The sequence below is a fragment of the Aeromonas sp. s7(2024) genome (assembly GCF_040907825.1).
GTDB lineage: Bacteria > Pseudomonadota > Gammaproteobacteria > Enterobacterales > Aeromonadaceae > Aeromonas > Aeromonas veronii.
Map to the genome: position 1 here is coordinate 224,068 of NZ_JBFOCM010000037.1, position 47,505 is coordinate 271,572.

A 47,505-nucleotide genomic window follows, 5' to 3' on the forward strand; every position below is an offset into this window, starting at 1 on the left:
CGACCCGCGGGATCATGGCTCCCACAATCCGGGGGCAACCAATGTGCTGCGCCTCGGTGGCCGGATGGCGGCGCTGGTGGTGCTGTTGCTCGATGTGCTCAAGGGCACTGTGCCCGTCTATCTCGCCTGGTATCTGCAGATCAAACCCGTCTACCTCGGCTTTATCGGGGTCGCCGCCTGCCTCGGCCATATGTACCCCATCTTCTTTCATTTTCGTGGTGGCAAAGGAGTCGCCACGGCGCTGGGAACCATGATGCCCATCGGCTTTACCATGGGGGGCGCCGTGATTGGCACCTGGCTGCTGGCGCTGCTGGTGAGCGGCTACTCCTCGCTGGCCTCCATCATTACCGTGCTGCTGACGCCGCTCTTTACCTACCTGCTCAAACCCGAATATACCCTGCCAGTCTCCCTGCTCTCCTGCCTCATCCTGATCCGCCATCACGAGAACATCTCCCGCCTGCTCAAGGGGGAGGAACCCAGAGTCTGGGGGCGAAAAGGCGCGGCCTGTGCCGAAGAAGTGGCAGAAATGGACGATGTTGCGCAAAAAAGAGACGAACGAGACAAAAAGTGAAATTTCCCGTTGACCATCCGCCTTAAAATCCGTTTAATAGCGCCCACGCCCAGATAGCTCAGTCGGTAGAGCAGGGGATTGAAAATCCCCGTGTCGGCGGTTCGATTCCGTCTCTGGGCACCAATTTTGGTGCAATGAAATAAAAAATTTGTTCATGCACAATGGTTTAAAGTGTGCCGGCTTAGCTCAGTAGGTAGAGCAACTGACTTGTAATCAGTAGGTCACCAGTTCGATTCCGGTAGCCGGCACCATTTGCCCAGATAGCTCAGTCGGTAGAGCAGGGGATTGAAAATCCCCGTGTCGGCGGTTCGATTCCGTCTCTGGGCACCAATTACAATTCCTCCTTAGTTCAGTCGGTAGAACGGCGGACTGTTAATCCGTATGTCACTGGTTCAAGTCCAGTAGGAGGAGCCAATTCAAAAAGCCCTTGTCGCAAGACAAGGGCTTTTTTCTATTTGGCGCAGCCATTTTTTAACCATAAAAACAACCACACACGCACAGATGAACCGCAGGATAGATATGGAAAATCATGTAGTTATAGAGTCAAAGGGGCGACTTGCCGCCATTCGAAACTGGATGGAACCCGTGCTGGTGCTGCTTATTCTCGGCAGCCTGTTCGGTTACCTTGGCAGCCAGATGGGCCTCTCTGCCATGGTCAACACCCTGTTCAATACCGCCCACCAGCTGCTGCTCAATACCGTGCTCTTTATCATGGGGATCACGGTACTCTCCGGTGCCCTGAGCCAGCTCTTGAGCGAGTTCGGGGTGATCCGCCTGCTGGAGGTGCTGCTGGCCCCTCTGATGAAGCCGGTGTTTCGCCTGCCCGGTCGCACCGCCCTGGCGGCGCTGATGACCTTCTTCTCCGACAACCCGGCGGTGATCAGCCTCGCCAAGGACAGCCGCTTTCGCAAAGGCTTCACTCCGTGGCAACTGGTGTCGCTCACCAACTTCGGCACCGCCTTCGGCATGGGGCTGATCGTGGTCACCTTTATGGCCACCCTGCAACTGCCGAGCGGTGAATCCACCGCCAGCGCGGCGCTGATCGGGCTGCTCGGTGCTCTGGTGGGCTCGGTGGTCTCTACCCGACTGATGCAGCGGATGATCCGCCCTTTGGTGGGGGAAGTGCTGAACGATGACGCTGTATCGTCCGACGGCCGCAAGGTAGGGGTGACCAAAGAGGTGGCTCCCGGTTGGCTGCGGATCCTCAACTCTCTGCTCGATGGCGGTAAATCTGGCGTGGAGCTGGGGATGGCGGTGATCCCCGGGGTGCTGATAATCAGTACCTTCGTGATGCTGCTCACCTTCGGCCCCGGCGACAAGGGCTATACCGGCGAAGCGTTTCAGGGGGTTGCCCTGCTGCCGGTGCTGGCCGCCAAGGTGAGCTGGCTGTTTGACCTGCTGTTCGGTTTCCAGCAGCCGGAGCTGGTCGCTTTCCCGGCCACCTCGCTCGGTGCTGTCGGTGCCGCCATGTCGCTGGTGCCCCCTTTTATCGCCAAGGGGTGGATCACTGGTAACGAGGTCGCGGTGTTTACCGCCATGGGGATGTGCTGGAGCGGTTTCCTGAGCACCCACACCGCCATGCTCGATGCCCTCGGCTATCGCCACCTCACCTCCCGCGCCATCGTCGCCCACACCATCGGCGGCCTGTGCGCCGGTGTGGCGGCGCATCAGCTCTATCTACTGCTGGGCTGAGTCGGGTTCAGACACGGAAACAAAAAGAGGCTCTTCGGAGCCTCTTTGCGTTTCCCCCTGCCGCGCCCTGCTCACGGGCGCACCAATCACCTTTGCGGCGTGATGCCCTGCACCTTCAACCAGAATCGCTCCTGGCAGTGGTTGTGAAACAGCTTGCTGGCTGGAGTGATGGGGATGGGGCTGGCGATGAATCGATAGCTGATCCAGCACTCGGCACAAAGCTGCTGCGATGGCGCTTCGTCCTGTTCGGTTTGCTGGCGGATGACGACCCTATTGGCAAACCAGCTGGTGGTTATCTGGTGCTGGATCACAGTGCCGCTCTCATCATGCTCGCTATAGTGTTCACTCTCTTGGCGGGTGAGAGTGACGGGGCTCTCCTGTCGATGAATGGCCCTGATATAGCTGATTAGTTGATTCATTGCCGATCTTGCCGTGATGGTTGGCCTGCACTGGATGAGCTGCACAGGATGGAAGAGGGCTAGCGTAACGTGCTGCCGGGGTTGCGGCAATCGTCTCGGCTGCACCGCAAGTAAACCTGAAAAGGGGAGAGCAATGGGGATCCCGCAAAACAAGGCCGAGCTGCTACTCGCGCTCGATACCAATTTCAGCAAGTTGTTCAAGGCGTTGCAGGCCGTCCCCGAGAGCCGGGTGCGGGAGCCGACCCTGGCAGGGCACAGCAAGGGAACCACGATGAGCGTTGTCAATCTGCTGGCCTACCTTATCGGCTGGAACGAACTGCTGATCAAGTGGATCGAGCGGGGTGCGGCAGGTCTGCCAGTGGATTTTCCCGAAACCGGTTTTAAGTGGAACGAGCTGGGCAGGCTGGCCCAAAAGTTCTATCGGGATTACGAGGGGCTCAGCTATCCGGCGTTGTTACAGCGGTTGGCTGCCGCCAGAGGGCACATCATCGAACTGGTGGAGGCGCGCAGCGACCAGCAGCTGTATGGCTGCCTCTGGTATGAGAAGTGGACGCTCGGGCGGATGATCCAGTTCAATAGCGCCTCCCCCTATCTCAACGCTAACGGGCGGCTGCGCAAGTGGCTTAAAGAGTTGGCGAGCAGGGTGTGAAAGGAAGGGGGCGCGGCTCGGGTGGGCGGCAAAACGCTTTGCCACCATATTGCCACTACCGCCCGTGGCGGCAGCTACTGGCCGCCTGACCCCCCTTTGCGCTCGGCCATCTCCTGCGTGCTGGTTGAATAAATAGATCAGCCATTCAAGGGATTAGCCGGTGCGGTGCGTTTTATCATCGTGCTGGCCCCGCTTATGCAGACCTCTTGGCAACACCATCAAGGGTCGTTGTCGCGGAGAGTTATCATGATCAGCAGCCTGCTTCCCCTTGCCTCGATCGCCCTCAAGCTGGGCAGTCAGCTGCTCGGCAGCAGTGCCAAACCTGAGCCTGTGCTGCAAACCGTGCAGGAAGATCGCCTTGCCCCGACCGTCCAGAGCCTGTTCCAGCGGCTGGGGGTCAAGGATGCCGACAGCGAGCAGAACCGCGCTGCCATCAACCACTTTATGAGTGAGCTGATGCAGACTCTGGGGCAGGAGAATGGCGGCCAATCCCTCCCTGCCGCCATCGATAGCGCCCGCAACCAGCTGGCGAGCGGCACCCAGAGTACCCGCCTCGATGCGCTGCAAAGTGAACTCGATACCCTCAAGGGCACCCTTGGTGCCAGCAATCTCAACCTCGACCAGCTGCTCGCTGCCTTTAAACAGACCCTGCCCAATGGCAAGGGCGATGGGGTTGGCAAACTGCTTAATGCCAGCGAGTGAACGGTGGCAGGCAATAAAAAACGGCAACCTAGCTTGCCGTTTTGCTTTCTAGTTCGAATGACAAGCAGGTTGGTTTAACCCGTCCTTTTTGCCAGCCAGGTTTCGGCTGCGGTCAGGGCTGCCTCAACCTGCTCTCGGGCGACGCCGCCTTTGGCGACCCGCTTGGCGAGGGTCGCTTCCAGTTCCAGATTGGGGTAGACGTCGAACTCGATCACCGGGCTGAAGCGCTGGAACTCGCCGATGGAGAGCTCCTCCAGCGGGCGGCCCACGCTGATGGCGAAGACCACGGTTTCGCCGACGATATGGTGCGCTTCACGGAACGGAATGCCCTTGGCTACCAGATAGTCCGCCAGCTCGGTGGCGTTGGCGTAGCCGCCTTGGGCCGCCGCCATGGTGCGCTCGCCATTCACTTTCAGGTCGTTCAGCACCAGCGCCGCCATATCGAGGCAGTCGTGCCAGGTGTCGAGGGCATCGAACAGTCCCTCTTTGTCTTCCTGCATGTCCTTGTTGTAGGCCAGCGGCAGCGCCTTGAGGCTCATCAGCATGCCCATCTGGGCGCCGACCACCCTGCCGGTCTTGCCGCGAATAAGCTCCAGCGCATCGGGGTTTTTCTTCTGCGGCATCAGTGAGGAGCCTGAGGTCACCGCATCGGAGAGCTCGACAAAGCCCGCCTCGCCAGTGTTGTAGAAGATGAGATCTTCGGCAAAGCGCGACAGGTGAGTCATGGAGAGGGACGCCACGTGCATCAGCTCCACCACGTGATCCCTGTCCGACACTGAATCCAGGCTGTTGCGGGTGGCGCCACTAAAGCCCATGTCGAGTGCCAAGGCTTCGCGGTCGATGGCATAGGCAGTGCCCGCCAGCGCGCCGCAGCCAAGCGGGCTGGTGTCGAGCCGTTTGAGGGCATCTTGCAGACGGGAGTAGTCCCGCTCCAGCATCTCCACATAAGCCAGCGCCCAATGGGCGTAGGTGACCGGCTGGGCCCGCTGCAGGTGGGTGTAACCCGGCAGCACAGCGGCCTGATTGGCACGGGCGGAGGCGACCAGCCCCTGCTGCAGGGCGGTGATGGAGCCGAGCAGCAGCTCGCCCTGCGCCTTGCACCAGAGTTTCAAGTCGGTGGCGACCTGATCGTTGCGCGAGCGGCCGGTGTGCAGCTTCTTGCCAAGATCGCCGACAGCGGCGATGAGCTGGCTCTCGACCCAGGAGTGGATATCTTCGGCATCCGAGCTCAGGATCTGCTGGGGATCCTGCTGCACCGAGGCGAGCAGCACCTCCATCGCCTGTTGTAACTTGCCCTGCTCATCGGCGGTCAAGACGCCCACCTTGACCAGCGCTTTGGCCCAGGCCATGGAGCCCTGAATATCCTGCTCCGCCAGCCGGTAATCGAACCGCAGCGAATCGTTGAACTGCTTGAACCGGCTATCGGCTCCCTGACTGAAGCGTCCACCCCAAAGTGCCATACTGCTCTCCTTGAATGCGTTGTCGGCGGCGCCCTGGCCACCGAGCTTGAAATCGTGCCCTGTTTTTCTGCGAGTCTGTTATCTCACAGAAGCGGCCGGGGCGCTGCCGCTCTTGTCACACCTGCCGATGATGGCTCAGGGGCCATGCCCTCGGCCTATAGAAGAGGGGGCCATGCCCCCTCAACGGAATCAACGGGTTATCTCGCTTGCTTAGCCGTGGGTATGGTCGCCACCGATGGCCTGATGCTGCTCCTTCATGGCGCGGATCCGGCTGGCCAGGGTGTAGAGACGGATAAAGCCTTCGGCATGGCTCTGGTCATACACTTCGTCGGCGCCGAAGGTGGCGAAGTCTTCGGAGTAGAGGCTGTTCGGCGACTTCTTCTGCACCGCAGTGACCTGACCCTTGTACATCTTCAGCACCACTTCACCGTCGAGATCTTCGGCGATGGCGTTGGCAGAGGCGAGGATCGCCTTGCACAGCGGGGTGAACCAGCGACCGTCATAGACCAGATGGGAGAACTCGGCACCCAGCTTCTCCCGCCAGGCGCGGGTCGGGCGATCCAGTACCAGCTCTTCCACCGCGCGCAGCGCGGCGACCATCACGGTACCGCCCGGGGTCTCGTAGCAGCCGCGGGATTTCATCCCCACCATCCGGTTTTCGGTGATGTCGATGCGGCCCACGCCGTGCTTGCCGGCACGCTCGTTCAGGGTCATCAGGATCTGGTGCGGGCTGAGCGGCTGGTCGTCAACGGCCACCACTTCACCCTGCGCCACGGTCAGCTTGACGTACTCCGGCTGATCCGGTGCCTGCTCGGCCGGTACGGTCCACTGCCAGACCGCTTCGGACGGCTCGTTCCAGGTGCTCTCCAGCTCGCCACCCTCGGTGGAGATGTGCCAGGCGTTGGCGTCGCGGCTGTAGATCTTCTTCAGAGTCGCCTTGCAGGGGATGTTGCGGGTCTCCAGATAGGAGAGCAGATCTTCCCGGGAGCGCATGTCCCAGATCCGCCACGGGGCGATCACTTTCAGCTGGGGCGCCAGCGCGGCGACCGCACCTTCGAAACGCACCTGATCGTTGCCCTTGCCGGTGCAACCGTGGGAGATGGCATCGGCCCCTTCCGCCAGTGCGGCCTCGACCATCGCTTTGGCGATCACCGGACGGGCCATGGAGGTGCCCAGCAGATAGGTGCCCTCATAGACGGCGCCAGTCTTCAGGGTCGGGTAGACGTACTCTTTGACGAACTCTTCGCGCAGATCCTTGATGATGCACTTGGTGGCGCCGGAGGCGATGGCTTTTTGCTCGATCCCTTCCAGATCGTCGCGCTCCTGACCGACGTCGGCCACGAAGGCGATGATTTCGGCGTCATAGTGCTCTTTCAGCCAGGGGATGATGGCCGAGGTATCCAGTCCACCCGAGTAAGCCAGTACGATCTTGTTGATTCCGCTCATTTTACTTCTCTCCATGATGATTCGATAAAGGGTCGTGATTCAGGTTGAGTGCCGCGTTACTTGCCGCCGAGAAGGGTCAGCAACACGGCGTTCTGGATATGCATCCGGTTTTCTGCCTCGTCCATGATGAGGGAGGCAGGGCCATCCATCACCTGCGAGGTGATCTCCAGCTCGCGGTGGGCCGGCTGGCAGTGCAGCACATGTGCAATGCCGGTGCGGTCGAGCAGGGCCTGGTTGATCTGGTAAGGCATAAAGAGGTCTTTGACCTGCTCCATCGGAGTGTTGTCGCCCATGGAGACCCAGGTATCTGTGTAGGCCACGTCGAACCCTTCGATATCTGCCACGTCATCGCTGATGTGGATGGTCGCCCCCGACTTGGCCGCCAGTGCCTGCGCCTGCAGGAAGATCTGGGTATCCGGGCCGTGGCCTTTCGGGCAGATCAGGGTCACGTCGGTGCCGAGGGTCGCCCCCAGCAGCAGCAGAGAGTGGCTGACGTTGTTGCCATCACCGAGGTAGGCAAGCTTCACCTTCGACAGGTCGTCGTAGTGCTCGGCAATGGTCATAAAGTCGGCCAGCCCCTGACAGGGGTGGTAGAGGTTGCACAGGCTGTTCACCACCGGCACTGTGCCGTGCTCCGCCAGCTCGACCAGGGTCTGGTGATCGAACACCCGGGCGACGATGGCATCACACCAGCGCGACAGGTTGGCGGCGAAATCCTTCACCGACTCCCGCTTGCCCAGCGCGCCGTTCTGCTGATCCAGATAGACGCTGTGGCCGCCCAGTTTAGCGATGCCGATGTCGAAGGTGACCCGGGTGCGCAGGGAGGGCTTCTCGAACAGGGTGACCACGCTCTTGCCGGCCAGCGCCTGGCTGTACTTCTTCGGGTCGGCCTTCACTGCCTTGCCCAGCGCAATCAGCGCTTCGATCTGGGCTTTGTTCAGATCACTGTCTTTCAGAAGATGTTGCATCGGATGTTCCTTGTTCCGGTGAGGATTAGAGGGCTACCTGATTGCCATCGGCAATCTTGACCAGAGTGCCGACGGCACCGCCCGCCAGCAGCTTGAGCAGCTGATCCGGGTAGCGCCAGCTGGCGACACAGACCGGCTTGCCGAGGGTCTCGGCGGCGTGCAGGGCTGCTTCTACCTTGACCGCCATGCCATCCGTGATCACCCCTTTCTCCATCAGATCCAGCGCGGTCAGCTTGTCGAGCTGGGGCACCAGCTTGCCCTTACCATCGAGGATGCCGCTCACGTCGGAGAGCATCACCAGATCGGCACCGAGCGCCTCGGCAATGGCGGTGGCCGCCTGATCCGCGTTGACGTTCATCAGTTGCCCGTCGGCTGTGATGCCGATGGAGCTCACCACCGGCAGGAAGCCCTGACCGAGGATGCCTGCCACCAGTGCCGGATTGCCCGGCTTGCACTCGCCGACCGCGCCGAGATCCGGGTCGAGCTGGGTCACCTGACACAGGCCACCATCTGCCAGACAGAGCCCCACAGCCGGAATGCCGGTGGCGATCGCCTTGGCCATCATCTGCTTGTTGGCTGTGCCCGCCAGCGCCCCGGCAATAAAGGGGATCTGCTCGAACGGGGTCACCCGCAGGCCATTCTTCTTGGTGGAGGTGAGACCCAGCCCCTTGAGCAGGTCATCCACCAGACAGCCACCGCCGTGCACCAGCACCAGCGGACGGTGCTGATCGTCGAGAAAGGTTTTGAGGGTGGCGAACAGGGCGGTCAGCGCCTCGTCGTTCTCGATAAGGGCGCCGCCCAGCTTGATAACCAACGTCTGTTTGTCCATGTTCGAGATCCTTCCTAAGTCCTTAAATCAGGCCGGTGGCCGGTTCAAATCCAAATTTGATATTTATGCACTGCATGGCTTGCGAGGCAGCGCCCTTGAGCAGGTTGTCGATGGCAGAGACCACCACCAGCATGTTGCCCTGCTGTTGCCATGCAATGTCGCAGTAAGGGGTGTTTGCCACACCGCGAATAGAGGGCATCTGGCCGGTGAGGCGCACCAGCGGCTTGCCTTCATAAGCCTTGAGGAAGGCCTGATCCACCTGGGTGGGGGTGACGCCATCCGCCAGCTGCACATAGATGGTGGCCAGAATGCCGCGCACATAGTTGCCAAGGTGGGGCTGGAACAGCACCTCTTTGCCGAGGTGATGGCTGATCTCCGGCTGGTGTCTGTGATTGAAGGTGCCGTAAGGGTTGAAGCTCACTTCGCAGAAGCTGGTGTTGATGGCCGCCTTGCGACCGGCGCCGGAAACCCCGGAGACGGCGTTGATGATGGGCTGCCACCCCTTGGCAATCAGACCATCCTGCTGCAGCGGCTTGAGAGCGCACAGCGATGCGGTCGGGTAGCAACCCGGCACCGCAATCAGCTGGGCGGTAGCGATGGCATCGGCATTCCACTCCGCCAGGCCATAGACGGCCTGAACCAGCCACTGCTCGCTGTCGTGGGTGAAGCCGTAGAAGCTGTCGTAGAAGCCCTGATCCTTGACCCGGAAGGCGCCGGAGAGATCGAATACCGGCAGCCCCTTGGCAAGAAACTTGGGCGCCAGCTCGGCGCTCACCTCGTGGGCGGTGGCCAGCAGCACCAGATCGGCCTGGGTCAGGATCCGGGTCATGCCGTCGTCGTCCAGCGGTAGCAGCGGTTGATCGAGGGCTCCGACCCACTGGGGATGCAGGGAAGAGAAGCGCTTGTGGGCATCCTGACTGCCGGCGGAGACATAGAGGCCGAACAGTTTGAGTTGTGGATGGTTCTGTACCAGTGCGGCCAGTTCGGCTCCCGCGTAGCCACTGGCACCGACGATAACGGTGTTAAGCATGTTGAATATTCCAAGTCAGAGTTCGAGATTCACAGCATGACGCTGCAGTGCACAAGGGGGTTCGATCGCCCCTTTGCACAAGTGCGGAGGGGCAATTCAGGCGGGTGTGTGTCGTCGGTTATAGATCAGGTGACAGAACATTAACTTTCCCTTACAACTAGAAGCCTTTGTTGATGAGCCAGATATTCAGGTAAAATTACAGAATATTCATGCACTCACTTTGCATTTGTATTTTCTAACAGAAACATTCCGGGGACGCAAGGAGGAGCTGATGGCCAATCTGGATTTTTTTTCACTTTATAAAAATATTATTGCGATTCCCTCTATCAGCAGCACGGATCCCAAATGGGATCAGAGCAACGAGGCGGTGATCCGGCTGCTGGCCGACTGGTTCGGTCAGCTCGGTTTTCAGTGCGAGGTGACGGCGCTTCCTGATCTGCCGGGCAAATTCAATCTGGTGGCGACGATCGGTCAGGGAGAGGGCGGTCTGCTGCTGGCAGGTCACACAGATACTGTGCCGTTCGATGAGGGGGGTTGGAGCAAGGATCCCTTCAAAGTGACCGAAGAGGGCAATCGCCTCTATGGCCTCGGCACCATCGATATGAAGGGCTTCTTCGCCTTCATAGTGGAAGCGCTCAAAGAGATCGATCTCACCAAGCTGACCAAGCCGCTGCGCATTCTCGCCACTGCCGACGAAGAGACCACCATGGCGGGGGCCCGCGCCATCGCCGCGGCGGCCGAATTGAAACCCGACTACGCCGTGATTGGCGAGCCGACCGGGCTGGTGCCTGTGGTGGCCCACAAGGGGCATATGTCGGAGGCGATCCGTATTACTGGCAAGAGCGGTCACAGCTCGGATCCCGCCAACGGCGTCAACGCCATGGAGATCATGCACAAGGCGATGGGGCAGGTGCTGCGCTTGCAGCAGGATCTGAAAGATCGCTACGCCGACCACCGCTTTGCCGTGCCGCAGCCGACTCTGAACCTGGGTTACATTCAGGGCGGCGACAGCCCGAACCGCATCTGCGGCTGCTGCGAGCTACATATCGACCTGCGACCCACTCCGCAGGTGGGGCCGGACGAGTTGATGGGGATGCTCAAAGAGGCGCTGTCACCCATCGAGATCCACCAGCCGGGCTGCCTGCATCTGCAACATCTGCACGAGCCTATTCCCGCCTACGCCTGCGCCGACGACTCTGTGCTGGTGCGCGAAGCGGAGAAGGCGAGCGGTCGCGCCGCCGAGTCGGTCAATTACTGCACCGAGGCGCCGTTTATCCAGCAGCTTGGCTGCGAGACCATAGTGATGGGCCCCGGCCATATCACCCAGGCGCACCAGCCGGATGAGTATCTCGACCTCTCCTTCGTCAAGCCGACCACCTCGGTGTTGCAGCACCTGATCAGACGTTTTTGCCTGTAGCGGCGGCGGTGAAAGGGGCGTAAAAACTGTAAGTAAGTTACATAACAAGCCGGTTGTGGAGTGGTGATGGAAATACATGTTCTGAATCGGCCTGTTATTTGACCTTGCGCAGACAATCTGGGTAGATTGTCACCCTAAGATGACGGAGCATATGTTGTAATCGCACAACAATAAGTGAGGTCGTCTAGCACCCCGGATGGGTGTCAGGCACCAACAAGATAAGGATGTGGAATGAACGAAAAGTACGCCGCACTACGCGCCAACGTAGGTATGCTGGGTCAGCTGCTGGGTAAATCCATCAAGGATCATCAGGGTCAGGCCTTTCTCGACAAGATCGAAACCATTCGCCAATTGGCCAAGTCCTCCCGCAAGGGCAATGAATCAGACCGGGAACGTCTGCTCGATACCCTGCGCACCCTGAGCGATGACGAACTGCTGCCGGTGGCCCGCGCCTTCAGCCAGTTCCTCAATCTGGCCAACGTGGCGGAACAGTTCCACACCATCTCCCGTCGCTGTGAAGAGCAGGTCTGCACCCCGGATCCGCTGGAGCAGATGTTCGACAAGCTGAAAGCCTCCAACCTGTCGCAAGAGGCCATCATTCAGGCCGTGCGCGAGCTGGATATCGATCTGGTGCTGACCGCTCACCCTACCGAGGTGACCCGCCGCACCCTGATCCACAAGCACGTGCAGCTCAACGACTGCCTCGAGGCGCTGGAGCTCTCCGACCTGCTGCCCCGCGAGCGGGACAAGATCCTCAACCGCATCGAACAGCTCATCAATCAGGCGTGGCACACCAACGAGATCCGCGAACAGCGCCCGACACCGGTCGACGAGGCCAAGTGGGGCTTCGCCGTGGTGGAGAACAGCCTGTGGCCCGCCATTCCCGAATTCATGCGCAATCTGGACGAGCGTCTGCAACACCATCTGGGTGTGCGGCTGCCGCTGGATGCCGCGCCGGTCAAGTTCACCTCCTGGATGGGCGGTGACCGTGACGGCAACCCCTTCGTCACCGCCAAGGTGACTGCCGAAGTGCTGGAGCTGGGCCGCTGGATGGCGGTGAGCCTGTTCTACAAAGACATCAAGGAGCTCACCTCCGAGCTCTCCATGTCCGACTGTACCGACGCCGTGCGCGCTCGCGTTGGCGATCACCCCGAGCCCTACCGTGCGCTGGTGCGCGAGCTGCGTGAAGCGCTGCGCGAAACCAAGGAGCACCTCACCGCCAAGGTGCAGGGCCAGGCGAGCGAGAGTCAGGATCTGGTCAAGACCACCGCCCAGCTGCGCGAGCCGCTGGAGCTCTGCTACCACTCATTGCACGCCTGCGGCATGGGCAACATCGCCGATGGCATGCTGCTGGATGTGCTGCGCAAGGTCGCCTGTTTCGGCATCCATCTGGTCAAGCTGGATATCCGTCAGGATGGCGAGCGTCACGGGCTGGTCTTCTCCGAGCTGACCCGCTATCTGGGTCTGGGTGACTACGCCGAGTGGAGCGAAGATGACAAACAGGCCTTCCTGCTCAACGAACTGAACTCCCGTCGCCCGCTCATTCCCCACGACTGGGAACCGAGCGCCGAGGTGCGCGAGACGCTGGATACCTGTCAGGTCATCGCCGAGCACGACCCCGATGCGTTCGGCATCTACATCATCTCCATGGCCGGTGCGCCGTCCGATGTGCTGTCGGTGCAACTGCTGCTCAAAGAGGCTGGCTGCAAGTTCCGCATGCCGGTCTCCCCGCTGTTTGAAACCCAGGATGACCTGATGGCAGGCACCGCCGTGATGGAGCGTCTGCTCTCGGTGGACTGGTATCGCGGCTACATTCAGGGCCGTCAGTACGTAATGATCGGTTACTCCGACTCTGCCAAGGATGCGGGCATGATGGCCGCTGGCTGGGCCCAGTACGCCGCCATGGAATCCCTGGTGGAACTTGCCGAAGCCAACAACATCCGCCTCACCCTGTTCCATGGCCGTGGCGGTACCGTCGGTCGTGGTGGTGCGCCTGCCCATCAGGCCATCCTCTCCCAGCCGCCGGGATCCCTGCGCGGCGGTCTGCGTACCACCGAACAGGGGGAGATGATCCGCTTCAAGTTCGGTCTGCCGAAAGTGGCGATCAAGAGTCTGGAGCTCTACACCAGCGCCGTGCTGGAAGGGAACCTGCTGCCGCCGCCCAAGCCGAAAGAGTGCTGGCGCGAGGTGATGGAACAGCTGGCCGCCGACTCCTGCGAGCACTACCGCAGCATTGTGCGCGGTCATCCGGACTTCGTCCCTTACTTCCGTGCCGCCACCCCGGAGATGGAGCTCGGCAAGCTGCCGCTCGGCTCCCGTCCCTCCAAGCGCAAGCCCAACGGCGGCGTCGAGAGCCTGCGCGCCATTCCGTGGATCTTCGCCTGGACCCAGAACCGCCTGATGCTGCCGGCCTGGCTCGGTGCCCACAAGGCGCTGCAACAGGCCATCGACGGCGGCAAGCTGGCGGTGCTGGAAGAGATGAGCGCCCAGTGGCCCTTCTTCCGCACTCGCCTCGAAATGCTGGAGATGGTATTCCTCAAGGCGGACGTCTGGCTCGCCGAGTACTACGACACCCGTCTGGTACCGCAGGAGCTGTGGGGCCTTGGCAAACAGCTGCGTCAGGAGCTCGCCGAATCCATCGAGGTGGTGCTGAAACTGAGCCCGCGCGGGGATCTGCTGGAGGATCAGCCCTGGATCAAGGAGTCCATCAAGCTGCGCAACCCCTACACAGACCCGCTCAACGTGCTGCAGGCCGAGCTGCTCAACCGCTCCCGCAACCATCCGGAGACCCTTCACCCCGAGCTGGACAAGGCGCTGATGGTCACCATCGCCGGTATTGCCGCAGGGATGCGCAACACCGGTTGATAGCCAGCCCAAGCCAGCAGGCTTCAGCAATATCCATCAAGCCAAAGGGCGCCGACAAGGCGCCCTTTTCAAAATTTGTTGATTGCAGCATTATTTCTGCCTTTATGGTGGACATCTATTCATGCGCCAACTCTATTTACTTTTCCTGCTCGTTTCTTCCGCATCATGGGCTAATACAACGGATATCAACACGGTCTGTGATGGCTTGATTACTAAAGCTCAAGACTATTCCACTATGTCTCCCTCCATCCTAAAAGAGCTCAGAGAATCAACGTTCGATGCTACCTTGGATGATTTCCGTCATGAGTATGGTTCAGCAGTTGATGACTCGATTTCTCAATTGGTTGCGTCTACTCATCTCACACATGAGCGGGCTGAGTTCAATATTTTGCGCCAGCTCCGGATTTTCCGGAGTCTATTGATCAATATGGGCTTGAAACTAAATGGCGTTACAGACCCCAAACCATGGGGCAAGTTTCGTAAGGAGTGTATTGAGCTGAATGGGCAATGGCCTGCCATGTGACTAATTGCCCCTAACCAGTTTGTTAAAAGTATTGGCTTGCTCTAACTCTTGCCGAACATCAACGTTCGAGTGCGACTTGCATCACCCAAGTGTAAGGAGCAGACTGTTTGGCCTTGTTTTTATGCGATTCGATTCAAGGCAACCATCATGACTCCTGCCATCAACCTGCTGAAGAAGCTCAAGATCCCCCACAAGCTCTACCCCTACGAGTGCGAAGCCCACGACGATTTCGGCAAGCATGCCGCGACCCAGCTCGGGCTGCCGGAGGCACAGGTATTCAAGACCCTGATCGCCCACCACGACAAACAGGCGGTGGTGGCTATCGTTCCCTCATCCGGCATGTGCAGTCTGAAGCAGCTGGCCAAGGCGACCGGCCTCAAGAAGGTGGAGATGATGAAACCGGCGGAAGCGGAGAAGCTGACCGGTTACAAGGTGGGTGGCATCAGCCCGCTGGCGCAGAAGAAACTGCTGCCCACTGTGCTCGACGAGTCGGCGCTGCAGTTTGACGAGATCCTGGTGAGCGGCGGCAAGCGCGGTCTCTCGGTGGGGGTGGCGCCGCAGGATATGCTGACGCTGATGAAGTGGATCGCCGCTCCCATCGGCGAAGAGTAGTGCCGGGCACGGTGTGAACCTGCTCTCCGGGCCTGTGGTGGCCCGGATGTATCCTTGTTGGCTCACTCCTGGCTGATATAGTGGAGATGGAATAATTGCCGCCAAGGATATGGCCCATGCGCGCATTTGCCCGCTATCTGCTCTTTATTGCGTTGCTGCTGCCCGCCACCGGCAGTGCGACCCCAGCCTTTACGCTGCGTACCTGCTTTGAAAACAGTGACTCCTACCCCTGGCTGCTGCAATCGGGGGAGGGGGTTGTGCAATATCACCTCAAGGCGGTTGCTACCGCTCTTGATGCCGAGATCGTGCTGACGCCGCTACCGTGGAAGCGCTGCCTCTCTCGGGTGAGCAGTGGCCAGATGGATGCGGCCATCAAGATGAGTTACAGCGTCGAGCGGGCGACCAAGGTGGGGGTCTATCCCATGCGTGAGGGCAAACCCGACCCTGCCAAGCGGCTGCTGACCGAGAGCTACAGTCTCTACCAGCTCAAGGGGGGCAAGAGCCAGTGGGATGGCACCACCCTCAGGGCCAATGGCGTGGTTGCGGCCCAGTCAGGATTTTCCATCGTCGACTTGTTGCAGGCTGCGGGAGCCGAGGTGGATGACTCCAGCCGTGACCCGCTGATCATGTTGAAAAAGCTGGTGATGGATCGGGCGCAGGCGACCGCCATCCAGACCGAGGTGGCCGACAGTATTCTGGCGGCCCATCCCGCGTTGCAGACTCGCATCGAGCGGCTGTCGCCGGTGCTGGTGGAGAAGCCCTACTATCTGGTCTTCTCTCACCGCTTCTATCAGGCCCATCCCCGACAAAGCCGGCAGGTGTGGGATGCTATCGAGCAGGTGCGCGACTCTGCTGCCTATCAGCGTTATGCCACAGCGCTAAGAAGCACGCCTCCGGTGGGGGAGTAGGCTGATGGATGCGACTGGAGGAGAGCGTGGGGTGGTGGCAGGGCCGAGCAGCCACGCTCAGGGGCTACACTGAAAGTACCCCTTCAGCCAAGGCGCGGTTTATGTCACCCCTGCATCTGCTGGCCACCGCTCTGTTCTGCATGTTGTCGTTGACCGGACAGGCTGCCACCCGGTTTACCTATATCAGCCCGGAGAGCGAGCGGGATCCGCGTACCACTTATGATCGGGAGCTGCTGCGGCTCGCCCTCGACAAGACCCGCGACCAGTTTGGCGACTATCTGCTGGAACCTGCGCCGCCCATGACCAAGGCGCGCGAGCGGCTCAGCATGCAGCTCGATAGCTATCCCAACCTCTTTGTGATGGACAGCTACAGCAGCACCCGCGAGGATCTGGGGCTCGCCTATGTCCGTTTTCTCATCCATCTGGGGATCGTCAGCTACCGCATCTGTTTTGTCAGCCCGCAGCAAAAGGGGGCGGTGAGTAGAGTGACCGACCTCAAGGGGCTGCGCCAGTTCACCTTCGGTCAGGGCAAGGGGTGGCTGGATGTGGATATCCTGCGTTACGCCGGGATGGAGGTGGTGGAAGTGGAGGGGTACGAAAAGCTGTTCAAGATGGTGGCGCGGGGTCGCTTCGATCTCTTCTGCCGCGGGGTGAGCGAGCTGCGCAGCGAGCAGCTGACCCACAAGGAGATGACGGATCTGCTGGTGGATGACGCACTGTTGATCTACTACCCGCTGCCCCGGGTTTTCTACACCAATCCCAACAATCGCGAGGCGCTCAAGCGGGTCGAGCGGGGGTTGCAGCTGGCGTGGCAGGATGGCTCGCTACAGGCTCTGTGGCGCAAGAGCTTTGGCCCGGCCATCGCCTTTGCCAAGCTCTCCCAGCGCCGACTGCTGCGACTGGATAACCCCTTCCTCGACGGGATCAGCTTCGATTACCGCCCCTACTTCTACAATCCGCAGACCGATCGCTTCGGCGATTACTGAGGTGCCTGCCGCTGGCGGCAGAGGGCCAGCCAGGCCTCGGCGGTGCGCGACAGATAGCGCTCGCTCGGCCAGATCACCCCGAGTCGCCAGCTCAATTCGGGCTCCAGCGGCCGCAGCACCAGACCATCCGGGGTCAGCCTGTTGCAGACCGGCTCCGGCAAGAAGGCGACCCCCATGCCGCTGCGTACCATGGCGGTGAGAAAATCCCACTGGCTGCTGCGCGCCGCCACCTGCGGCACAAAGCCCGCTTCCTGACACGCCTGCTCCAGCCGTTCGCTCAGGGTAAACGCCTGGGTATAGAGCAGGAAGGGCTCCTCCTGCAGGGACTCCAGCCGCAGCGGCGCCTCGCCATGCCAGCGCGGTTGATCAGGCAGCACTACCCGGATCGGGTATTGATCCAGCTCCAGCGCGCTGAGGGCGCCCCCCTCTTTGGTCGGCAGCATGGTGATGGCGAGATCCAGCTCCCCCTCCAGCACCGCCTGTTCGATGCGGCGACCGCCGTACTCCACCAGGGTCAGCTCCACCTTGGGATAGCGGGTGCGGTAGGCGCGGATCAGATCTGCATAGACGTGACCCACCATGGGGGGAATGCCAAGGGTGAGGCGACCATGTTGCAGGCTCTGCAGATCCGCCAGTTCGGCCTCCAGCTGCTGCATCTCAGCCAAGATGGTCTGGGCACGGTTGAACAGCACCTGGCCGCTGTCGGTCAGGGTGAAGCGTCGCCCTTCCCGGTTGAGCAGGGGTTGGCCCAGTTCCTCTTCGATATTGCGGATCATCTTGCTGATGGTGGGCTGGGTGACGAACAGCTTTTCAGAGGCGCGGGTGAAGCTTTTTTCCCGCACCAGTTCGACAAAATAGCGCAGGGCGCGAATATCCATGGACTCTCTCGACTCGTGTTGGCGGGTACGGGATGAAGTATGCCTATGCGGCATGAATTTGATAATTTTAATTCATTTCTGGCAGGTTTTGCTCAACTCTATACTGTGAGCCGGTTCACAGAAAGACGATGATCATGAAAGCCCTCTGTTTGCGCTGGTTACAGACTCCCTTCCAGATTGTGTTGCTGGCAGCCATCTGGCTGCTGGCCGATACCGCGGTGCGTACCCTCCATCTGCCGCTGCCCGCCAACCTCACCGGCATGCTGTTGCTGCTGGCCTGTATCCTGCTCGGGGTGGTCAAGGCGCAGTGGTTTGAGGCGGGGGCTCGCTGGCTGCTGGCGGAGATGCTGCTCTTCTTCGTGCCCGCCGTAGTCGCGGTGGTCAACTATCAGGATCTGCTGTTGCAGGAGGGGTGGCGCATCATGGTAGTGCTGCTGGTGAGCACCACGCTGGTGCTCGGCACCACGGCACTGGTGGTGGATCGGGTTTACCGCCTCGAACTGAAACTGGCCCGCCGGAGTCGCCGTCATGTCTGATACCCTGCTCGGGCTGATCTGTTTCGCCCTCACCCTGCTCTTCTACTACGCCAGCAAATGGCTCTACGGCAAAAAGCGGATCCTGCCGCTGATGCCGCTGCTGCTGGCGCCGACCCTGCTGGTGGCCGTGGTGCTGCTGTTCCACATCCCCTATCAGGACTACATGGCGGAATCCCACTGGCTGCTCTGGTTGCTGGGCCCGGCCACCGTCGCCTTCGCGGTGCCGGTCTACGAGAACCGCCAGCTCATTCGTCGCCACTGGCTGTCGCTGTCGGTGGGGGTGGTCGCCTCGGTCATCATGGCGGTGGGGAGTACCGTGCTGCTGGCCCGCTGGCTCGATCTCTCCGACATGCTGCAGCGCAGTCTGGCGATGCGCTCCATCACCACGCCGTTTGCGGTGGAGGCGACCCGCGCCATCGGCGGTCAGAGCGATCTCACGGCGCTGTTTGTGGTGCTGACCGGCGTCATCGGCATGGCGGTGGGGGAGAGCGTGCTCACCGTGCTGGCCATTCGCAGTCGTCTCGGCAAGGGGGCGGGGTTTGGCGCCTCGGCCCACGGTGCCGGCACCGCCAAGGCCTATCAGATGGGTAACGAAGAGGGGGTGGTCTCCAGCATGGTGATGATGATTGCCGGCATGGTGACCGTGCTGCTGGCGCCCCTGCTGGGCCGGATGTTCTGGTAGGCTGAGCTTCTCTTTACAAGGCTGCTCGTCCCGGCGCTACACTCTAGTGAGCGTGTATTCCCGGGATGAGCAGTATGACCTTTCATCGCCTCGCGTCCTTCTTGCTGCTGTGCAGCCTCTCACTTCTTGCTGCCCCCCTGCGGGCGAGCGACGTCTTTACCCATATCAGCCCGGAGAGCGACCGGGATCAGCGCACCATCTATTTTCGCGAGCTGCTGCAGCTGGCGCTGGAGAAGACCCGTGACAGCTTCGGTGACTACGAGCTGCGGGCCGCGCCGCCGATGAACCGGATCCGGCTGCGGCAGGTGCTGCAGACCAACTTCTACCCCAACTTCTTTGCCGTCGATACGCCGCAGCCCGATAGCGGTGAGGCCCTCGACTATGTCCGCTTCCCGGTGGAGCTCGGCATCCTCGGCTATCGCATCTGCTTCGTCAGCCCGCAGCAGGCGAAGGCGATTGCCGGGGTGACCCGCTTCGAGCAGCTTAAGCAGTACCAGAACGTGCAGGGGCGCGGCTGGCAGGATGCCGCCATTTTGCGGGCGGCGGGTCTGCAGGTGCAGGAGGTGGACAGCTACGAGCGGCTGTTCAAGCTGGTGGCTCGCGGGCGGGCCGATCTCTTCTGCCGCGGCGCCAACGAGCTCTTCACCGAGCTGGAGCAGCACCGGGATCTGCCCGGCCTCACCGTGGAGCAGCATATCGCCCTGCACTACCCCTTCCTCCATCTCTTCTACACCTTCAAGGAGAATCAGGCGGGGATCCGGCGCATTCAGGTCGGGCTCAAGCTGGCATGGCAGGATGGCTCGCTGCAGCGGCTCTGGCTGCACCACTTCAAACCCTCCCTCGATCAGGCCAGGCTCCACCAGCGTCAGCTGTTCGAGCTGCCCAACCCCTTGCTCAAGGGTATCGACTTTGATTACGACGCCTACCACTACGATCCGGTGACCGGGCGTTTCGGTCCCGGCTTGCCCTGATTGAGGTGAGAACACGGCCAGCCCTGCGGCTGGCCTTTTTATGGTGCAAATCATTCCAAAGTGGCATGATTTTTATTATTTAAATTCATTTTTTGCAGGTTTGTTCACTGCATATACTGGCAGTCGCTTCACGGTATCGGCGCAGCGACACTGTCCGAACCGTCCAGCTCAGGCGTCTTGGTGTCCGGCATGAAGGCGTCCATCACCGATCGGGGCATGCCCCGGATTTGTTACCGCTGACGGAGCCTTCACATGTTCTCTTCTGCTACCAACGCGCTCATTGTCGAAGGGGGCGCCATGCGCGGCATCTTCGCCAGTGGCGTGCTCGATGCCTTCGTGGAAAGTCACCACTACCCGTTCGATTTCGTCATGGGGGTCTCGGCCGGGGCGACCAATCTGGTCTCTTACCTGAGCGAGCAGCCGCGCCGCAGCCACCACATCATCACCGAGCTGGCCTGCAGCAGCGACTTCCTCGACCCGCTGCGCTTCGTCAAGGGGGGCGATCTGGTGGATATCAGCTGGCTCTGGCAGACCAGCCGCTACCGCTTTCCCCTCGACCTCGACACCTTCTCTGCCTGCCGTATTCCCTTCTATGCGGTGACCACCGATGTGGCAACCGGTGAAGCCGTCTACCTGCCGGTGCGCCCCGACAACATGGACGAGGTGCTGACCGCCACCTGCGCCCTGCCGGTGGTGCAGCACGAGACCCCCTCTGTCGATGGCCGTCCCATGGCGGATGGCGGCATCAGCGATTCCATCCCGGTGATCGAGGCCTATCGGCGCGGGGCGCGGCGGATGACGGTGGTGCTCTCCGAGCCGCGCGGTTATCGCAAGAAGCCGGCCCGTTTCTGTTGGATGGTGAAGGCGCTGCTCAAGACCCAGCCCGCGCTGGCACAGGCGATGCTGGCGCGGGATGTGGCCTACAATCGTGCCCTCGACTTTATCGAAACGCCGCCCGCCGATTGCGAGATCGAGGTGATCGCGCCACCGGCCGGTTTTCCGGTCTCCCGCTTTACCCGCGATCAGCTCAAGCTGGAGTCCGGCTATCTGCAGGGCTACTGGCAGGGGCGCCAGAGTCTGCTGCGGGCGGGCAGAGAGGCGCAGGCTGCCTAGCAGTAAAACAGTCCGAATAGGCATTGCGGCAATAAAAAGGGGAACCTCGCGGTTCCCCTTTTATTTTTTTGATCGGCAGTTGCAGGTTACAGCATCTGCTTGAGGCGATAGAGCAGATCCAGCGCCTGCCGCGGGGTGAGCTCGTCCGGGCGTACCGCTTCCAGCTCATCGACTACCGGATGGCTCTGGGGCGCTATGGCCACCGGGGCCGGGCGGCTTTCACCGGCGGCCACCGGGGTGGCACTCTCCAGCTCATGCAGTTTGTGGCGGGCCTGCTGGATCACCGATTTCGGCACCCCCGCCAGTGCGGCAACTTGCAGACCGTAGGAGCGGCTGGCCGCCCCTTCCTGCACCGCGTGCATAAAGGCGATGGTGTCGCCGTGCTCCACCGCATCGAGGTGGACGTTGGCCAGCCCGCTCATCAGCTCCGGCAAGCGGGTCAGCTCGAAGTAGTGGGTGGCGAACAGGGTGTAGGCTCCAATCTTGCTCGCCAGCTGCTCGGCGCAGGCCCACGCCAGCGAGAGGCCGTCGTAGGTGCTGGTGCCGCGGCCAATCTCGTCCATCAACACCAGACTGCGGGCGGTGGCGTTGTTGAGGATATTGGCGGTCTCGGTCATCTCCACCATAAAGGTGGATCTTCCCGATGCCAGATCGTCCGACGCCCCGATACGGGTGAAGATGCGGTCGATGGGGCCGATGCGGGCGCTGTCGGCGGGCACGAAGGCGCCGATATGGGCCAGCAGCACGATCAGCGCGGTCTGGCGCATGTAGGTCGATTTACCGCCCATGTTGGGACCCGTGATGATCAGCATCCGCCGCTCCCGCTCCAGCCGGATGGGGTTGGCAATGAAGGGGTCCGTCATTACCTGCTCCACCACCGGATGGCGGCCCGCTTCGATCAGGATCTGATCCTCATCGATGAGGGTCGGGCAGCGGTAGTCGAGGGTCTCGGCCCGCTCGGCCAGGTTGGCCAGTACGTCCAACTCCGCCAGTGCGGCTGCGGAATCCTGCAGATCGCCGAGATGGGGCAGCAGGGCATCGAGCAGCTCTTCGTAGAGCCGTTTTTCCAGCGCCAGCGCCTGGGACTGGGCGGTGAGTACCTTGTCCTCGTACTTCTTCAGCTCATCGATGATGTAGCGTTCGTTGTTCTTGAGGGTTTGGCGGCGGATGTAGTGGGCCGGCACCAGATGGCTGTTGGCGCGGCTCACCTCGATATAGAAGCCGTGCACCTTGTTGTAACCCACCTTGAGGGTGTTGATGCCGGTCAGCAGTTTTTCCCGCTCCTCGATGCGGGCGAGGCTGGCGGTGGCGCCGTTGGCCAGATCCCGCAGCTCGTCCAGCTCCTGATTGAAGCCGTCACGGATGACGCCACCATCGCGGATCAGCACCGGCGGCACCTCCATCACTGCGCGCTCCAGCAGGTCGAGCAGCTCGGGGAAAGTGCTGGCCCGCTCGGCCAGTTGTTGCACCGCTTCGTGCTCGTTGTCCGCCAGCAGGCGCTGCAATTCGGGCAACTGGGCGAAGGCCTGACGCAGGCGGGTGAGGTCGCGCGGGCGGGCTGAGCGCAGGGCGAGACGGGCCAGCACCCGCTCCACATCACCCACCTGACGCAGCAGGTTGCCCAACTCGTCGTAGAGGTTCTGCTCGATGAGCTCCTTGATGGTGCTCTGGCGACCTTTGAGGATTACCCGATCGCGGATCGGCTGGTGGATCCAGCGCTTGAGCAGGCGGCTGCCCATGGGGGTGGCGGTACGATCCAGCACCTCGGCCAGGGTATTTTCGTAGCCACCGGCCAGATTCTGGGTCAGCTCCAGATTGCGGCGGGTGGCGGCATCCATGATGACGGCGTGATCCGGCTGCTCGAGGCGCACGTTGCGGATGTGGGGCAGGGCGGTGCGCTGGGTATCTTTGACGTACTGCATCAGACAACCAGCGGCGCACAGGGCGGTCTCGCTCTTGTCGACGCCAAAGCCCACCAGATCCTGGGTGCCGAACTGCTGGCAGAGCAGCTTGCGGGCGGTGCCCAGCTCAAACTCCCACTCCGGGCGGCGGCGCAGGCCGCGGCGACCCTCTATATGGTGCAGGAATTCGAACGATTCCGGGTAGAGCAGTTCGGCCGGATTGGTGCGCTGCAGCTCAGCCAGCAAGGTCTCTTCTTTCTCGAACTGATTGATGAAGAAGCGGCCGGAGCCGATGTCCATGGTGCCATAGCCGAAGCGGCGGCCATCGTGATAGACGGCGGCGATCAGGTTGTCCTGCCGCTCACTGAGCAGCGCCTCGTCGGAGACGGTGCCCGGAGTGATGATGCGGATCACCTTGCGCTCCACCGGCCCCTTGCTGGTGGCGGGATCTCCCACCTGCTCGCAGATGGCGGCAGATTCGCCGAGCTGCACCAGCTTGGCCAGATAGCCCTCGATGGCGTGATAGGGGACGCCCGCCATGGGAATCGGGCTGCCAGCCGACTGGCCGCGCTTGGTCAGGGAGATATCGAGCAGTTGGGAGGCCTTGCGGGCATCGTCATAGAACAGCTCGTAGAAGTCGCCCATCCGGTAGAACAGCAGGATCTCCGGGTTCTCGGCCTTGAGGCCAAGGTACTGCTGCATCATGGGCGTGTGGGCGCTCAGATTGGCGCCGGGAGCGGAGCCAGTGGCGCCGCTGGCTTGGTGTTGTGCGGTCATGTTCTGTTCCAGAAGGGGCCTCTGCGGGCCAGTGTCTGCGGTGATGAGCCTTGAGCTTGATGGCGCCATTCTACACATAAGCGCCGCGACGGGGGAGGTAGTGTTCCGGGCGCGGCTGCTCTGCAGTATTGAAGGCGTGACCACTGTGCGACGCCTCATTGCAGCAGGCAAGGGTTGCGGCCGTGGCGGACTACCGTGGTTGCGGGGGGCGGTAGCGGGATCGCATAATGTGCCTCTTGATCGGAACAGAAGGAGTCGTGATGAAACTGGATGCAGAGATAGAGCACCTTGCCATCGAGCTGGGACGGGCCCTCGGTCAACGGGGCTGGCTGGCGGCGACCGCCGAATCCTGTACTGGCGGCGGGGTGGCTACGGCTATTACCGACATCGCGGGCAGCTCCGGCTGGTTCGATCGCGGTTTTGTCACCTACACCAACGAGGCCAAGCAGCAGATGCTGGGGGTGAGTGGCGAGACTCTTGCGCAGCATGGCGCGGTGAGCGAAGCCGTGGTGCTGGAGATGGCCCGCGGCGCACTGGCCCACTCGTCGGCCGCCATCAGTGTGGCCATCAGCGGCATCGCTGGCCCCGGCGGCGCCACCGAGGAGAAGCCGGTCGGCACCGTCTGGTTCGCCTGGGCCGACCGCAACGGTCGTCACAACTCCCTGCTCGCCCGCTTCGACGGGGATCGCCGACAGGTGCGCCAGCAGGCGGTGAGACAGGCCTTGTCGGGTCTGTTGGCGCTGCTCAGATAAATTGGGCTTGATACTGTATGAATAGACAGTATACTTAGCCCAACTTCACTTCTTACTCACGATTTCCAGCGGAGATTGGCATGGATCAGAACAAACAGAAGGCACTGGCGGCTGCGCTGGGTCAGATTGAAAAGCAGTTCGGCAAAGGTTCCATCATGCGTCTGGGCGACAGCAAGACCATGGATATCGAAGCCATCTCTACCGGTTCTCTCTCGCTGGACGTGGCGCTGGGCATCGGCGGTCTGCCGTGCGGCCGTATCGTCGAGATCTACGGCCCGGAATCTTCCGGTAAAACCACCCTCACCCTGCAGGTGATCGCGGAAGCCCAGAAGAAAGGCAAGACCTGTGCCTTCGTCGATGCGGAACATGCCCTCGACCCTATCTACGCTGCCAAGCTGGGCGTCAACGTCGACGACCTGCTCATCTCCCAGCCGGATACCGGTGAACAGGCGCTGGAAATCTGCGACATGCTGGTGCGCTCCAATGCCGTTGACGTCATCATCGTCGACTCCGTGGCGGCCCTGACCCCGAAAGCGGAAATCGAAGGGGAGATGGGTGACTCCCACGTTGGCCTGCAGGCCCGTTTGATGTCCCAGGCGCTGCGCAAGCTGACCGCCAACATCAAGAACGCCAACTGCCTGTGCATCTTCATCAACCAGATCCGGATGAAGATCGGCGTCATGTTCGGTAGCCCGGAGACCACTACCGGTGGTAACGCGCTCAAGTTCTACGCCTCCGTGCGTCTGGATATCCGTCGTATCGGCGCCATCAAGGAAGGTGACGAAGTGGTCGGTAACGAGACCCGCGTCAAAGTGGTCAAGAACAAGGTGGCCCCGCCCTTCAAGCAGGCTGAATTCCAGATCTTCTACGGTGCTGGCATCTCCAAAGAGGGCGAGCTGGTGGATCTGGGCGTCAAGCACAAGCTGATCGACAAGGCCGGTGCCTGGTACAGCTACAACGGCGAGAAGATCGGTCAGGGCAAGGCCAACGTCATGAAGCTGTTCGCCGAGAACAAGGTGATGGCTGGCGAAGTGGAAGCCCGCCTGCGCGAGCTGCTGCTCTCCGGTGCCGTACCGGCAGAAAAGCCGGTGGCTGCTGCCGCCGAAGAGTTTGAAGACGAAAGCGAACAAGAGTTCGAATAAGGTAAAGGAGGCCGGGTTGATACCCGGCCTTGTCATTTATGGTCGATGAATCTCTCCCTGAACCCGTTGAACCCTCCTTTGAAGAGCTGTTTGCTGCTGCCCGCGCCTTTGCCATGCGCAGTCTGGCCCGTCGCGAGAGCGCCGAGTCGGAGCTGGCCAACCGGCTGCGCCAGCAGGGTTTCAATGAAGAGGTGATCGAGGCGGTGGTCGACTACTGCCGCGGTTACAACTGGGTCAATGACGAACGTTACGGCGGTATGGCTGTACGCGCCGGTGCCGCCAAGGGCCATGGCCCCATCAAGATCCGCTTCGATCTGCGCCGCAAGGGGCTCGACGATATGCAGATTGATGCCGCATTCGATCAGCCGGAGCTGGACTGGTTCGAACTGGCATTTGCCCTGCTTGAACGGCGCGCCCGGGTGGCCGATTTGGCGGATTTCAAACTGCGGATGAAGTGGCTCAAGTACCTGCTGGGGCGTGGTTTTACCCAGGATCAGGCGCGTTATGCTATCTCAGCCCTGCAAGAGGCGGCCGCCGAGTAGTCGGCGGTGGTGCCTTGTCGCGTGATGCAAGGTCGTGCGACAACGCCGTGCCCGCCCGATTAACCATGAGATGGTGTTGCTGTTTCAGCCAGTGCTGATGGAGAGCCGCAGGCCGTGCCGCTCGTCACTGTTACGGCGTTCCGGCAGCGATCTTTCCTTTTTCTGGTACCACGCGGTGATACCCCTTATCTCGCCTTTATAGGATTTTCCCTGCCCATTCAGTGGCTTGGGGGCCGGGTGTGATGAAAGGCCGGTTCTGCCGCGTTACCTGCCTATTTTCCGCTGCTTTTGGCCTGATCACCGGCTCAAAAAGCGCCGGTTTGCCTCCCTTTTCTCTTCGTATCCATTTATGCGCGCTTTTTCGCCCGTGACGGGCCTGTACGTTTTACTTTACCCCGCAGAAAACTTACATTAATGCGGTTAAAAGTCCGTATTCGAATCAAGCAGGATTTTCCATGTATATGTCCACGTCAGAGATACGCGCTGCGTTTCTCGAGTATTTCCGTTCCCAGGGACACCAGGTTGTCTCCTCCAGCTCGCTGGTACCGCATAACGACCCGACCCTGTTGTTTACCAACGCGGGTATGAACCAGTTCAAGGATGTGTTCCTTGGCGCCGAGAAGCGTGCCTACAACCGCGCCACCACGTCCCAGCGTTGTGTCCGTGCCGGTGGTAAACACAATGACCTGGAAAACGTCGGCTATACCGCCCGTCACCACACCTTCTTCGAAATGCTGGGCAACTTCAGCTTCGGCGACTACTTCAAGCATGACGCAATCAAGTTTGCCTGGGGTTTCCTGACCGAAGTGCTGCAGCTGCCGAAAGATCGCCTGCTGGTGACCGTCTACGCGACTGACGATGAAGCGTTCGATATCTGGGAAAAAGAGGTCGGCGTACCGGCCGATCGCATCGTTCGCATCGGTGACAACAAGGGGGCACCGTACGCCTCCGACAACTTCTGGGCGATGGGTGATACCGGCCCGTGCGGTCCCTGCACCGAGATCTTCTATGACCACGGCGATCACATCTGGGGTGGCCGTCCCGGCTCACCGGAAGAGGATGGCGACCGTTTCATCGAGATCTGGAACGTGGTGTTCATGCAGTTCAACCGTCAGGCTGACGGCACCATGGAACCGCTGCCCCGTCCGTCCGTGGATACCGGCATGGGTCTGGAGCGTATCTCCGCCATCATGCAGGGTGTCCACTCCAACTACGAAATCGACATCTTCCAGGCGCTGATCAATAAAGCGGCCGAGATTGTCGGCACCACCGATCTGAGCAACCAGTCACTGCGCGTCATCGCTGACCACATCCGCTCCTGCGCCTTCCTGGTGGCAGATGGCGTGATGCCGTCCAACGAAGGTCGCGGCTATGTGCTGCGCCGCATCATCCGTCGCGCCGTGCGCCACGGTCGCAAGCTGGGTGCCACCGACGTCTTCTTCTACAAACTGGCTGCCGAGCTGGCGGTGCAGATGAAGGATGTGGGTGCCGAGCTGATCGCCCAGCTGCCGCTGGTCGAGCGTGTACTGCGCATCGAGGAAGAGCAGTTTGTCCGCACCCTGGATCGGGGTCTGCTGCTGCTGGAAGATGTGCTGGCCAACCTGGGCGATGCCAAGGTTATTCCGGGCGAGGTGGTGTTCAAGCTCTATGACACTTACGGCTTCCCGGCCGACCTGACTGCCGACGTGGTGCGCGAGCGCGAGATCGGCATCGACGAAGAGGGCTTCAAGGCCGAGATGGAGAAGCAGCGTGCTCGTGCCAAGGAAGCGTCCAGCTTCGGCGTGAACTACAACGAGATGCTCAAGCTCGACTTCGAGACCCCCTTCACCGGTTACAAGACCCTGACCGAGCGCACTCGCGTGCTCGGTATCTACAAGGGTGTGGAAGAGGTGAGTGGCCTGATCGCCGGTGACGAAGCGGTCATCGTGCTGGAAGAGACCCCCTTCTACGCCGAGTCCGGCGGTCAGGTTGGCGATAGCGGCACCCTGAAAGTGGACGATGGCATCTTTGCCGTGACCGACACCCTGAAAGCGGGCAAGGCGATCATCCACAAGGGTTACATGGAGCTGGGCACCCTGGAGAAGGGCGCCGAAGTGGAAGCCGTGGTTGACGCTGACCGTCGTCAGGCCATCGCCCTGAACCACTCCGTGACTCACCTGCTGCACGCTGCCCTGCGTCAGGCACTGGGCGAGCATGTCACCCAGAAAGGTTCTCTGGTTGGGGCCGAGCGCATGCGCTTTGACTTCTCCCACTTCGAGGGGCTGACCATGGCGACCATTCGCCGGGTCGAGGAGCTGGTCAACAACCAGATCCGCGCCAACCACGAAATCAATACCCAGGTGATGGATCTGGAAGCCGCCAAGGCTGCCGGTGCCATGGCGCTGTTTGGTGAGAAATATGAAGACGACGTGCGCGTGGTGCGCATGGGCGACTACTCCACCGAGCTGTGCGGCGGTACTCACGCCAAGCGCACCGGTGATATCGGCTTCTTCAAGATCATCGCCGAGAGCGGTATCGCCGCCGGCGTGCGCCGTATCGAAGCGGTGACCGGTAAGGCTGCCATCGACTTCATGCATCAGGTTGGCGAGCAGATCGAAGAGGCTGCCGCACTGGTGAAAGGTGACCAGTTCTGCATCGCCGACAAGGTTCGCCAGATGCTGGACAAAGCCAAGATGATGGAGCGCGAGCTGGAGCAGCTCAAGGCCAAGCTGGCCGCTCAGGCCGGTAACGACCTGCTGGGTCAGGTGATCGAGATCAACGGTCAGAAGGTGCTGGTTGCAGCGCTGGAAGGGGCCGATCCGAAATCCCTGCGCGGCATGCTGGACGAGCTGAAGAATCAGATGAAGTCCGGTGTCGTGCTGCTGGCAACCTGTGCCGATGGCAAGGTCAACCTGATCGCCGGTGTCACCAACGACCTGACCGGCAAGGTCAAGGCTGGCGAGCTGGTCAATCTGGTTGCCCAGCAGGTGGGTGGCAAGGGCGGTGGTCGTCCGGACATGGCTCAGGCGGGTGGTACCCAGCCGGAAGCTGTGCCTGCGGCGCTGCAATCTGTTCACTCCTGGCTGGAAGAGCGCCTGTAAGCGGGCGAGGTGATCTGTGGCACTCTATGTACAGAAGTACGGCGGCACCTCGGTCGGCACACTGGAGCGGATCGAGGCGGTAGCTGAGCGGGTCGAGCAGACCCGCGCCCAGGGACACGACGTGGTGGTGGTTGTCTCCGCCATGTCGGGCGAAACCAACCGGTTGCTGGGCATGGCCCAGCAGCTGGATCCTGATGCCAACCGGCGGGAGATGGATGTACTGGTCTCCACCGGTGAGCAGGTCACCATAGCGCTGCTGGCGATCGCGTTGAACAAACGCGGTTGCCCGGCGGTCTCAATGACCGGTGATCAGGTACGGATTCACACCGATTCCGCCTATGGCAAGGCGCGCATCACCCACATCGACACCGAGCTGGTTCATGCTGAACTGGCTGCGGGCAAGGTGGTGGTGATCGCCGGTTTCCAGGGCCGTGACGAGCATAACGCCATCACGACGCTGGGCCGCGGCGGTTCGGATACCACGGCGGTTGCCGTGGCGGCGGCCATCAAGGCCGATGAGTGCCAGATCTTTACCGATGTGGATGGGGTATACACCACGGATCCGCGCATCGAGCCCAAGGCGCGTCGTCTCGACACCATCACCTTCGAGGAGATGCTGGAGATGGCCAGTCTCGGCGCCAAGGTGCTGCAGATCCGCTCGGTGGAGTTTGCGGGCAAGTACCGCGTCCCGCTGCGGGTGCTGTCGAGCTTTATCGATGGAGAGGGAACCTTAATCACATATGGAGGTGATAGGATGGAAGCTCCCCTGGTATCCGGGATCGCTTTTAACCGCAACGAGGCCAGCCTGACCATTCTGGGCGTGCCAGACAGACCAACCGTTGCCGCGCAGATCCTGAATCCGATCAGCGACGCCAACATTGATGTCGACATGATTGTGCAGAACACCCTGGGAGATGGCACCGCCGACTTCACCTTCACGGTGAATCGTGACGACTATCGCCGTGCCCGGGCACTGCTGGAGGAGACCGCCACCGAACTTGGCGCCTCTTGCGTGCAGGGAAATGGCGAGATTGCCAAGGTCTCCATTGTCGGTGTAGGCATGTGGAACCATCCCGGTGTTGCGCGCACCATGTTCAAGGTATTGGGCGAGGAGGGGATCAACATGCAGTTGATCTCGACCTCTGAAATCAAAATCTCTGTGGTGATTGACGAGAAGTATCTGGAGCTGGCGGTGCGAGCCCTGCACGCGGCTTTCGGGTTGGATCAGGCACCGCAAGAGCAGCCCTTGGGCTAACAATCTCTGATTGATTTAGTTTCAACCATTTACCATATCGGTATCTTTGTTAGATAATGTCGCATATCGATATAAAAACAAAACAGGATACAGGAGCAAGCGAATGCTTATTTTGACTCGTCGTGTTGGGGAAACCCTGATGATTGGTGATGAAGTGACTGTCACCGTACTGGGCGTTAAAGGCAACCAGGTCCGTATCGGTGTTAACGCGCCGAAAGAGGTCTCCGTACACCGCGAAGAGATCTACCAGCGCATCCAGGCCGAGAAAGTTCCGGGCCAACCGGGCTTCTAAGCTACTTTCATGGCTGTGACAAGGCGACACCTCATGTGTCGCCTTTTGTTTTTCCGGCCCCCTAAAATCGCCCTGCAGGGCGCGAAACTGCGGGATAAGTGCCGATATTGTTTGAATATTCCACGCTTTGACCAAATGCTGAGCGAACGCACTTTTTTCTCCAAAAAAGTGTTTGACTAAAAATCCCTGTGAAGTATTATCAGCCCCGCAAACGGAGAGGTGGCCGAGAGGCTGAAGGCGCTCCCCTGCTAAGGGAGTATGCGGCTTATACCCGCATCGGGGGTTCGAATCCCCCCTTCTCCGCCATTTGCGCCCGTAGCTCAGCTGGATAGAGTACCTGGCTACGAACCAGGTGGTCAGAGGTTCGAATCCTCTCGGGCGCACCATATTACGACTCAAGCAAGAGTCATGTGTTGACCATCAGCAAGTCGACACTTTGGAAAAGGCTTACTGATAAGTAAGCTTTTTTTATCGTTTTAAAACAGGGCGCCCGTAGCTCAGCTGGATAGAGTACCTGGCTACGAACCAGGTGGTCAGAGGTTCGAATCCTCTCGGGCGCACCATTTAAAACGACACAACGATTTATGAGCGCCCGTAGCTCAGCTGGATAGAGTACCTGGCTACGAACCAGGTGGTCAGAGGTTCGAATCCTCTCGGGCGCACCATTTTTCAAGCAGTACACAAAAGTTTGTGAGCGCCCGTAGCTCAGCTGGATAGAGTACCTGGCTACGAACCAGGTGGTCAGAGGTTCGAATCCTCTCGGGCGCACCATATTTCAAGCAGTACCAAAAGTTTATGAGCGCCCGTAGCTCAGCTGGATAGAGTACCTGGCTACGAACCAGGTGGTCAGAGGTTCGAATCCTCTCGGGCGCACCATACAGACAGCCTCGACTTCGGTCGGGGCTGTTTTTTTATGGGCGATATTTAACTTTTTGGTGCGGATCCCCGTGCGCTGTTGCGGGTGGATCGCCCGTTTACCTGGCTGTTCTGGTCCTCATTTCTTCCCCTTTCTGTGATTGCGCACCGATCTTCTGAACGGTGCAACCCCTTGCCACCCTTTGCCTTATCTATAGGCGCCCTGTATGCCTGCTGTTGCAACGGCAGATGCCGCGCAGCTTATCACTCAAGGTTCGCTCATCTACATCCTGCAAGGCCTGCAGAGGCGTTTTGCGGGCAATAAAAAAGGATGCCGCAGCATCCTTTTGTGTTGAGATATTGACTCAGCTTTTCAGCCATTTGCGAATGCGGTTGGCATCGCCGATGGGGGTGCGTTTGCCCACCGAGTTGAGCAGCACGATGGCTAGCTCGCGGCTGTCCGGTTTGGCGCGCATCACCAGACAGCGACCCGCTTCGTCAGTGAAGCCGGTCTTGGAGAGGCGCACGTCCCAATCCGGGTTTTTCACCAGCGGGTTGGTGTTGTTGAACATCAGGCTGTAGGCGGGGGCGCTGAAGCGCATCTCCCGGTTCTCATCCTGAGTGAACTGACGGATCAGCGGCTGACGGTAGGCGGCGGCAGCCAGCTTGCCGAGATCCTGGGCGGTGGAGACGTTGCGGGTGGAGAGGCCGGTGGAGTCGTAGAAGTGGGTATTACGCATACCCAGCTGTCTGGCCTTGTTGTTCATGGCCCGTACGAAGGCGCTGCGACCGCCCGGATAGTGACGCGCCAGTGCCGAGGCCATCCGATTTTCGGAGGACATCAGCGCCAGATGCAGGGCGTCGCGGCGGGTCACCTTGGTGCCCATGCGGATGCGGGAGTGAGTGTGTTTGACCCGATCCAGATCGTTCTTGTCGACCGTGATGGTCTGGTTGAGATTCTGTTTGGCATCCAGCACCACCAGCGCTGTCATCAGCTTGGTGAGGGAGGCGATAGGACGTACCTTGGTGGCATTCTTCTGGTAGAGCGTCTTGCCCGTTTTTACATCCACGACCAGGGCGCTGCTCGAGCGTACTTCCAGTTTGGCTGGGTTGGGTGCCGCGTTGACCGCAGGTAATCCCAGCATTCCCATCAACCCGACAACCAGCGCTGCTGCGCGAATCTGACACCACATACAACCGACTCCATTCCCATCCAAAAAAAGGCGCTAGATTCACTCATTTTTACCCCGGCTTTACAAGGGCCGAGCGGGACTATTTCTGCTATTTGCGCAAAATTGGCGATCAAAAAAGCCCTCTGGCGAGGGCTTTCGGGTCGGGCGTTGGGCGAGGGGTCAATCCCGCGGCTGCGCGGCCCTGCGTTTGCTGATCCAGCGCCAGACCAGCGCCACCATGCCACCCACCAGCAGGGCCACCGGCAGATAGATGATGATGTTGAAGAACTGGGTCTGGTATTCGGCTGCCAGCTTGGTGTGGCTCAGGTAGTAGCCAAACCCGACCAGCGGGCAGATCCACATGATGGAGCTGATCAGATTGACGATGAGGAAGCGCCCCTGGGGCAGCTCGGTGGCACCCACGATATAGGGGTAGGCAGTGCGCACGAAGGCGATATAGCGCGCGGTGATCAGGGTGATGATCCCGTACTTGTCCAGCAGGTGGTAGACCTTCTGCTGGTGCCGCTCTTCCACGTGGGACATTAGCCGATGGTAGAGCTGGGTGTGGCCGAGAAAGCGCCCCTGCATGTAACCGAGCCAGGTGCCGACAAAGGTAGCCATGATCAACAGCGGGATCACCCCGAGAGACAATACATCCTGATAGATGAGTACGCCGGTGAGGATCAGCAGGCTGTCTCCGGGCAGAAAGGCGGTAGGGATGAATCCGTTTTCCAGTACCAGAAACGTCAGAATCACACCACAGATCATGAAGGCCATCTTGGGATCGGAAAGTGTGTTCAGATCGTGATTCATAAAGGCGTGAGCCAGTTGGTAAAACTGCTCCATACTTGCAAACTCCGCAGGTTAGCTGGGTTGATCGGTCAAGGGCATGGCGAGCACCTTGTCGATGCGCAGGCCATCCATGTCAACAATTTCCAGTTGCCACTGTTCCAGTGTCACCAGGTCTCCGGTTTGTGGAACACGACCAAGGAGCAGCATGATAAGCCCTCCGAGGGTGTGATAGTGATGTTTTTCTTCTTCTGGCAGACGAACCAGCTCCAGACAGTCCTTCAACTCCGGCAGCGGGATCAGGCCATCGAGCAGCCAGCTGCCGTCGGCGCGCCGGAAGGCCCAGTTGTCTTCACCATCCTCCTGCTGGAAATCCCCCGCCAGCGCCTCCAGCAGATCCTGCTGGGTGACCAGCCCCTGCAGCTCGCCATATTCGTCAACCACCAGCGCCATCTGTTCGCTGTGGGTGCGGAAGTGGTTGAGCAGCTCGACGCCGTTGAGGGTCTCGGGCAGCAGGCTGCCCTCCTGGGTCAGGGCAGCCAGATCGATGGGCTCCCCCTTGATATAGGCGTGCAGCACCTTGCTGACATTGATGATACCCACCAATTCTGACAAGTTGCCGTCGCAGACCGGAAAATAGCTGTGGCGATACTCCACCAGTCGCTGCAGGTTGGTCTCCAGCGGCAGCGCCAGATCCAGATAGCGGATATCGCTGCGCGGCACCATCAGGGAGGAGAGGCTGCGCTCGTCGAGACGGAAGACGTTGCGCAGCATGGTGTGCTCATGATCCTCGATCACCCCGGCTTCAGAGCCCTCCACCAGCATGGCGTGGATCTCCTCCTCGGTAACGTTGGCGCTGCCATTCTGATTGACCCGCAGCAGCCGCAGGCTGGCATTGGTGGAGGCCGACAGCAGCCAGACGAAGGGGCGGGTCAGGGTGGCGAGCCAGTGCATGGGGCGGGCCACCAGACAGGCGATGCGCTCGGCATTGAGCTGGCCGAGGCGCTTGGGCACCAGCTCCCCTACCACGATGGAGAGATAAGTAACCACCACCACCACGATGACGGTGGCGATCAGGCCACTGCTCTTGGCGGGGAGCCCCCACTCCTGCAACCAGAGGGAGAAGGGCTGGGCCAGCAGGGATTCGCCGTAGATACCGTTGAGCAGGCCGATGCTGGTAATGCCGATTTGGACGGCAGAGAGAAAATGGGTCGGGTCTTCGCCCAGTTTGAGGGCAATGGCGGCGGAGCGATTGCCTTCAGAGGCAAGCTTGCCGAGGCGAGCCTTGCGTGCGGTGACGATGGCGATTTCTGACATGGCGAAGACGCCATTAAGCAAAATCAATCCCAGCAGGATCAATATTTCCATACAGCAACAGCACTCCTTGAGTGGATAAGATCGCTGGCAGTGTAATGAATTTGGCGGCGATGCGCTTGTGAAAGCGGGTGATCCGGCTCGCTAATTTGATGACAGCGCTTTGTGATAGCTGGAAAAGATGGCTGGAAAAGGGAAGGATGACCACGCCAAACGGCGTAATGGGCGAGGCAGCATTGCAGGAGGGAAAAGGGCGGGAAGTCCCGCCCTTGCTTGTCATGGTTCAGACAACCGTTATCAGAACTGTTGGAACCAGCGCTGGATCTGGGCCGGATCCTTGCTCTGGGTCAGGGAGAGCATCAGCAGCACCCGCGCCTTCTGCGGGTTGAGAGTGCCGGAGGCCACGAACCCGTACTTGGCATCATCGATCTCGGCATCCAGGGTGGTGGCGCCGGTCGGTACGCGGGCGGAGCGCACTACCCGGATGCCGTCTTTGCTCGCCTTGGCCAGGGTATCGAACAGGGTGTGGTAGAGGTTGCCGTTACCCACCCCGGCGCTGACGATGCCGTCGAACTTGGCATCCACCATCGCTTTGGCCGGCAAGTCGGTGGCGTTGGCGTAGCTGTAGACGATGCCCACTTGCGGCAGCTTGTCGAGCTTGCTCACGTCAAACGGCGTCTTGCTGGTGTGCAGACGGGCCGGGCTGCGCTGATAGTCGATCTTGCCGTTGTGGATGTAACCCAGCGGGCCAAAGTTGGGGGAAGCGAAGGTCTGCACCCCGGTGGTGTTGGTCTTGGTGACGTCGCGGGCATCCAGCACGGTGTCGTTCATCGCCACCATCACGCCACGGCCCTTGGAGGCGGGGTCGGAGGCGGTCACCACGGCGTTGTAGAGGTTGAGCGGGCCATCGGCACTCATGGCGGTGGAGGGACGCATGGCGCCAACCAGTACCACCGGCTTGTCGCTCTTGACGGTCAGATTGAGGAAGTAGGCGGTCTCTTCCATGGTGTCGGTGCCGTGGGTGATGACGATGCCATCCACGTCATCCTTGGCCAGCAGCTCGTTGACCCGCTTGGCCAGCTTGAGCCACACCTCGTCGTTCATGTCCTGCGAGCCGATCTTCACCACCTGCTCACCCTGCACATCGGCCACGTTCTTCATCTCGGGCACGGCGGCGATCAGGGTTTCGATGGCCACCTTGCCAGCCTCGTAGTTGGACTGGGTAGCCGACTGGCCCGCCCCAGCGATGGTGCCGCCGGTGGCCAGAATATGGACGCTGGGCAGCGCCATGGCCATGGGGGAGAGGGTCAGGCCGACGACGGCGGCGAGCAGGGTCTTGCGGATCGGTAGGGTCATGCTGCAAATCCTTATGGTTGGAATAATCGCAGCAAGTTTGCCCGTTTAATAACCTGGGTCTGTGATAAAACTCACCAAAAGACAGGTGAGTACAGATTTTTAACCTGTTTTATACCTCTATGGAGATAATTTAACTCGCAGAGAAACCCTTGGCTTCGATCAGGGCGATCAGCTCGGCCTTGCTCAGCTCGCTCTCGATAACGGCCTTGCTGCTGGCGAAATCGACGGTCGCGGTAGTGACTGCAGGCTGGGCCAGCAGGGCTTTTTGCAGACTGGCGGCGCAGCCACCACAGGACATGCCGGACACGGTGAGTTCGATGGTCATGGGATATCTCCTCTGTTGATGGGCGCCAGCCTAAAGCTGCCGCCTCCGGCAAGGTCAAGCCGTTAGTACATCAACCCTAGGTAGTTCATCAGAGTCGCCCCGAGGCTGGTAGTAACCAGCGAACCAAGGGTGGTAGTGGCGATGATGTTTGCGGCCAGCACGCTGTCGCCCCCCATGGCGCGGGTCATCACATAGCTGGCGGCGGCAGTCGGGGTAGCGCTGATGAGAAACAGAATACCCAGCTCCAGATGGCTGAAGCCGAGCAGGGCAGCCCCAAGAGTGAACGCAGTCGGAATGAGACAGAGCCGCATGATGCTGGCCCAGCCCGCAATGGCTGCACCACCGCGCAGAGCATCGAGGCTGAGGGAGGCGCCGGTGCAGAGTAGCGCCAGCGGCAACGTCATGTTGGCGAAGTAGCTGCCGGTGGTGAGCAGCAGTTGCGGCATCTTGATACCGAGCAGGGTAAACGGCAGCGCCGCCACAATGGCGATGATCAGGGGATTCTTGATGATGCCGAGCAGAATGGGGCGGATACCGGTGGCGCCGCCGAGACTGCGGGTGAGGGTGATCACTGCGAGAATGTTGTAGAGCACGGTCACCGCGCCGACATAGAAGGCCGCTGCCCCCAACCCCTCGTGGCCGTAGGCGTTCTGCACGTAGGCGAGCCCGATAATGGCGCTGTTGCCGCGAAAGCTCCCCTGCACGAAGATGCCGCGCAGCCGCTGCTCCCCGATAAAACGTCCGGCCAGCAGCTCCAGCACCAGATAGCTGATAACGGTGGCGAGCAGGCCATAGCCGATAAACCAGAGGCTCGGCATGGTGGCGAAGTTGGTACCCAGAATACTGAGAAAGAGCAGAGCGGGCAGGGTGACCTGAAACACCAGTCGCGAGGCTGATTCGGTAAAGGGATCCGGCAGCAGCCCCAACCGCTTGAGCAAGATGCCGAGCAGCAGCACCACGCAGATGGGGCCTGTGATGGAGAGGGAGAAGAGCAGACTGGCCAGCAGATCCATGATGGGCATCCTGTGCTGTGCCCACACACCCTGACGGCGGGGCAAAAAGGGCATTCTAACGCCATGGGCTTGTATTCACAGGGGTTAATCACAACAATGTGGGCAATTCCACCGCCTAGCCTCCTGTGAGCCAATTCATGGACAAGAAACTGACCATCCTCGATATCGCCAGACTGAGTGGCGTCGGCAAGTCGACCGTCTCCCGAGTGCTCAACCAGGATCCCAAGGTGAAGCAGGAGACCCGCGAGCGGGTGGAGCAGATCATCGCCGAGCACGGCTTCGTGCCGAGCAAATCGGCGCGGGCCATGCGCAGCCAGAGCCAGCAGGTGGTGGGGATCATCGTTTCCCGGCTCGACTCCAGCTCGGAGAATCAGGCGGTGCGCGGCATGCTGGAGACCCTCTACCAGCGTGGCTACGATGCTGTGTTGATGGAGAGCAAGTTCTCCCCCGCCAAGGTACAGGAGCATCTGGCGGTGCTGGAGCGGCGCGGAGTGGATGGCATTATCCTGTTCGCCTTTAATGACTTGGACTATACCGCCATGGCGCCGCTGAAAGAGAAGCTGGTGCTGGTCGCTCGTGAATATCCCGGTTTCTCCTCGGTCTGCTTCGACGACGCCGGTGCGGTGCGCACCATGCTGGCGCAGCTGGCAAGCCGTGGTGCCCGCGATATCGCCTATCTGGGGGTGGATGCCTCGGATCTCACCACCGGCCAACGCCGCCTCGACGCCTATCTCGCTTACTGCGCAGAGCAAGGGTTGCACCCGCGCAGCGCCCTCGGCGATCTCAGCCTGCAGAGCGGCTACCGGCTGGCGGCCGAGCTGCTTACCCCCTCTACCCAAGCGTTGGTCTGCGCCAGCGACACCCTCGCCATCGGTGCGGCAAAATACCTGCAAGAACAAGGGCGTAGCGAGGTGCTGGTGACCGGCCTTGGCAACAACCCCATGCTCAGCTTCCTCTTCCCCAACGCCCTCAGTCTCGATCTTGGTTACAAAGGGGCGGGGGAGCAGGCGGCGCGTCAGCTGCTCGGCCAGATTGGGCAGGATCAGCCTCCGTTGGTGACAATCGCTCCCTGCCGAACCCTGTGAGCCCCATCACTTCCGACTGAACAAAAAGTGCGCTTTTTGTGACGCTGGCCACGAATTGGGAACGTTCCCATTTCGATCTGGCCAGATTGTCGGCATGCTAAATGGGAACGATACCAAAAACGCTCCGGCCGACAGACTGGCTCAAAAGGGCGATACAGACCACTATTCAATGGCGTCACAGAGGGAAGACCCATGTCCAAGATCAACGCACAGCAGCTTGCCACCCTGATCGACAAGATCGGCGGCAAGGAGAACATCGCCACCGTCAGCCACTGCCTGACCCGGTTGCGCTTCGTCCTGAACGATCCGGCCAAGGCTGACAGTAAGGCTATCGAAACCATCCCGGCGGTGAAGGGAAGCTTCACCCAGGGCGGTCATTTCCAGGTGGTGATCGGTAACGAGGTAGAGCAGTGGTACAAGGCGCTGACCGAACAGCTCGGTGTCAGCGGTGGCAGCAAGGAGACCGCCAAGCAGGCGGCGCGCCAGAACATGAACCCGCTGGAGCGGGGCATTTCCCATCTGGCGGAGATCTTCGTACCGCTGCTGCCCGCCATCATCACCGGCGGTCTGATCTTGGGCTTTCGCAACGTCATCGGCGACATCAAAATGTTCGACGATGGCACTCACACCCTCACCGAGATCAGCCAGTTCTGGGCTCAGGTACACGCCTTCCTCTGGCTGCTGGGCGAGGCGATTTTCCACTTCCTGCCGGTCGGCGTCTGCTGGTCTGCAGTGAAGAAGATGGGTGGCTCCGAGATCCTCGGTATTGTGCTGGGGGTGACGCTGGTGTCACCGCAGTTGATGAACGCCTACGGCATTGGTCAGCAGACTCCCGAGGTGTGGGACTTCGGCCTGTTCGTGATCCAGAAGGTAGGTTATCAGGCCCAGGTCATTCCGGCGCTGCTGGCGGGTGTATTCCTCGCCTGGGTGGAGACCAACCTCAAGCGGATCATTCCGGCCTATCTCTATCTGGTGATTGTGCCGTTTGTCTCGCTGCTGCTGGCAGTGATTGTGGCTCACGCCTTTATCGGCCCGTTTGGTCGCTGGATTGGTGATGGCGTCGGTTTCGCTGCCAAGGCTGCCATGACCGGCTCCTTCGCTCCCATCGGCGCGGCCCTGTTCGGTTTCCTCTACGCACCGCTGGTCATCACCGGTATCCACCACACCACCAACGCAGTGGATCTGCAACTGATGCAGAGCATGGGTGGCACCCCGATTTGGCCGCTGATCGCCCTCTCCAACATCGCCCAGGCGTCTGCGGTCGTCGGCATCATTCTGATTAGCCGCAAGGAGAACGAGCGGGAGATCTCGGTACCTGCCGCCATTTCCGCCTACCTCGGGGTGACCGAACCGGCCATGTACGGTATCAACCTCAAGTACAAGTTCCCCATGTTGTGCGCCATGGTGGGGTCCAGCCTTGCCGCCCTCATCTGCGGTTTCGCCGGGGTGATGGCCAACGGCATCGGGGTAGGCGGCCTGCCGGGCATCCTCTCCATCCAGCCGCAATACTGGGCGGTGTTCGCCATCGCCATGCTGGTCGCCATCGTGGTGCCGGTGGTGCTGACCCTGCTGGTCTACAAGCGCCAGCAAGCCGCTGGCAAGTTGGCCCAAGCCAGCGCCTGACACTGATTATCAGGGCGACCCGTGGGTCGCCCTCTCCATTTTCTATTCGAGACAAGAGAAAGACCCATGAGCCAAATACCCTGGTGGCAGAGTGCCGTGATTTACCAGATTTACCCCAAGAGCTTTCAGGATTCCGCTGCCCGTGGCACCGGCGACCTCAAGGGGATCATGGCCCGCCTCGACTATCTCAAGACCTTGGGCGTCGATGCCCTCTGGCTGACCCCGGTTTATGTTTCTCCGCAGGTGGACAACGGCTACGACATCGCCGACTACTACGCCATCGATCCCGCCTACGGCACCATGGATGATTTCGAGGCGCTGCTGGCCGCCGCCCACGTGCGCGACATCCGCATCGTGATGGATATCGTGGTCAACCACACTTCCACCGAGCACGCCTGGTTCAAGTCGGCGCTGGGGGACAAGAACAGCCCCTACCGCGACTACTATATCTGGCGCGATCCGGTGAATGGCGGCGTGCCGAACAACTGGCAATCCAAGTTTGGCGGCAGCGCCTGGGAACTGGAGCAGGCCACCGGTCAGTACTACCTGCACCTGTTTGCCCGCGAGCAGGCGGATCTCAACTGGGAAAATCCGGCGGTGCGCGCCGAGGTGAAAAACATCATCCACTTCTGGGCCAAGAAGGGGGTGGATGGTTTCCGTCTCGACGTCATCAACCTTATCTCCAAGGATCAGGCGTTCCCGAACGACGAGATTGGCGATGGCCGCCGCTTCTATACCGACGGGCCGCGCATCCACGAATTTTTGCAGGACGTGAGCCGCGACGTGTTTGCTCCTGTCGGCGCCATGACGGTGGGGGAGATGTCCTCCACCAGTCTGGAACACTGCCAGCGTTACGGCGCGCTGGACGGCTCAGAGCTCTCCATGGTGTTCAACTTCCACCACCTCAAGGTGGATTACCCCAACGGCGACAAGTGGACCAAGGCGCCGTTCGATTTCCTCGAACTCAAGCGCATCTTCAACCACTGGCAGAGCGGCATGCATGGCAAGGGGTGGTCGGCGCTATTCTGGTGCAATCACGACCAACCGCGCATCGTTTCCCGTTTCGGTGACGAGGGCGAGCATAGGGTGGTGGCCGCCAAGATGCTGGCCAGTACGCTGCACGGCCTACAAGGCACCCCCTACATCTATCAGGGGGAGGAGATCGGCATGACCAACCCCGGCTATCAGCACATCGATGACTATCAGGATGTGGAGAGCCGCAACATCTTCGCCATCAAGCAGGCGGAAGGGATGAGCGAGGCCGAGATCCTCGCCATTCTCGGCGCCAAGTCCCGCGACAACTCGCGCACCCCGATGCAGTGGAGCGCTGCGGCCAATGCCGGTTTCACCAGCGGGATGCCCTGGCTCAAGCCTGCCGCCAACTATCCCGAGATCAATGCCGAGGCTGCGCTGGCCGACCAGAACTCGGTGTTCTGGCACTATCGGGATCTTATCGCCCTTCGCAAGGCGCACCCCATCTTCACTCAGGGGGATTATCAGGAGCTGCTGACCGGGCACCCGCAGATCTGGGCCTATGCCCGCCGCGCCAACGGTCAGACCCTGCTGGTGGTGAGCAACTTCTACGGCGAGCCGGTGGAGTTTGCCTTGCCTGCCGAGCTGCAAAGCGGGCAAGGTCGGCTGCTGCTCGGCAACTACCCCGATAGCCCGGCCCAACCGCAATCGGGTATGCTGCGCCCTTATGAATCCCTGATCTGGTTGATGGAGTAGGTAATGGAGAAGGTGGTGCGCGGTACCGAGTGGCAGAAGATGGTGGTGGGGGAGCCTTATGATGCGGCTGACCCTGAGCTGAAAGCGGCGCGCGAGCGCTGCCGCAGGCTCTACCACACCTTCAACACCTGCTGGCAGGAGAAACTGGCGCGGGATGCTTTGCTGCACGAGCTGCTCGGTGGCCGCGGCCAGGAGTGTGCCATCAATCCGCCGTTCTTCTGCGACTATGGCGCCAATATCTTCGTCGGCGAGAACTTCTACGCCAACGTCAATTGCACCATCCTCGACGTCTGTGAGGTGCATATCGGCGACAACGTGCTGCTGGCGCCCGGGGTGCAGATCTACACCGCCGCTCATCCGGTGGCGGTGGCGCCACGTATCAAGGGTGTCGAGTTCGGCAAGCCGGTACGGATCGGTCACAACGTCTGGATCGGCGGCAGCGTCGTCATCTGTCCCGGTGTCACTATCGGTGACAACAGCGTTATAGGCGCAGGCTCGGTGGTGACCAAAGATGTGCCCGCCAACGTGGTGGCGGCTGGCAACCCTTGCAAGGTGCTTCGGCCGATGACGGCACAGGAGCTTGAAGGCGTCATCCAGCGGTGAACAGGGACCATGAATGCTATTGCTATCTGATTGATAGAAAAGCGACTTTCAGATTGTTTTGCATTCAGTGCTTATGTTCGGGGCTGCTTGGTCGATACTGTTGAGTGCAGGAGGAACCCTATGGATATATCAAGTTCTGCAAATGCGTCGTTTGGTTCTGCTCTGATGACGGCCAGTCTGGCCAAGAAGCAGCAGACCCAAGAGGGCGAAGCTGCGCTGAAGCTGCTGCAAAACGCAGCGCAATCAGCGCCGGTTGCACCGACATCGGCCAGCGCTTCTCTGGGAAGCAAGATCGATATTCGCGTCTGACCCTAATGAAAAAGCCCCCATCTTGCGATGGGGGCTTTTTTATCTCTGCGATTTGGCGCGAGCCTCTTCCGCTCAGAGCGGGAAGGGGGCTGGTGCCTCGAAGGTCATCCGCTCGCCGCTGCGGGGGTGGCTGATGGTCAGACTGGCCGCATGCAGGTAGAGATGGGGCGCAGCCGCCAGCGCATCCGGATGGGCGTAGAGGTTATCGCCGAGGATGGGGTGCCCCAGCTCCAGCATATGGACGCGCAGCTGGTGCGAGCGACCTGTGATGGGGGTCAGCTTGATCAGGCTGTTGCCGTTCTCCACCTTCAGCTTTTCCCACAGGGTCAAGGCGTGGCGCCCCTCCTCGTGGTCCACCTTCTGTTTCGGGCGGTTGGGCCAGTCGACGCAGAGCGGCAGGTCAACCTGACCCGACTCTGCCTCCGGCTCACCCCACACCCAGGCGAGGTAGTGCTTCTCGGTCTCCCGCTCGCGAAATTGCCGACTCAGCTCCCGATGAGAGTTGGGATTGAGGGGAATGACAATGACGCCAGTGGTGGACATGTCGAGGCGATGAGCTGCCGCCGCCTTGGGGTGTTGCTGTTTCACCCGATGCAGGACGCTGTCTTCATTCTCGGGGCCGCGCCCGGGGACGCTTAGCAGGCCAGTGGGCTTGTTGACCACCATGATGTCCTTGTCCTTGAACAGGATATCGAGCCAGGGTTCCAGAGGCGGTGAGTATTCAAACATAAATGTCTCGCATCAGAAGGTGGGGGCAAGTCCCCATCAGTTATGGGTAACCACGACAAAGCGGCCTTGGGTATCCAGTTTGAGCTGGGTCTGGCCGCTGTCGGTCGGTACCTTGTCAGTTATGGGTGACCACGATAAAGCGGATGGCATCCAGCTTGAGTTGGGTCTGATCGATCAGGTGGTGCAATTCTGCCTGCAGATTGCGCAGATAATCCAGCTCGCTGTCGCGCACGTTCGGGTTGACTGCCTTGAGCGCTTCCAGACGATCCAGATCCTGCTGCAGTGTCTGCGCCATCTGGGCACGGGCCTTGTCGACAATCCCGGCTTTCAGCTCTTCGGCAATGGCCTGGCCCTTGCCAATCAGGCCGTGGATCACCGGTTGGGACGCTGTGACCAGCTTGCTGCCGAGGTGGCGGTTGACCGGAGTCAGCTGACGGTTGAAGGCATCGAACGCCACTTTCTCACCCAGATTCTGGCCGTTCTTGTCCATCAGCAGACGGATCGGCGTCGGCGGCATGAAGCGGTAGAGCTGGGGATGGGCCGCAGATTCGGCAACGAAGATCAGCTCAAGCAGGATGGAGCCGATGGGCAGCGCCTTGTTCTTGAGCAGTGCTACCGAGGTGGCACCGATCTCGGAGCCCAGGATCAGGTCGATACCGCCGCGCATCATGGGGTGATCCCAGGAGAGCAGCGCCATGTCATCCCGCGACAGGGCGGTATTGCGATCGAAGGTGATGGTCATGCCGTCTTGCGGCAGGCCCGGGAAGCTGGAGACCAGCATGTGATCCCCGGGGGTCAGCACCAGCGCGTTCTCGCCACGGTCATCCTGATTGACGCCGATCTCGTCGAACATCTTGAGGGCGAAAGAGATCATGCCGGTGTCGTCATCTTCGGCGGCCAGCTTGTCGACCAGCTGCTGGGCGGCTGCGCCACCGCTGGAGTGGATCTCCAGCAGGCGATCGCGGCCCTGCTCCAGCCGTGCCTTGAGCGGCTCGTGCAGTTCGCGGGTCTTGACCAGCAGGGCCTCGAGGGCCGCCTGATCGCCGGTGTTGGCGGCCAGCAGCTCGAACAGCTCTTCACGTACCGCTTCGAATACCGGGCGGGCAGTCGGGCAGGTCTGCTCGAACGCGTCCAGACCATCGTGATACCAGAGCTGCAGGGCGCGCTGGGCAGTCCCTTCCAGATAGGGAACGTGGATCTCGACGGTGTTCTGCTGACCGATACGATCCAGTCGGCCGATCCGCTGTTCCAGCAGATCCGGGTTGAGAGGTAGATCGAACAGCACCAGATGGCTGGCAAACTGGAAGTTGCGACCTTCTGAGCCGATCTCGGAGCAGAGCAGCACCTGGGCGCCACCCTCTTGCTGAGCGAAATAGGCGGAGGCCTTGTCCCGCTCGAGGATCGACATCCCTTCGTGGAACACGGCACCACGGATCCCTTCACGGGTGCGCAGCGCCTCTTCCAGTGCGATGGCGGTCGCTGCTTCAGAGCAGATCACCAGCACCTTCTGCTGACGGGCAGAGAGCAGCAGCTCCAGCAACCATTCGACGCGCGGGTCGAACTGGGTCCAGGTGGCGTTGTCACCTTCGAACTGCTGGAAGATCTTCTCGGGATAGAGGTAGCGCAGGGCGCGGGTCTGCAGATCGCCACCGTTGCCACCCATCATGCCCATCACCTTGATGGCAGTCTTGTACTGCTCCGGCAGCGGCATGGGGTAGACGTTGAGGTGACGCTCGGGGAAGCCCTGAATATTGGCGCGGCTGTTGCGGAACAGCACCCGGCCGGTGCCATGCTGGTCCAGCAGCTTGGCGACCGCCTGCTGGCGGGCGGCGGCATCGCTCAAGTCCAACCCTTCCAGCTGGCTGGCGAGGATCTGTCTGGCTTCATCGCTCAGGGTCTCGCCATCCAGCAGCTCTTGCGCTGCGCTGGCGACCTGACCATAGGCCTGCTCCTCGGCGAGGAAGGCCTCGTAGTCGTAGAAACGCTCGGGATCGAGCAGGCGCAGACGGGCAAAGTGGCTCTGGTGGCCCAGCTGATCCGGGGTCGCAGTCAGCAGCAGCACGCCCGGCACCTGTTCGGCCAGCGCTTCCACCATCTCATAGGCACGGCTCGGCGCCTCTTCACTCCACTCCAGATGGTGGGCTTCGTCGACAACCAGCAGATCCCACTCGGCTTCCAGCACCTGCTCGAAGCGACGACGCTTCTTGCGCAGGAAGTCGAGGCTGCAGATCACCAGCTGTTCGGTCTCGAAGGGGTTCTCCGCATCGGCGAACGCCTCGATGCAGCGCTCCTCGTCAAACAGGGAGAAGTGCAGGTTGAAGCGGCGCAACATCTCGACCAGCCATTGGTGCTGCAAGGTTTCGGGCAGCAGAATAAGCACCCGATGGGCGCGACCGGAGAGCAGTTGCTGATGAATAATCATGCCCGCTTCGATGGTCTTGCCCAGACCCACTTCATCGGCCAGCAGTACGCGTGGGGCGTAGCGGTGACCCACTTCATGAGCGATATAGAGCTGGTGCGGGATCAGGCTGACCCGGCCACCGGCCAGACCGCGGGTCGGGTTGCGACGACGCTGGTGCTGGTTGACCAGCGCCTCGTAGCGCAGGGTGAAGCGGGACATCCGATCGATCTGACCGGCGAACAGGCGATCCTGCGGCTTGTTGAACTTGATAAAGTTGTTGAGAAACACTTCTTTGAGGGCAACGGGCTCATCATTGTCGGTGCGCACACCTACATATATAAGCAGGCCGTCTTTCTCCTGCACTTCTTCGACCGTCATGGTCCAGTCTTCGTGACTGGTGATCTGATCGCCCACATTGAAGCTGACCCGGGTGACCGGCGCCTCTTCTTTGGCATACATGCGGTTTTCACCGGTAGCCGGAAACAACAGGGTAACCATGCGTCCTTCAACAGCAACGACAGTCCCCAACCCCAGATCCGTCTCTGTATCACTAATCCAACGCTGGCCAAGTGCAAAAGGCATTAAACTCTCCAAAGCCCAAGAGTGTGTGAATCGCAAAGGGGCGCTATGTTACCCGAAGGCGTGACCTCGATCACCATGCATATAGATGTAGAGAGACCAAATCGCCACAACCTTGATCTGCTACCATCGCCACGCCATCTAGAGGATAGCGAGCTTGCCAAACGGGTGTGTTATTGCAGGATAAATGCGCTTTTGGGGTAATTAGTGAACGGTTGAACCAAAAATGCGAATTTTATTCGAAAAGCCCCTTGCAAGCGTGATCCAGATCCCTATAATGCGCCTCCATCGACAGGGCAAGCGGCAACGCAAACAACCTCGTCGGTAACCTCGAAAAGTCTTTGAAAATAAGGCTTGACTCGAGAAGGCGGTTGAGTAGAATTCCACTCCCGCAGCAACACACTGTTGCGTCGCTCTTTAACAATTTGAATCAAGCAATCTGTGTGGGCACTCACAGCATCGAGCATCAAAAACAATTTTTGATTTTCAATGTCTGGTGAAGTGACCAAGACGATTTCTTAGCAATAAGAGGTCGAACAGTTTATTTCAGCAATTCATTGAGCCGCTTTTCGAAGCAACCAAACTTAAATTGAAGAGTTTGATCATGGCTCAGATTGAACGCTGGC

General features: G+C 60.4%; 42 protein-coding genes and 10 tRNA genes (1 of these 52 only partly in view). 35 read left to right on the forward strand and 17 right to left on the reverse strand.

Features of this window, described 5'->3' with window-relative positions; genetic code table 11:
- The 6 genes from plsY to AB5Y73_RS17685 all read left to right on the forward strand — a co-directional run.
- On the forward strand, positions 1–571 hold the 3' portion of the coding sequence (plsY, locus tag AB5Y73_RS17660) for a glycerol-3-phosphate 1-O-acyltransferase PlsY (protein WP_181497044.1). 92 nt of this gene lie to the left of the window's left edge; 571 of the gene's 663 nt are visible here — the last part of the coding sequence; its start codon lies off the left edge, out of view; it ends in the stop codon at positions 569–571.
- A gap of 47 nt (positions 572–618) precedes the next feature.
- Positions 619–694: transfer RNA gene (locus tag AB5Y73_RS17665), tRNA-Phe, on the forward strand.
- A gap of 52 nt (positions 695–746) precedes the next feature.
- Positions 747–822: transfer RNA gene (locus AB5Y73_RS17670), tRNA-Thr, on the forward strand.
- 3 nt (positions 823–825) lie between these two features.
- Positions 826–901: transfer RNA gene (locus AB5Y73_RS17675), tRNA-Phe, on the forward strand.
- Positions 902–909: 8 nt separating this feature from the next.
- Positions 910–985, forward strand: a tRNA-Asn gene (locus AB5Y73_RS17680).
- Between the two features lie 105 nt (positions 986–1,090).
- A complete protein-coding gene (locus AB5Y73_RS17685) occupies positions 1,091–2,263 on the forward strand; it encodes a nucleoside recognition domain-containing protein (protein WP_042053565.1) in 1,173 nt (390 codons plus the stop codon).
- A gap of 86 nt (positions 2,264–2,349) precedes the next feature.
- On the opposite strand, the gene AB5Y73_RS17690 is transcribed toward AB5Y73_RS17685, so the two are convergent.
- A complete protein-coding gene (locus tag AB5Y73_RS17690) occupies positions 2,350–2,682 on the reverse strand; it encodes a hypothetical protein (protein WP_181497045.1) in 333 nt (110 codons plus the stop codon).
- 133 nt (positions 2,683–2,815) lie between these two features.
- On the opposite strand from AB5Y73_RS17690, the gene AB5Y73_RS17695 reads away from it, so the two are divergent.
- A complete protein-coding gene (locus AB5Y73_RS17695) occupies positions 2,816–3,331 on the forward strand; it encodes a ClbS/DfsB family four-helix bundle protein (RefSeq protein WP_181497046.1) in 516 nt (171 codons plus the stop codon).
- Between the two features lie 246 nt (positions 3,332–3,577).
- Positions 3,578–4,033 (forward strand): hypothetical protein, encoded by a 456-nt coding sequence (locus tag AB5Y73_RS17700; protein ID WP_181497047.1) that lies wholly within the window; start codon positions 3,578–3,580, stop codon positions 4,031–4,033.
- Between the two features lie 74 nt (positions 4,034–4,107).
- Here the strand turns inward: AB5Y73_RS17700 and argH are convergent, their stop codons facing one another.
- The 5 genes from argH to argC form a co-directional block, all read right to left on the reverse strand.
- Entirely contained in the window at positions 4,108–5,493 is a 1,386-nt protein-coding gene (gene argH, locus AB5Y73_RS17705; RefSeq protein ID WP_181497048.1) for an argininosuccinate lyase, read from the reverse strand.
- A gap of 210 nt (positions 5,494–5,703) precedes the next feature.
- Positions 5,704–6,939: an argininosuccinate synthase gene (locus AB5Y73_RS17710; protein ID WP_033115910.1), complete on the reverse strand. Its 1,236-nt coding sequence runs from the start codon at positions 6,937–6,939 to the stop codon at positions 5,704–5,706.
- Between the two features lie 56 nt (positions 6,940–6,995).
- A complete protein-coding gene (locus AB5Y73_RS17715; protein ID WP_104016515.1) occupies positions 6,996–7,907 on the reverse strand; it encodes an ornithine carbamoyltransferase in 912 nt (303 codons plus the stop codon).
- Positions 7,908–7,932: 25 nt separating this feature from the next.
- The gene (argB, locus tag AB5Y73_RS17720; RefSeq protein ID WP_101530026.1) at positions 7,933–8,736 is read right to left on the reverse strand and encodes an acetylglutamate kinase; all 804 of its coding nucleotides are present in this window, start codon (positions 8,734–8,736) and stop codon (positions 7,933–7,935) included.
- 22 nt (positions 8,737–8,758) lie between these two features.
- A complete protein-coding gene (argC, locus tag AB5Y73_RS17725) occupies positions 8,759–9,766 on the reverse strand; it encodes an N-acetyl-gamma-glutamyl-phosphate reductase (RefSeq protein WP_181497049.1) in 1,008 nt (335 codons plus the stop codon).
- Between the two features lie 271 nt (positions 9,767–10,037).
- Between argC and argE the strand changes: the two genes are divergently transcribed.
- From argE to AB5Y73_RS17755, 6 genes are all read left to right on the forward strand, one after another.
- Positions 10,038–11,183 carry an acetylornithine deacetylase gene (gene argE / locus AB5Y73_RS17730; RefSeq protein ID WP_005341595.1) on the forward strand — a complete coding sequence of 382 codons (1,146 nt, stop codon included), beginning with the start codon at positions 10,038–10,040 and terminating at the stop codon, positions 11,181–11,183.
- Between the two features lie 231 nt (positions 11,184–11,414).
- The gene (gene ppc / locus AB5Y73_RS17735; protein WP_181497050.1) at positions 11,415–14,048 is read left to right on the forward strand and encodes a phosphoenolpyruvate carboxylase; all 2,634 of its coding nucleotides are present in this window, start codon (positions 11,415–11,417) and stop codon (positions 14,046–14,048) included.
- 121 nt (positions 14,049–14,169) lie between these two features.
- Complete coding sequence (locus AB5Y73_RS17740; RefSeq protein WP_107684295.1) at positions 14,170–14,571, forward strand: hypothetical protein; 402 nt, start codon at positions 14,170–14,172, stop codon at positions 14,569–14,571.
- 147 nt (positions 14,572–14,718) lie between these two features.
- Positions 14,719–15,183 (forward strand): Cys-tRNA(Pro) deacylase, encoded by a 465-nt coding sequence (gene ybaK, locus AB5Y73_RS17745; RefSeq protein ID WP_033135644.1) that lies wholly within the window; start codon positions 14,719–14,721, stop codon positions 15,181–15,183.
- Between the two features lie 116 nt (positions 15,184–15,299).
- Positions 15,300–16,091, forward strand: coding sequence for an ABC transporter substrate-binding protein (locus AB5Y73_RS17750; protein ID WP_107684294.1), 792 nt, complete (start codon positions 15,300–15,302; stop codon positions 16,089–16,091).
- Between the two features lie 101 nt (positions 16,092–16,192).
- Positions 16,193–17,077: a transporter substrate-binding domain-containing protein gene (locus AB5Y73_RS17755; protein WP_279499388.1), complete on the forward strand. Its 885-nt coding sequence runs from the start codon at positions 16,193–16,195 to the stop codon at positions 17,075–17,077.
- Here the strand turns inward: AB5Y73_RS17755 and AB5Y73_RS17760 are convergent.
- Positions 17,071–17,955 carry a LysR family transcriptional regulator gene (locus AB5Y73_RS17760; RefSeq protein ID WP_005336083.1) on the reverse strand — a complete coding sequence of 295 codons (885 nt, stop codon included), beginning with the start codon at positions 17,953–17,955 and terminating at the stop codon, positions 17,071–17,073. The genes AB5Y73_RS17755 and AB5Y73_RS17760 overlap by 7 nt on opposite strands.
- 134 nt (positions 17,956–18,089) lie before the next feature.
- On the opposite strand from AB5Y73_RS17760, the gene AB5Y73_RS17765 reads away from it, so the two are divergent.
- The 4 genes from AB5Y73_RS17765 (at position 18,090) to AB5Y73_RS17780 (ending at position 21,257) form a co-directional block, all read left to right on the forward strand.
- Positions 18,090–18,491, forward strand: coding sequence for a CidA/LrgA family protein (locus AB5Y73_RS17765; protein ID WP_088868378.1), 402 nt, complete (start codon positions 18,090–18,092; stop codon positions 18,489–18,491).
- Positions 18,484–19,173 carry an LrgB family protein gene (locus AB5Y73_RS17770; protein ID WP_041210813.1) on the forward strand — a complete coding sequence of 230 codons (690 nt, stop codon included), beginning with the start codon at positions 18,484–18,486 and terminating at the stop codon, positions 19,171–19,173. Before AB5Y73_RS17765 ends, AB5Y73_RS17770 begins: the two co-directional genes overlap by 8 nt.
- Positions 19,174–19,247: 74 nt before the next feature.
- Complete coding sequence (locus tag AB5Y73_RS17775) at positions 19,248–20,144, forward strand: hypothetical protein (protein ID WP_118854539.1); 897 nt, start codon at positions 19,248–19,250, stop codon at positions 20,142–20,144.
- Between the two features lie 252 nt (positions 20,145–20,396).
- Positions 20,397–21,257, forward strand: a complete 861-nt coding sequence (locus AB5Y73_RS17780) for a patatin family protein (RefSeq protein ID WP_107684291.1) — start codon at positions 20,397–20,399, stop codon at positions 21,255–21,257.
- Positions 21,258–21,343: 86 nt separating this feature from the next.
- On the opposite strand, the gene mutS is transcribed toward AB5Y73_RS17780, so the two are convergent.
- The gene (mutS, locus tag AB5Y73_RS17785) at positions 21,344–23,863 is read right to left on the reverse strand and encodes a DNA mismatch repair protein MutS (RefSeq protein WP_181294946.1); all 2,520 of its coding nucleotides are present in this window, start codon (positions 23,861–23,863) and stop codon (positions 21,344–21,346) included.
- 332 nt (positions 23,864–24,195) lie between these two features.
- Between mutS and pncC the strand changes: the two genes are divergently transcribed.
- The 12 genes from pncC (at position 24,196) to AB5Y73_RS17845 (ending at position 31,874) form a co-directional block, all read left to right on the forward strand.
- On the forward strand, positions 24,196–24,687 hold the full coding sequence (gene pncC, locus AB5Y73_RS17790; RefSeq protein WP_107684289.1) for a nicotinamide-nucleotide amidase: 492 nt from the start codon (positions 24,196–24,198) through the stop codon (positions 24,685–24,687).
- Positions 24,688–24,767: 80 nt separating this feature from the next.
- Entirely contained in the window at positions 24,768–25,829 is a 1,062-nt protein-coding gene (gene recA, locus AB5Y73_RS17795) for a recombinase RecA (RefSeq protein WP_033136178.1), read from the forward strand.
- Between the two features lie 38 nt (positions 25,830–25,867).
- Positions 25,868–26,371 carry a regulatory protein RecX gene (locus AB5Y73_RS17800; protein ID WP_107684288.1) on the forward strand — a complete coding sequence of 168 codons (504 nt, stop codon included), beginning with the start codon at positions 25,868–25,870 and terminating at the stop codon, positions 26,369–26,371.
- Between the two features lie 455 nt (positions 26,372–26,826).
- Positions 26,827–29,451: an alanine--tRNA ligase gene (gene alaS, locus AB5Y73_RS17805; RefSeq protein WP_107684287.1), complete on the forward strand. Its 2,625-nt coding sequence runs from the start codon at positions 26,827–26,829 to the stop codon at positions 29,449–29,451.
- Between the two features lie 16 nt (positions 29,452–29,467).
- The gene (locus AB5Y73_RS17810) at positions 29,468–30,706 is read left to right on the forward strand and encodes an aspartate kinase (RefSeq protein ID WP_005336054.1); all 1,239 of its coding nucleotides are present in this window, start codon (positions 29,468–29,470) and stop codon (positions 30,704–30,706) included.
- Between the two features lie 103 nt (positions 30,707–30,809).
- Complete coding sequence (csrA, locus tag AB5Y73_RS17815; RefSeq protein WP_005336053.1) at positions 30,810–30,998, forward strand: carbon storage regulator CsrA; 189 nt, start codon at positions 30,810–30,812, stop codon at positions 30,996–30,998.
- A 213-nt stretch (positions 30,999–31,211) separates the two neighbouring features.
- Positions 31,212–31,304: transfer RNA gene (locus AB5Y73_RS17820), tRNA-Ser, on the forward strand.
- 3 nt (positions 31,305–31,307) lie between these two features.
- Positions 31,308–31,384, forward strand: a tRNA-Arg gene (locus tag AB5Y73_RS17825).
- Positions 31,385–31,484: 100 nt separating this feature from the next.
- Positions 31,485–31,561, forward strand: a tRNA-Arg gene (locus AB5Y73_RS17830).
- Between the two features lie 25 nt (positions 31,562–31,586).
- A tRNA-Arg gene (locus AB5Y73_RS17835) sits at positions 31,587–31,663 on the forward strand.
- Between the two features lie 29 nt (positions 31,664–31,692).
- Positions 31,693–31,769: transfer RNA gene (locus AB5Y73_RS17840), tRNA-Arg, on the forward strand.
- A 28-nt stretch (positions 31,770–31,797) separates the two neighbouring features.
- Positions 31,798–31,874, forward strand: a tRNA-Arg gene (locus AB5Y73_RS17845).
- A gap of 344 nt (positions 31,875–32,218) precedes the next feature.
- On the opposite strand, the gene pbpG is transcribed toward AB5Y73_RS17845, so the two are convergent.
- The 7 genes from pbpG to AB5Y73_RS17880 all read right to left on the reverse strand — a co-directional run bounded on the left by pbpG (position 32,219) and on the right by AB5Y73_RS17880 (position 37,822).
- The gene (gene pbpG / locus AB5Y73_RS17850) at positions 32,219–33,046 is read right to left on the reverse strand and encodes a D-alanyl-D-alanine endopeptidase (protein ID WP_107684286.1); all 828 of its coding nucleotides are present in this window, start codon (positions 33,044–33,046) and stop codon (positions 32,219–32,221) included.
- Between the two features lie 159 nt (positions 33,047–33,205).
- Positions 33,206–33,871 (reverse strand): DedA family protein, encoded by a 666-nt coding sequence (locus tag AB5Y73_RS17855; protein WP_005343012.1) that lies wholly within the window; start codon positions 33,869–33,871, stop codon positions 33,206–33,208.
- 18 nt (positions 33,872–33,889) lie between these two features.
- Entirely contained in the window at positions 33,890–35,182 is a 1,293-nt protein-coding gene (locus AB5Y73_RS17860; protein ID WP_040069001.1) for a hemolysin family protein, read from the reverse strand.
- Complete coding sequence (locus AB5Y73_RS17865) at positions 35,145–35,408, reverse strand: hypothetical protein (protein ID WP_146163541.1); 264 nt, start codon at positions 35,406–35,408, stop codon at positions 35,145–35,147. The genes AB5Y73_RS17860 and AB5Y73_RS17865 overlap by 38 nt, the downstream gene beginning before the upstream one ends.
- A gap of 17 nt (positions 35,409–35,425) precedes the next feature.
- Positions 35,426–36,484, reverse strand: coding sequence for an L-asparaginase 2 (gene ansB / locus AB5Y73_RS17870; RefSeq protein WP_103252119.1), 1,059 nt, complete (start codon positions 36,482–36,484; stop codon positions 35,426–35,428).
- Positions 36,485–36,614: 130 nt separating this feature from the next.
- Positions 36,615–36,809 (reverse strand): heavy-metal-associated domain-containing protein, encoded by a 195-nt coding sequence (locus AB5Y73_RS17875; protein WP_005357810.1) that lies wholly within the window; start codon positions 36,807–36,809, stop codon positions 36,615–36,617.
- 62 nt (positions 36,810–36,871) lie between these two features.
- Complete coding sequence (locus AB5Y73_RS17880) at positions 36,872–37,822, reverse strand: AEC family transporter (protein ID WP_103252120.1); 951 nt, start codon at positions 37,820–37,822, stop codon at positions 36,872–36,874.
- A 137-nt stretch (positions 37,823–37,959) separates the two neighbouring features.
- On the opposite strand from AB5Y73_RS17880, the gene treR reads away from it, so the two are divergent.
- The 5 genes from treR to AB5Y73_RS17905 all read left to right on the forward strand — a co-directional run bounded on the left by treR (position 37,960) and on the right by AB5Y73_RS17905 (position 43,170).
- Positions 37,960–38,907: a trehalose operon repressor TreR gene (treR, locus tag AB5Y73_RS17885; protein ID WP_107684285.1), complete on the forward strand. Its 948-nt coding sequence runs from the start codon at positions 37,960–37,962 to the stop codon at positions 38,905–38,907.
- A gap of 192 nt (positions 38,908–39,099) precedes the next feature.
- The gene (gene treB, locus AB5Y73_RS17890) at positions 39,100–40,530 is read left to right on the forward strand and encodes a PTS trehalose transporter subunit IIBC (protein ID WP_181497052.1); all 1,431 of its coding nucleotides are present in this window, start codon (positions 39,100–39,102) and stop codon (positions 40,528–40,530) included.
- A 66-nt stretch (positions 40,531–40,596) separates the two neighbouring features.
- The gene (gene treC / locus AB5Y73_RS17895; protein ID WP_107684284.1) at positions 40,597–42,258 is read left to right on the forward strand and encodes an alpha,alpha-phosphotrehalase; all 1,662 of its coding nucleotides are present in this window, start codon (positions 40,597–40,599) and stop codon (positions 42,256–42,258) included.
- Between the two features lie 3 nt (positions 42,259–42,261).
- Positions 42,262–42,861 (forward strand): sugar O-acetyltransferase, encoded by a 600-nt coding sequence (locus tag AB5Y73_RS17900; RefSeq protein WP_107684283.1) that lies wholly within the window; start codon positions 42,262–42,264, stop codon positions 42,859–42,861.
- 120 nt (positions 42,862–42,981) lie between these two features.
- A complete protein-coding gene (locus AB5Y73_RS17905) occupies positions 42,982–43,170 on the forward strand; it encodes a hypothetical protein (RefSeq protein WP_005336040.1) in 189 nt (62 codons plus the stop codon).
- 72 nt (positions 43,171–43,242) lie between these two features.
- On the opposite strand, the gene rluA is transcribed toward AB5Y73_RS17905, so the two are convergent.
- Together rluA and rapA are read right to left on the reverse strand one after the other, a co-directional pair.
- Entirely contained in the window at positions 43,243–43,899 is a 657-nt protein-coding gene (rluA, locus tag AB5Y73_RS17910) for a bifunctional tRNA pseudouridine(32) synthase/23S rRNA pseudouridine(746) synthase RluA (RefSeq protein ID WP_042058808.1), read from the reverse strand.
- A 115-nt stretch (positions 43,900–44,014) separates the two neighbouring features.
- Positions 44,015–46,882, reverse strand: a complete 2,868-nt coding sequence (rapA, locus tag AB5Y73_RS17915; RefSeq protein ID WP_107684282.1) for an RNA polymerase-associated protein RapA — start codon at positions 46,880–46,882, stop codon at positions 44,015–44,017.
- Between the last annotated feature and the right edge of the window lie 623 nt (positions 46,883–47,505).

Coding starts and splice junctions, on each gene's coding strand:
- AB5Y73_RS17685 (WP_042053565.1), top strand. CDS start 1,091: ATGGAAAATCATGTAGTTATAGAGTCAAAGGGGCGACTTGCCGCCATT.
- AB5Y73_RS17690 (WP_181497045.1), bottom strand. CDS start 2,682: ATGAATCAACTAATCAGCTATATCAGGGCCATTCATCGACAGGAGAGC.
- AB5Y73_RS17695 (WP_181497046.1), top strand. CDS start 2,816: ATGGGGATCCCGCAAAACAAGGCCGAGCTGCTACTCGCGCTCGATACC.
- AB5Y73_RS17700 (WP_181497047.1), top strand. CDS start 3,578: ATGATCAGCAGCCTGCTTCCCCTTGCCTCGATCGCCCTCAAGCTGGGC.
- argH (WP_181497048.1), bottom strand. CDS start 5,493: ATGGCACTTTGGGGTGGACGCTTCAGTCAGGGAGCCGATAGCCGGTTC.
- AB5Y73_RS17710 (WP_033115910.1), bottom strand. CDS start 6,939: ATGAGCGGAATCAACAAGATCGTACTGGCTTACTCGGGTGGACTGGAT.
- AB5Y73_RS17715 (WP_104016515.1), bottom strand. CDS start 7,907: ATGCAACATCTTCTGAAAGACAGTGATCTGAACAAAGCCCAGATCGAA.
- argB (WP_101530026.1), bottom strand. CDS start 8,736: ATGGACAAACAGACGTTGGTTATCAAGCTGGGCGGCGCCCTTATCGAG.
- argC (WP_181497049.1), bottom strand. CDS start 9,766: ATGCTTAACACCGTTATCGTCGGTGCCAGTGGCTACGCGGGAGCCGAA.
- argE (WP_005341595.1), top strand. CDS start 10,038: ATGGCCAATCTGGATTTTTTTTCACTTTATAAAAATATTATTGCGATT.
- ppc (WP_181497050.1), top strand. CDS start 11,415: ATGAACGAAAAGTACGCCGCACTACGCGCCAACGTAGGTATGCTGGGT.
- AB5Y73_RS17740 (WP_107684295.1), top strand. CDS start 14,170: ATGCGCCAACTCTATTTACTTTTCCTGCTCGTTTCTTCCGCATCATGG.
- ybaK (WP_033135644.1), top strand. CDS start 14,719: ATGACTCCTGCCATCAACCTGCTGAAGAAGCTCAAGATCCCCCACAAG.
- AB5Y73_RS17750 (WP_107684294.1), top strand. CDS start 15,300: ATGCGCGCATTTGCCCGCTATCTGCTCTTTATTGCGTTGCTGCTGCCC.
- AB5Y73_RS17755 (WP_279499388.1), top strand. CDS start 16,193: ATGTCACCCCTGCATCTGCTGGCCACCGCTCTGTTCTGCATGTTGTCG.
- AB5Y73_RS17760 (WP_005336083.1), bottom strand. CDS start 17,955: ATGGATATTCGCGCCCTGCGCTATTTTGTCGAACTGGTGCGGGAAAAA.
- AB5Y73_RS17765 (WP_088868378.1), top strand. CDS start 18,090: ATGAAAGCCCTCTGTTTGCGCTGGTTACAGACTCCCTTCCAGATTGTG.
- AB5Y73_RS17770 (WP_041210813.1), top strand. CDS start 18,484: ATGTCTGATACCCTGCTCGGGCTGATCTGTTTCGCCCTCACCCTGCTC.
- AB5Y73_RS17775 (WP_118854539.1), top strand. CDS start 19,248: ATGACCTTTCATCGCCTCGCGTCCTTCTTGCTGCTGTGCAGCCTCTCA.
- AB5Y73_RS17780 (WP_107684291.1), top strand. CDS start 20,397: ATGTTCTCTTCTGCTACCAACGCGCTCATTGTCGAAGGGGGCGCCATG.
- mutS (WP_181294946.1), bottom strand. CDS start 23,863: ATGATGCAGCAGTACCTTGGCCTCAAGGCCGAGAACCCGGAGATCCTG.
- pncC (WP_107684289.1), top strand. CDS start 24,196: ATGAAACTGGATGCAGAGATAGAGCACCTTGCCATCGAGCTGGGACGG.
- recA (WP_033136178.1), top strand. CDS start 24,768: ATGGATCAGAACAAACAGAAGGCACTGGCGGCTGCGCTGGGTCAGATT.
- AB5Y73_RS17800 (WP_107684288.1), top strand. CDS start 25,868: ATGGTCGATGAATCTCTCCCTGAACCCGTTGAACCCTCCTTTGAAGAG.
- alaS (WP_107684287.1), top strand. CDS start 26,827: ATGTATATGTCCACGTCAGAGATACGCGCTGCGTTTCTCGAGTATTTC.
- csrA (WP_005336053.1), top strand. CDS start 30,810: ATGCTTATTTTGACTCGTCGTGTTGGGGAAACCCTGATGATTGGTGAT.
- pbpG (WP_107684286.1), bottom strand. CDS start 33,046: ATGTGGTGTCAGATTCGCGCAGCAGCGCTGGTTGTCGGGTTGATGGGA.
- AB5Y73_RS17855 (WP_005343012.1), bottom strand. CDS start 33,871: ATGGAGCAGTTTTACCAACTGGCTCACGCCTTTATGAATCACGATCTG.
- AB5Y73_RS17860 (WP_040069001.1), bottom strand. CDS start 35,182: ATGGAAATATTGATCCTGCTGGGATTGATTTTGCTTAATGGCGTCTTC.
- AB5Y73_RS17865 (WP_146163541.1), bottom strand. CDS start 35,408: ATGACAAGCAAGGGCGGGACTTCCCGCCCTTTTCCCTCCTGCAATGCT.
- ansB (WP_103252119.1), bottom strand. CDS start 36,484: ATGACCCTACCGATCCGCAAGACCCTGCTCGCCGCCGTCGTCGGCCTG.
- AB5Y73_RS17875 (WP_005357810.1), bottom strand. CDS start 36,809: ATGACCATCGAACTCACCGTGTCCGGCATGTCCTGTGGTGGCTGCGCC.
- AB5Y73_RS17880 (WP_103252120.1), bottom strand. CDS start 37,822: ATGGATCTGCTGGCCAGTCTGCTCTTCTCCCTCTCCATCACAGGCCCC.
- treR (WP_107684285.1), top strand. CDS start 37,960: ATGGACAAGAAACTGACCATCCTCGATATCGCCAGACTGAGTGGCGTC.
- treB (WP_181497052.1), top strand. CDS start 39,100: ATGTCCAAGATCAACGCACAGCAGCTTGCCACCCTGATCGACAAGATC.
- treC (WP_107684284.1), top strand. CDS start 40,597: ATGAGCCAAATACCCTGGTGGCAGAGTGCCGTGATTTACCAGATTTAC.
- AB5Y73_RS17900 (WP_107684283.1), top strand. CDS start 42,262: ATGGAGAAGGTGGTGCGCGGTACCGAGTGGCAGAAGATGGTGGTGGGG.
- AB5Y73_RS17905 (WP_005336040.1), top strand. CDS start 42,982: ATGGATATATCAAGTTCTGCAAATGCGTCGTTTGGTTCTGCTCTGATG.
- rluA (WP_042058808.1), bottom strand. CDS start 43,899: ATGTTTGAATACTCACCGCCTCTGGAACCCTGGCTCGATATCCTGTTC.
- rapA (WP_107684282.1), bottom strand. CDS start 46,882: ATGCCTTTTGCACTTGGCCAGCGTTGGATTAGTGATACAGAGACGGAT.